Raw genomic sequence first — 57671 nt, forward strand, 5'->3', positions numbered from 1 at the left:
GGAAATATTGGAGGAACAACGGTGTCATTAATTGCAAATGATAAATTAAACGGAAATCCGGTTGTGATTGGAAATAACGCGGGAGAGGCTTCGTTCACGATTATCGGAACACTTCCTTCAGGATTGACATTAAACGCTGACTATAGCATTACTGTTGCGCCAAACACTCCAAAAGGAGATTATAATGTGGAATATAAAATCTGCGAAAACACGAATCCGACAAACTGCGATTCAGTGATTTCAGTGATAACGGTTACGGCAGGAAATCTTGTTGCAAACGAAGATGTGATTCCATCAGCAGTTGGAGTAAATGTTTCTCAAACATTAATCAATGTTTTTGATAATGATACAAAAGATGGAAATGCATTAATACCGTCAGATGTGAATCTAACAGTAAATACTGCCGATCCAAAAGGATATTTGACAGTTGATGCAGATGGAAATGTTATACTAGCTCCAAATGCACCTGCAGGAGAATATGAATTGATTTATACAATTTGTGAAAAATTAAATACAAACAACTGCAGTTCAAATAATGTGAAAGTTACAGTAAAGGAACCGAAAATGACAGTATCAGCAAACAGCTACTGTTCGAATAATGTTCCTTATGTTGATTATTCTGTGACTCCAGATAATTTCACAACAAGTAATTTATTAACAGTAAAATGGATCGATAGCAATAACAATGTTGTCGCAACACAGGCGAATTTATCTTTAAGCGGAACTCTTATTTGGCCAGGAGCTGTTGTTGATAGTAACGGAAATGGAGTTGATTGGCCAGGATGGATTTTGAATAACGGACAATGGACTGAAGGTGCTGACGGATTTGAAGCTACAAGAAATGGAGTTAAAATGGAGTTTTCATTAAACCCAACGGTAGTAGTTTCTGTAGCTTATCCAGCTGCGACGTCAGGTTGTAATGCACGTCCGACATTTGCAATTAAAGCGAATGATGATGAGGCTGGACCTATAGATGTGAAAAAAGGAATGGACGCTTCACTTAATATTTTTGCTAATGATATTTTAAACGGAGTTAAACCAAATGTTTCAGATATTATTTTGTCAACGATTACAGCTAATCCAAATCTAGTATTAAATGCAGACGGCTCGATCAATATTGCGGCAAATACACCAAGTGGAGTTTACGAATTGACCTATTCAATTTGTGAAGTTTCAAATCCATCAAATTGCAGTCAGGCAATAGTTAAGATTACAGTTGTAAATAGTGTTGATCCAACTGAACCAACAGCAGGTCAAATTACGTTGGAAGACGATAATATTAGTGTAGACGGAATTAATGGTTCTCTAGAATTTGTAAATGTTTTAGATAATGATTTAATAAACGGACAGCCTATCAATTCAGCAGATGTTACAGTTACACCTTTAACGACTGATTCTTATTTTGAATGGAATGCAGATGGAACCGTAAGTGTTAAGCCAAATACACCAGGAGGAAATTACACGTTGACTTATCAAGTTTGCGAAAAAGCAAATCCAACAAATTGTGCTACAGCTGTACTAAACGTTTTTGTTGAAGTTCCAGCAATCTCAGTTGTTAAAACAGCGGTTCTTAATGATGAAAACAAGGATAAATATGCTAATGCAGGTGAAACAATCACTTATAAGTTTACAATAACAAATACTGGAAATGTTCCCCTAGTTGGAATCACATTAAATGATCCGTTGCCAGGTGTTGTGGTTTCAGGACAGGCAATTAATTTGGGAGTGAACGAATCTAACGAAACAAATTTCACCGCAATTTACACCATAACTCAAGATGATATTAATAGAGGAAGTGTAAGCAATCAGGCAAGTGTGAAAGGAAGCAGTGTAAGAGGAGTTGTAGTAGAAGATCTATCAGACGATTCAAGAAATGATGGAGATAATCCTACTGTAATAGGTTTAAATGGATGTGTAATCGAAGTATTGAAAGCTTTCTCTCCAAATGGAGATCAGAAGAACTCGAGATTCTATATCAGAGGTATAGAATGTTATCCTGACAATACAGTAGAGATTTACAACCGTTGGGGAGTTCTGGTTTTCAACATTGATCAATATGATAATACAGATCGAGTTTTTCTTGGATATTCTAACGGACGTTCAACTGTTAAACAAACAGAAGGTCTGCCAGTGGGAACCTATTTCTACATTTTGAAATACAAAGACAACGCTCAAAACCCTCACGAAAAATCAGGTTACTTATACATTAATAAATAAATGGATTACGGCTTAGTCAAGGCTAAGCCGTTTTAAAGCTTAATAAATGAAAAAATTAGTTTTAGTATTTATGTTTTTTTCGATTGTGTCCAATGCACAACAGGATGCACAGTACACTCAGTACATGTACAATACAATCGAAATCAATCCAGCGTATGCAGGTTCTAGAGGAGCTTTAAGCGTTTTTGGATTGTATCGCACGCAGTGGGTAGGATTAGAAGGAGCGCCGCAAACAAGTACGTTTTCTGTAAATACACCTTTAAGAAACAGTGATTTAGGACTTGGAGTTTCTTTGGTAAATGATAAAATTGGACCAACTAATGAAAACACACTTTCAGGAGATTTGTCTTATACCATGCCAACTTCAGAAACATGGGATGTGTCTTTTGGTATTAAAGGAACAATGAATATTTTCAATTTGGATATTAATAAATTGAGTTTTGAAGATCAAGATGATCCACAGTTTCAAAATCTAAATAATAGAATCACACCAAATGTTGGTGCCGGAGTTTATTTTCATTCAGATCGTGCATACGTTGGATTGTCGGTTCCTAATTTTATAGAGACAAATCGTTATGATTCTGACGATACCGCAATTTTTAAAGAAAAGATCAATTATTACTTAATTGCTGGTTATGTATTTAATCTTGATCGTTTAGAGTACATAAAATTCAAGCCTGCTTTGATGGCGAAAATGGTAGAAGGAGCTCCTTTGCAAGTAGATGTTTCAGGAAACTTTATGTTTAATGAGAAATTTGTTTTAGGTCTTGCTTATCGTTGGAGTGCTTCTGTTAGTGCAATGGCAGGATTTCAAGTTACAAAAGGAATGTATATAGGTTATGGTTACGATCATGAAACTACACAATTGAGAAAATACAATTCTGGTTCTCACGAGATTTTCTTGAGATTTGAATTCCTTAATAATTATAATAAAATGATATCTCCAAGATTCTTTTAATGAAACCTATGAAAGCTAGAAAATTAATTTTGATCTTTTTACTGTGTAGTTTTATTTCAAACATGAATGCGCAAAACCCATTCACTACAATGAACATAAAATATGCAGATAAAAAATATGAGGAGTACGCTTACGCGGATGCAATAAAAGTATATGCGAATTTAGTAAACGAAGAAACTACTGACCAAGGAATAATTCAGCGTTTGGCAAATTCATACTATTTTAATGGAGAACTAAAAAATGCATTAAAATGGTACGAACAATTATTTTTATTAAACGAAAATCAAGATTCTGAATATTTGTACCGATATGCACAATCTCTAAAATCGGTTGGGAACTATCGTAAATCGGATGAAATTTTACAGAAATTCAATCAAAAAGCAGTTTTACAAAAAAGAGCCGATTTAATACGAACTGATAAAAACTATTTAGAAGAAATAAAAGAAAATTCAGGAAGATTTGAAATTGGAGATGCCGGAGTTAATTCTCATTTTTCAGATTATGCCGGAGTTGTTTACAATAATAAAATAGTTTTTACTTCTGCGCGCGACACGGGCGGAGTTGTTAAATCTAATTTTCAATGGACAAACCAATCTTTTTCTAGATTATATATCGCCGATTTATTGCCAGATGGAAGTATTGGAAAAACAGAACTTTTAGTAAAAAGAAAGAATGACAAATTCAACGAGTCAAGTCCAATTTTTACAAAAGACGGAAGAACAATGTACTTTACTCGAAATAATTTTACTGACGGAAAAAGAAGAAGCAACGATAAAAACGTTACACTTTTAAAATTATATAAAGCAGAATGGATCAATGAGCAATGGCAAAATGTTAAAGAACTTCCGTTCAACAGCGATCAATACAGTACAGCACATCCAGCTTTAAGTGTAGATGAGAAAGTTTTATATTTTGCATCAGATATGCCGGGAACGTTAGGACAATCTGATATTTATAAAGTTACTATTAATGAAGATGGAACTTTTGGAACTCCAGAAAATTTAGGTCCAACGATTAATACAGAAGGAAGAGAAACTTTTCCTTTTATTTCTGGAGACAACGAAATTTATTTTGCTTCTGATGGGCGTCCAGGTTTAGGCGGACTAGATATTTTTGCTTCAAGAATTAAATCCGATGGGACTTTTGATGAAGTATTGAATGTTGGAGAACCTGTAAATAGTAAACAAGATGATTTTGCCTTTAATATTGATAGTAAAAACAGAAATGGTTTTTTCTCTTCAAACAGAGAAAGCGGTCAAGGTCTGGATGATATTTACCGATTTACCGAAACTAAAAGACTTATTTGTGAGCAAAATTTAACGGGAACGGTTACTGATGCTGAATCAAATGAATTGTTAGCTAACACTTCATTGACTTTATTTAATGATAAATTTGATCCAGTTGGAACATTCGTTACAGACGAAAAAGGAAATTATGTTTTTCCAAATCTTAAATGCGGTAGAAAGTATACAATTAGAACTGCAAAGAATGATTACAATGCAAAAGAAGTTCCGTTAATTGTTCAAACAGAAGGAGAAACAACGGTAGCGATTTCATTAAATAAAGTATTTAAACCTCTTTTAGCAAAAACGGTAGCAATCAAAAAAGTAGCTATTAGTCCAGTAAAATTAGGTTCTATAAAAGTAGGAGCAGACTTAGCAAAACTATTAAATCTTCCTATGAACTTTTTTGATTTGGGTAAAGCAACCATCAAAAAAACATCAGAACCACAATTAATGAAAGTTGTGAATCTTTTAAACGAATATCCAAATATGAAACTTGACATTCGTTCGCATACCGACAGCCGTTCTTCTTCAGAAAGCAATCAGATTCTTTCAGAAAAAAGAGCACAATCAACCAAAAATTGGCTAATTCAAAAAGGAATCAGCGAAGACAGACTAACTGCAAAAGGTTATGGAGAAACACAATTAGTCAATAAATGTGCAGACGGAGTAAAATGTACAGAAAAACAGCACATGCAAAACAGACGAAGCGAGTTTATTATTGTTGCAATGTAAAAATGAGTTTCTTTTAATAGAACAAAAAACCTTTTCTAAAACTTAGAAAAGGTTTTTTATTTACTCTTTAATAGTAGAATCTCCAGAAAGCAAATAATTAATTTCACTTAAAAACTCAAATTCATCCATTGGAATCAATTGAAGAACTGTTTCTAAAATGAGGCCTACATTAATAGATTTACTTTTGTTGGTTTCAGAAATTTTATGAGCGTCTTGTTCTAAAGCTAGAATACAAAGTTTTAACATATCGGTAATTACACAACCAAGCTCTAAATAATTTTGAAATTTTATTTGAGCAATATTTTCTTCCGCTTTGGCGTCAATTGGTTTTAAGGTTTGAAAATAAAAAGAGGTTAGTTTTCTTAGATAATCTAAATTTTTAGTTTCATCAGCTTCCATTGTAAGATTTTTTTTAAACAAAAATAATATTAAATTCTAACATGACATATATGTCGTGTTATTTTTTAACACAGTTTGATAGATTTGATTTGTGGAAAAGAATAAATACGAGTTAGAAATTGTTAGATTAGGTTTACTAATCAAGGAACTCAGACAAAAAGAAAGCATTACACAAGAACAACTATCAACATTATGCAATGTTGATGTACGCACTATTCAACGAATTGAAAAAGGAGAACAAAATATTTCTATCAGTTTGCTTTTTTCAATAGCAGATGCATTAAATATAGAATCGGCAACTTTGATTAGTAAAATATTTTTAGAAAATTCATAACTAAAGTTATTTCCTTAGTCCCAGCGGGACGAAATATTTATAGAGAATATATTAAACACCTAAGAGCCCCAGCGGGGCAATATGCCGCTCCTCTGGAGCTTTTTTCTTTCGCCATAATTTTTCGGCTATAAATATTATGCTCCTCTGGAGCTTTTTTCATTTGTCATAATTTTTCAGCTATAAATATTATGCTTCTCTGGAACATTGTTAATGGTTAAAAATGAAATAACTCCGCTAGGAGTTACAGGTAGTTAGAAACTGGTTGGTAAACGTTAAAAAATCTAATTTTTCTCAAAAAACAATTCTAAACAATTTCATTCTTTACACTATAATTTTGAAAATGTAAAATTTGGTATATTATGTTTAAAATGAATTGGTTATGTTTTTAAAAAATCGATTTCGCTGCAAATTGTGTTGGATTTTGTTATAACTTTATAAATCTAAAAATTTTTCATTATGACTGTAGATCAAATACTTAAAGCAAAGGGAAGAAATGTCTATTCTATTTTCTCCAATTTAACGGTTTATGATGCGTTAAAAGTAATGGGAGACAAAAATATTGGAGCGATTCTAATTATTGATAATAACGTTTTAAAAGGAATATTATCGGAAAGAGATTATGCTCGAAAAATTGTTTTAAAGGATAAATCTTCTAAAGAAACTTTCGTTCATGAGATTATGGAAAGTAATGTTTTTACAGTTAAACTTTCAGATAATCTTGATGATTGCATGCAACTTATGAGTGAAAAAAGAATACGACACTTGCCTGTTTTAGAAGATGGAATTGTTGTTGGAATTATTTCAATTAGTGATGTAGTCAAGGCAATTATAGAAATTCAGAAAGATACCATTCAGCATTTGAATTCTTATATTTCTCAATAAAGCATAGCTAAAAACGATAAAAATTTAAAAGGAGTCCAATTTCTATTGGACTTTTTTTATTTCTCTAAATAGATTTTAGGAAAAGAAAACGCTAAAAAGATGCCTTTTTAAAACAAGACTTATATCTTTGTAAGCTAGAATAAAAGCTAAAAATAATGAACAAAGAGAGTAAAAGAAGAGAAGCGCTGCTGTATCACGCAGAGCCAACTCCAGGAAAAATTCAGGTAGTTCCCACAAAAAAATATGCAACCCAGAGAGATTTATCATTGGCCTATTCGCCAGGAGTTGCAGAACCATGTTTAGAAATCGCAGCAAACAAAGAAGACGTTTATAAATATACAGCAAAAGGAAATTTAGTAGCTGTAATTTCAAACGGTACAGCTGTTTTAGGACTTGGAAATATTGGCCCAGAAGCAGGAAAACCTGTAATGGAAGGAAAAGGTTTATTATTTAAAATTTTCTCAGATATTGATGTTTTTGATATCGAAATTGATACCGAAAATGTTGAAGAATTTATTCAAACTGTAAAAAATATTGCTCCAACTTTTGGAGGTATTAACCTTGAGGATATCAAAGCTCCAGAATCTTTTGAAATAGAAAGAAGACTGATTGAAGAATTGGATATTCCAGTTATGCACGACGACCAGCACGGAACAGCAATTATCTCTTCTGCAGCTTTAATCAATGCACTTGAATTAGCAGGTAAAAAAGCTGAAGATGTAAAAGTAGTAGTTTCTGGTGCAGGATCTGCGGCGATTGCTTGTACTGATTTGTATGTTTTACTTGGAGTAAAAGTTGAAAATGTTTTAATGTACAACAGTAAAGGACTTTTAACTAAAGACAATCCTGCACTTTCAGATTTACAATTAAAATATGCAATTGACGGACCTCAGATTCCTTTGGCAGAAGCCGTAAAAGATGCTGACGTTTTCATCGGATTATCTTCTGGAGATATTCTTTCGCCAGAAATGTTGTTAACAATGGCAAAAAGCCCGATCGTTTTTGCAATGGCAAATCCGAACCCGGAAATCGATTATAATTTAGCTGTAGAAACGAGAAAAGACGTTATTATGGCGACAGGACGTTCCGATTTTCCTAATCAGGTAAATAACGTTTTAGGTTTCCCTTATATTTTTAGAGGAGCATTAGACGTAAGAGCGACTAAGATCAATGAAGAAATGAAAATGGCGGCTGTAAAAGCTTTAGCTATTTTGGCAAAAGAACCAGTTCCAGAGCAAGTAAACGTGGCATATGGTGCAACAAAACTTGGTTTCGGACAAGAATATATCATTCCTAAACCTTTCGACCCTAGATTAATTACTGTTGTAGCCCCAGCGGTTGCAAAAGCGGCAATGGAATCTGGAGTGGCAAAAAATCCTATTACAGACTGGGCAGCTTACGAAGACATTCTTCGCGAACGTATGGGGAACGATAACAAAATGGTACGTTTGATTACAAACCGTGCTAAATTAGACCCAAAAAGAATTGTTTTTGCTGAAGCAGATCAATTAAACGTTTTAAAAGCAGCTCAAATTGTTTACGAAGACGGAATCGGATTCCCAATTTTATTAGGAAACAAAGAACAGATTTTAGAACTAAAAGCAGAACTTGGTTTTGATGCAGAACTTGAAATCATTGATCCTAAAACAGATGAAGAAGAAGCAAGACGTAACAGGTTTGCAAATTCATTTTGGGAGACAAGAGGACGTAGAGGTGTTTCTAAATTAGACGCAGAGAAATTCATGCGCGAAAGAAACTATTTTGCTGCAATGATGGTTAACGAAGGAGAAGCAGATGCTTTAGTTACTGGACATTCTAGAAGTTATCCTTCAGTGGTAAAACCAATGATGCAATTAATTCCAAAAGCACAAAATGCATCGTTAATTGCAACTGCAAATATGATGTTAACTTCAAGAGGGCCAATGTTTTTATCAGATACAGCAATAAATATCAATCCATCTGCAGAAGATTTGATTAATATTGCCACTATGACTGCAAAAACAGCAAAAATGTTCGGAATTGAACCAGTTATTGCAATGGTTTCATTCTCAAATTTTGGTTCTTCAAGCAGTCCAAGTGCTTCAAAAGTTAGAGAAGCAGTTGCTTATTTGCACAAAAATCATCCAGAAATGATTGTTGATGGAGAAATTCAGGCAGATTTTGCTTTAAATCCAGAAATGCTTCAGGAGAAATTCCCATTCTCTAAATTAGCTGGAAAAAAGGTAAATACATTGATTTTTCCTAACTTAGAGTCAGCAAATATCACTTACAAATTATTAAAAGAATTATATAAAGTGAATTCGATTGGACCAATCATGATGGGTATGGGCAAACCAGTTCACATTTTCCAATTAGGAGCAAGCGTAGAAGAAATGGTTAACATGGCTGCAATCGCTGTTATTGATGCTCAGGAAAAAGAAATTAAAAAGAATAAAGCAGCACAATAAACGTTCTTACGAGGATTGGACAATTTTGTCGTAGTTTTATGGCATTTTTGTTATATTTGATACTAATTAATTATATTTATGATAGCACATTTGCAGGGAAGATTAGTAGAGAAGAATCCTACAGACGTTGTAATAGATTGTGGAGGTGTTGGTTATCAGGTAAATATATCACTGCATACTTTTACCCTAATACCAAATACTGAAAATATAAAATTGTATACGCATCTTCAAATTAAAGAAGATGCGCATACTTTATATGGTTTTGTTGAAAAATCGGAGAGAGAAATATTTAGAATGCTAATTTCTGTATCAGGAATTGGAGCTGGTATTGCTAGAACGATGCTTTCTTCAATAGAACCAAAACAAATTATAAATGCTATTGCATCTGGAGATGTAGGTGTTATACAGTCTATCAAGGGTATAGGAAACAAAACAGCACAAAGGGTTATACTTGATTTAAAGGAAAAAGTTGTTAAATTGTACGATATAGACGAAGTTTTTGCTGTTCAGAACAATAGAAACCGAGATGAAGCGTTATCTGCTCTAGAAGTATTAGGTTTTGTACGAAAAGCTTCTGAAAAGGTGGTGGAAAAGATTGTAAAAGAAGATCCTGAAGCTACTGTCGAAACAATTATCAAAAAGGCTTTAAAAAGCTTATAAATTCATTTTCATATAAAAGAATTCTATGCGTAAAATTTGTATTTTGTTGCTGGTCTTGCTCTGCGGTAATGTTTTGCGTGCGCAGGTTACTCCCGCAACACAAGATACAACTAAAACTCAGTTTTCAGTAGGTAAAATTGAGCTTGAAGATCCTCCAAGTATACTATCGGCATACAGATACGATCCTATTACTGATCGTTATATCTACACCAATTCTGTTGACGGTTTTTCTATCAACTATCCGCTAATTTTAACTCCTAAAGAGTATGAAGATTTAGTTCTGAAAGAATCGAGAAGAGATTATTTTAGAAAAAAATCGGATGCCATAGATGGTAAAAAAGCTGGAGCGGAAGCAGCCAAAAAAGATTTATTGCCAAGATATTATATCAATTCGAGTTTATTCGAAAGTATTTTTGGAAGTAATACCATAGATGTAAAGCCCACAGGATCAGTAGAAATGGACTTGGGTTTACGTTATACTAAACAAGATAATCCATCATTTTCACCTAGAAATAGATCCAGTCTGACTTTTGATTTCGATCAAAGAATCAGTATGAGTTTAATGGGAAAAATTGGAACTCGTCTCGAAGTAAACGCAAACTACGATACACAATCAACATTTGCTTTTCAAAATTTATTCAAATTAGCTTACACACCTTCAGAAGATGATATTGTTCAGAAAGTTGAGGTTGGTAATGTGAGTATGCCTTTAAACAGTACCTTAATTCGTGGTGCGCAAAGTTTATTTGGGGTTAAAGCACAGCTTCAATTTGGTAAAACAACTGTTACCGGAGTTTTCTCAGAACAAAAGTCTCAAACCAAAAGTATAGTCGCAGAAGGTGGAGGGACAGTGCAGAACTTTGATTTGTTTGCATTAGATTATGATAATGACAGACACTTCTTCCTGTCACAATATTTCAGAAATAAATACGATGCTTCTCTTCGAAATTATCCATTAATTGACAGCCGTGTTCAAGTTACAAGGATTGAGGTATGGGTAACCAATAAACAGAATAGAGTAACAACTACTAGTAATAACTTAAGAAACGTTATTGCACTTCAGGATTTGGGAGAAGGTCAGGTTTCAGGCGTTCCAGATAATGAAGTGGTTGTTATTACAGATCCAACGGGATTTTTCAATAATCCTATAGATTCTCCAACAGACAATACAAATAACAAATACGATCCTGCAGCTATTGGAAAAGCAGGAAGTTATTTGAATTCTAATATTAGAGAAATTGTTACAGCCAAATCTGGATTCAATAATACTAATGTTAACGAAGGTACTGATTACTCAGTTCTTGAAAATGCTAGAAAATTAACTACAAACGAATATACATTTAACCCGCAATTAGGTTATATTTCGTTACAGCAGCGTTTGGCTAATGATGAAATTTTAGCTGTTGCTTTTGAATATACTGTTGGAGGAAAAGTATACCAAGTCGGAGAATTTGGAAGTGATGGTGTTGATGCAACTGTAGTTACAGGAAATAACAATGCTAACCAAGCAATCGTAACACAAAGTTTGGTTTTGAAAATGCTGAAAAGTAGTTTGACTAACGTTAATAATCCGGTTTGGGACTTGATGATGAAAAACGTTTATCAAATTCCTCAAGCTTATCAAATCAAACAAGAAGATTTCAGACTTAACATTCTTTATACAGATCCTTCGCCAATAAATTATATTACGCCAGTAACAGGAACTACATTCCCAACAAATCCTGCTCCAGATGATAAAGTAGAGCAAACACCATTATTGAATGTCTTTAATCTTGACCGCTTAAATTACAATAATGACCCTCAAACTGGAGGAGACGGATTCTTTGATTATGTTCCAGGAGTAACTGTAGATGTACAAAATGCCCGAATTATTTTTACAACAAAAGAGCCATTTGGAGAGCTTTTGTTTAGAAAATTACAGAACTCAGGTTCTGGTGAAAATTATAATGATCCAAACACGTATAATGCCAATCAGAAGAAATATGTGTTTAGAAACATGTATAAAAACACACAGGCAGGAGCTTTACAGGATAGTGATAAAAACAAATTTTTATTACGAGGAAAATACAAATCTTCAGGTAGTAGCGGTATTCCAATTGGAGCTTTCAACGTTCCTCAAGGATCTGTTGTTGTAACTGCTGCAGGAAGGGTTTTAGTCGAAGGTATTGACTACAGTGTAGATTACCAATTGGGAAGAGTACAGATTTTGGACCCTTCATTGCAAGCTTCAAATACGCCAATTGAAGTTTCGCTAGAGAACAACTCTATCTTTGGTCAGCAGACAAGAAGATTTATGGGAGTAAATGTTGAACATAAAATCTCTGATAAATTTGTTGTTGGCGGGACTTTATTAAAAATGACAGAGCGTCCTTTTACTCAAAAGTCAAGTTACGGGCAAGAATCTGTAAATAATACTATTTTTGGTTTCAATGGAAATTATGCGACAGAAGTTCCATTCTTAACAAGACTGGCTAACAAATTGCCAAATATTGATACAGATGTACCTTCTAATCTTTCGATTCGTGGAGAAATTGCATTTTTAAAACCAGATGCGCCAAAAGCAAGTGACTTTGAAGGAGAGGCAACTATTTATATTGATGATTTTGAAGGATCTCAAACTACAATAGATATGAGATCTGCGTATGCTTGGAGTTTGGCTTCAACGCCATTTATTAATTCAGCGACAGATAATACTTTTAATGCTAGTTCAAATACATTAGAGTATGGTTATAAGCGTGCAAAATTAGCTTGGTATACGATTGATCCTATTTTCTATTCGTCAAAGCCATCTGGAATTTCAAATGATGACTTATCATTAAATTCAACCAGAAGAATTTACAGTAGAGAGCTTTATCCAAATACAGATATTGCACAGGGTCAGATTCAGGTTGTAAATACGCTTGATTTAACGTATTATCCATCAGATAGAGGACCTTATAATAATAATCCAAATTTTTCGACAAGTAATCCATCAACCAATTTTGGTGGAATTATGCGTGCACTGAACTCTACAAACTTTGAGCAGGGTAACGTGGAATACATTCAGTTCTGGGTACTTGATCCTTATGTTGGAAATGGAGAAGCGCAGCCAAGTAACGTTGGTAAAATTTATTTCAATTTAGGTGAAGTTTCTGAAGACGTTCTAAAGGACGGAAGAAAACAATATGAAAATGGTTTAGGACCAGATCAGATAATGGTAAATCCTCAGCCACTTTGGGGAGATGTGCCAGCTTCTCAGTCATTAATTTATGCATTTGATACCAATCCAGATAATCGTAAAAATCAAGACGTTGGTTTAGACGGTTTGCCAGATGCTAAAGAGGCGTCGATTTACACCAATTATGCAGGTGAAGCGGATCCTGCAGCTGATAACTATATTTACTATTTAAATACAGATGGAGGCGTTTTAGAGCGTTATAAAAGGTATAATGGAACTGAGAACAACTCTGCTGTAAGCGTTGATGACCCAAATCGCGGTTCGACAACTCTTCCAGACGTTGAAGATATCAATCGTGATAATACCATGAGTACAATCAATGCGTACTATGAATACAGCATTGACTTAAAACCGGGAATGCAGGTTGGGGAAAATTATATTAGTGATATTCGTGAACCAGAAGATGTAGGTAATGTAGAATTGCCAAACGGATCTACTACACGTGCAAGATGGATTCAGTTTAAGATTCCTGTTTCGCAACCTAAAAACACCATTGGAAATATTACCGATTTTAGATCAATCCGTTTCATGCGTATGTTTATGACTGGATTTAATGATCAAATGACAGTTCGTTTTGGAGCATTAGATTTAGTTCGAGGAGAATGGAGAAGATATACAGGAACACTCGACGCTTCTGATACAAATCCTGATGATGACGGAACTGAATTTGATGTTGCGGCAGTAAATATCCAAGAAAACAGTACAAAATGTCCTGTAAACTATGTTATTCCTCCAGGAGTTCAAAGAGAGCAGTTGTATAATAATAATACAATTATTAACCAAAATGAGCAGTCGTTGGCAGTGCGAGTTGGCGGTACTGGATTACAGTATCAAGATTCTAGAGCAGTTTTCAAAAATGTAAGTGTTGATATGCGTCAGTACAAAAAATTGAAAATGTTCCTTCACGCCGAATCACTTCCAAATGAAAATCCTCTTTTGGATGATGAAATGATTGGATTTATCCGTTTTGGTAACGATTTTACGCAAAACTTTTACCAAATTGAGATTCCTTTAAAAGTAACAACAACAGGTGGTTCTTGTTCCATAACTCCAAGCCAAGTTTGGCTAGATGAAAATAATATTGACTTAGCGCTTGATTTATTAACCCGAATGAAAATTAAGGGAATGTCTGTTGATATTAATTCTGGAAAAAGAGATATTAATGGAGTGTATTATCCAGATGATGATCCAGATTTAATTCCAAGTGGAGGTGATGGTGACAGCAAATTAAGATTAGGTATTAAAGGAAATCCAAATTTTGGTTTAGTACGAAATTTAATGGTCGGAGTAAAAAGTGCTGCCGATCATAAAGATATTAAAGGGGAAGTTTGGTTTAATGAGCTTCGTATGTCTGATTTGGAGAACAAAGGAGGTATGGCAGCTTTATTAAATGTTGATACCAACATGGCCGATTTGATGACATTATCTGCTTCAGGTAAAAAGAGTACAATTGGTTTTGGTTCTCTTGAACAAGGAGCCAATGAAAGAGATCGTGAAGATATTCAGCAGTATAATATTGTAACGAATATTAATTTAGGGAAATTACTTCCTCAAAGATGGGGAATTAATCTTCCGTTTAATTATGCAATTGGTGAAGAAATTATTACACCAGAATATGATCCGTTTAATCAGGATATTAAGCTAGATCAATTAATTGCTGAAACAACAGACCCTGCAGAAAAAGATAATATTAGAACACGCGCAATAGATTATACTAAGCGTAAAAGTATCAACTTTATTGGAGTAAGAAAGGATAGAGCTCCAGAGCAAAAACCTCATGTATATGATGTAGAGAATTTCACATTCTCTCAATCTTACAATCAGGTTGAGCGTCATGATTATGAAGTAGAAGATTATGAAGATGAGCAGTCTAATACTTCTGTAAATTATGCTTATACATTCCAGCCTAAAGAAGTAGTTCCTTTTAAGCAAACCAAATTCATGAAAACAAGTGAATATTGGAAACTATTAAGCGATTTTAATTTTAACTACCTGCCGTCGAATGTTTCTTTTAATACCAATATTTTAAGACAAAGCAACCGCCAGCAATATAGACAAGTTGATGTAGAAGGTATAGGTCTAGATCCTCTTTATAGAAGAAATTTTGCATTTAATTATCAGTACGGTTTTGGATTTAACTTGACGAAATCATTGAAATTAAATTATACAGCAGCATCTAACAATATTGTAAGAAACTTTTTGAATGACGATAATACGCCAAAAGAAGACTTCAATATCTGGGATGACTACTTGGATATTGGTATACCAAATCAGCACTTACAGCAATTAGTTCTGAATTATGATATTCCAATTAATAAAATTCCAATTTTTAGTTTTGTTAAGGCTACTTATTCATATACAGCTGATTACAATTGGCAAAGATCATCAACTGCACTTTCTCAATACGTTGACGAAAATGGAGTGTCGTGGGATTTAGGAAATACAGTTCAGAATGCAAATTCGAATACTTTTTCTACGACATTAAATATGAATACGTTGTATAAATATTTAGGGTTGACGCCAGGTGCAAAACAAGCGGCAAAAGCAAAACCGGCAGCACCGCCAAAACCAGGTGAAAAAATTGTAAATACCGCTAAACCAGTAACAAGCAGCAGTCCTTTTTATGATGGTTTAATTGGAGTTTTGACGAGTATTAAGAATGTTCAGATTAATTATACTAAAAACAGTGGTACAGTTTTACCTGGATATATTCCTGGAGTTGGTTTCTTTGGAACATCTAAGCCTTCATTAGGATTTGTTTTTGGTAGTCAAGATGATGTGCGTTTCGAAGCAGCTAAAAACGGATGGCTGACGAGTTATCAAAATTTCAATCAAAATTTTACACAGGTAAGCAATAAGCTTTTGAAAATAACAGCAAATGTAGATTTGTTTCCAGACTTAAAAATTGATTTGGCGATGGATCGCGCTTATTCTGAAAATTCATCAGAGCAATATAGTGTTGATCCTGCAACTGGCCAATATTTGCCTTTGTCGCCATATACTTATGGAATGTTTTCTATTTCGACCGTCTTGATTAAAACTTCTTTTTCTACGAGTACAGAAACAGAATCTGCGGCATTTGATGACTTTAGAAATAATCGTTTGACTATTGCCAATCGTTTGGCAGAACAGCATTATGGTGGAGCAGCAATTCCTAGATATGGTGATGCAAACAATCCAATTCCAGATGAATCTGATCCAAATTATAAAATTTATTCATCAAACGTTGGTTATCCAATTGGTTTCTCAAAAAGTAATCAAGCAGTTTTATTGCCATCATTCTTGGCGGCTTATACTGGAGGAAATGCTTCAAATAGTTCGACAGATATTTTTAGAAGTTTCCCTATTCCGAACTGGAGTGTGAAATACAACGGATTGATGCGTTACAAATATTTTAAAGATCATTTTAGACGTTTTTCATTGCAGCATAATTATAGAGCTTCTTATACAATTAGTCAATTTAGATCAAACTTTGACTATTATGAAACTCCAGGAGGTCAGGATGTGAACACAAATTTCTATAACAAAACGATCATGTCAAATGTGAATTTAGTAGAGCAGTTTAGTCCACTTATTAGAGTAGACTTCGAGCTGAAAAATTCATTCCGTTTGTTAACAGAAGTTAAGAAAGACCGTGCCTTGTCTATGAGTTTTGACAATAACTTGCTGACAGAGGTTAAAGGAATTGAATATGTTGTTGGAATGGGGTACCGTTTTAAAGATGTAATTATCTCTTCTAGACTTGCAGATAATCCAACAGGAATTATAAAAAGCGATATAAACCTGAAAGCCGATTTCTCATATAGAAACAATGCGACTTTAGTTCGATATTTAGATTACGATAATAATCAGCTGGCAGCAGGACAGAATATATGGACTTTAAAAGTGTCAGCAGATTATGCTTTCAGTAAGAACTTAACCGCAATATTCTATTATGACCATTCGTTCTCGAAAGCAGTTATCTCAACTTCATTTCCTTTAACGAATATTAGATCAGGTTTCACACTTCGTTATAATTTTGGAAATTAATTTGGGTTTCTAAACTAGATTTATTAGAAGATTATTACATTTGTGGCTTAAATTTTAAATTATCAATTTTCAAACATACTATTATGAGCATACCAGCAAATTTAAAGTACACAAAAGATCACGAATGGGTTAGCATCGAAGGAGATGTTGCGACTGTAGGAATTACTCATTTTGCACAAAAAGAGTTAGGAGATATCGTGTATGTTGAGGTAGAAACTTTAGATCAGACACTTTCAAAAGATGAGGTTTTTGGAACTGTTGAGGCTGTAAAAACAGTTTCAGATTTATTTTTACCATTAACAGGTGAAATCATTGCTTTTAATGAAGATTTAGAAAGTGCTCCTGAAACTGTAAATTCAGATCCTTATGGAGCTGGATGGATGATTAAAGTAAAAATTGCTGATGTGTCAGAAATTGATTCTTTATTATCAGCTGATGACTATAAACAATTAATCGGTGCCTAAACAGCTGCTTTTAATTTGGGCCATTATCTGTACAGGAATCATTAGTTATTTTTGTCTTACAGATTCAGGTAACTTACCTGCAGTTAGTATCCCAAGTATTGATAAAATTGTACATTTCTGTTTTCATTTTGGATTTACAATTTCTTGGATTTTGTTTTTCAAAAAAGAATTAAAAGGAAGAGAAGCAGATGATTATAAAGCCTATTTAATTTCGTTTATATTTTCTGTTTTTTTTGGAATTACAATCGAAATCCTGCAAAGTGCTCTTACTATGACTAGAGCTTCAGATGTTGCTGATGTTTTGGCCAATACACTTGGTGCCTTTGTAGCAGTCTTTTCTGCAATCGGATTTAAAAAGCAAATCGATAAAATTTAATATCAAGACCCACTTCGGTGGGTTTTTTTTTACAAGAAAATGAAGTTCTCAAAAAGCTATGTTTTTTGAATATAAAATGTACTTTTGTGCTGGTTTTCTGCAACTTCTATCGAAATGAACGTAAAGCAATATTTGGACTCAACGTATTTAAAAACTGCATCGCAAGCTGGTCTTTCGGAAGCAGAAAATACTATTGTGGTTAAAAATGCAATTGACGAAGCAGTTCAAGAAGGATTTAAACTCATTATGATTCGACCAGAATATGTTTCTCTGGCAAAAAAAATGATAATAGAAGCCAACTCGGTTTTGTTGGTAGGAACAGTAATTGATTTTCCAGAAGGAAAGTCAAGTCTTGAAAACAAAATTAAAGAAGCAAACGAAGCTATTGCGAATGGAGCAGACGATTTAGATTTTGTATGTAATTACGAAGCATTCAAGAGCGGTGATCTTGATTTGGTAAAAAAAGAAATCTTAATTGGAACCCAAATTGGTTTAGCGAATGATAAAACAGTTAAATGGATTATCGAAGTTGCAGCTTTAACAGATAAAGAAATTATTCAGTTATCTGCCTTGATTAAAAATGTTGTGGTTTCTAATTTTAAAGAAGATGATTTTGATTCTGTGTTTGTAAAATCTTCAACGGGTTTTTATAATACAGACAATGGTCTTCCAAACGGCGCGACGGTACCAGCAATAATTATGATGCTTGAAAATGCTTCTCCTCTTCCAGTAAAAGCTGCGGGAGGTGTTCGTTCATTTGAAGAAGCTTCAGAAATGATTCGTTTAGGAGTTAAGCGAATCGGAACTTCAGTTGCAAAAACAATTGCAAATGGAGAAATTTCCCCAAATCAATATTAAATAAATACCCATATTTTAAGTGAATAAGTTTTTTTTGTCCTTTGTTTTAATTTTTTCATTCTTTATTGTCTCTTCTCAGCAAAATGGAAGTTCTTCCGTTCAGCCTGGTTTTACGGCAGAAATGTTTCCAGTTTTTCCAAATTGCGAAAATTTGGAAGCTAAAAAATTAGAAAATTGTTTTTATAAAGAAGTTCAGGATTTTGTGTTTAACAATTTTCAAGTTCCAGAAAATTTAAAACAAAACAATTATAAAGGCGAAGTAAAAGTTCTTTTTGAAGTTAATGCTGATGGTGAATTTAAAGTAATTTATGTTTCTGCAGGAAGTGAAGAATTGTCTGAGGAAGCAAAACGTGTGTTTGGAGCATTTCCGAAGATAAAACCTTCAACTTATAACGGAAAGCCAACTTATTCTAAATATACTATTTCTATTGATATTCCGCTAAAAAGCTCAGAGCAGATTGCTGCAGAAGCTTTAGCAGCTGCAGAAATCTTAAAGCCAGTTGAAAAACCAATGACCGAATTGGATAGTATAGTATATAAAAAATACAATAATCCAGAATTTGAAAGTCATTTAAATATTCCATTTTCACATAGTTATTATGCGCAGTTTGATGCAGCGATGAATCAGGTAGGAAGTAATAATCATACGGCGTCTAAACCGTATACTTATGCTGAGGTTTCTAAATATTATAATCTAAAGGCAGTCAACGAGTCATTGCAAAAAAAGACTTCGACTTGGCTGGGAAGAAAATGGTGGAACGAAAACCTAGTTCAGATTCAGGGAGAAGATTATTGGCTGGCTTTGAATCCAATTGTTGATTTGCAATTAGGAAAAGCTTCGGATCTTGATGCATCTTATACGTATGTGAATACAAGAGCGCTTAATTTTAGAGGAGGTTTAGGAAAACAGATTAATTTTACTACTACATTTTTTGAAAGCCAAGGTAGATTTGCAGGTTATTTTAATGATTATGCAGAATCAATTAAACCATCGGGAGGAAATCCTGCAATAATACCGGGAATTGGAATTGCAAAACAATTTAAAACCGATGCTTATGATTTTCCTTTAGCAGAGGCAAACATTACTTTTACGCCTAGTAAGTTTTTTGACCTTCAATTAGGTTATGGCAGAAATTTTATAGGAGATGGTTATCGTTCTTTGCTTGAAAGTGATGGAGCAAATCCTTATCCATACTTTAAGCTGAATACTAATTTTTGGAAAATTAAATATACCAACACTTATATGTGGATGAAAGATGTTCGTCCCGATGTAACAGTAGATGGAACATACGCTACAAAATTTATGGCAAACCACTACTTAAGCTGGAATGTTTCTAATAGATTGAATTTAGGATTCTTTGAATCTGTGGTCTGGACCAATACTAATAATAGAGGTTTTGATGCAAGTTTTGTGAATCCAATTATTTTTTATCGTGCCGTTGAATTTGGATCTTCATCTAAAAGCGGAAACGCACTTTTAGGATTAACAGGTAAATACAAATGGAATAATAGTGTAAATCTGTACTCTCAATTTTTGATTGATGAATTTTCTGTGTCTGATGTTGGAGCGGGAAATCAAAGCTGGAAGAATAAATTTGGATTTCAGTTAGGTGCAAAATATTTCAATGCATTCAACGTAAAAGATTTGTTATTACAAGTTGAATGGAATAGTGTGCGTCCTTATGTGTATTCTCATAGCTCTGTTATTACAAATTATGGGCATAATAACCAAAGTTTAGGGCATCAATGGGGAGGTAATTTTAGAGAACTTGTCGCAATTGCCCGTTACCATAAAGGACGTTGGCTTGCAGATGCTAAATTTACAGTTGGAACTAGAGGTTTAGATTTTGATACTGCCGAAGACTCTTATAATTATGGAGGTAATATTTATAAAAGTTATGATCTTAATAGACCTTACGATACAGGTGTAAAAATAGGGCAGGGAAATAAAACAAGTGTTTTTATTGCAGATATCCAAGGAGGTTATTTGATTAACCCAATGACCAATTTAAAATTATTCGGAAGTTTGATTTATCGAAATTTTGATCCGACTCAGGAAACAGCTGCGACTTTTAAGCAAAATACGACTTGGTTTAGCATAGGTTTACGTTCAGATATTTTCAACTGGTATTTTGACTACTAGTTTTTAATAAGATTTTTCAAAACAATAGTGTTAAAGATTTACAAGTTCTTATTTTATGCAGGGTTTATTGAAAAAAATCTATTTTTATAGGTCTATATTCTACAATCTAATTTGTACATTTGCAGCACTCAAAAAAAATACACAAAATACAATAGATTGAACACTGCAAAAAATACATTATCAATCAAATCAATATTTCTAGATTTTAAAGAGATTACTAAAGCTGGTCTGGCTATTAGTGTATTGTTTTCTTCTATTGCTGGATATTTGTTAGGAGTAGATTCTGAACACCCTTTTAAATGGAGCGTTTTAGCTGTTTTGGCAGTTGGAGGTTACTGTATGGTTGGGGCTTCAAATGCTTTTAATCAAGTAATTGAAAAAGATATCGATTCTTTGATGGATCGTACTAAAAATCGTCCAGTGCCATCAGGACGTATGTCTCCAAAGGTAGCTTTGCTTGTGGCAAGTTTGCTAACTATTTTAGGAATCGCACTTCTTTATACTATAAATGCTAAGTCAGCAATGTTTGCTGCAATTTCTATATTTCTTTACACAAGTGTATATACGCCATTAAAAACAGTAACTTCGTTGTCTGTTTTTGTTGGAGCATTTCCTGGAGCAATTCCTTTTATGTTGGGCTGGGTAGCGGCAACAGGCGAATTTGGCATTGAAGCAGGAACTTTATTCTTGATTCAATTCTTTTGGCAGTTTCCTCATTTTTGGTCTATTGGATGGTTTTTGTATGAAGACTACGAAAAAGCAGGAATTTTTATGCTTCCAACTGGTAAAAAAGATAATGGAACGGCATTACAGATTATATTGTATACAATTTGGCTAATAATAGCTTCGTTATTGCCTATGTTAGGTTTTACGGGACAATTGTTTATTTCTCCAATTGCAGCTATTCTTGTATTTCTTTTAGGAATTTGGATGCTTTTTTATGCGGTAAAACTGTATCGATTAAGAACGGCAAAAGCAGCGAGGACGTTAATGCTAGTAAGCGTGTCTTATATATCGCTTTTGCAAATTGTATTTATAGTAGATAAATTTTTAAGATAGTTATGGAAATGACATTAAAAACAAATGAAGAACAATCAAGAAAGTCAAAATCAGCAAAACTGATTTTACTTTTTGCAATGGTAAGTATGACCATGATGTTTGCGGGTTTAACAAGCGCATTTGTAGTAAGTAAATCAAGAGCAGACTGGTTGAAGAATTTTGAACTTCCTTCAGCGTTCTATTGGAGTACAGCAGTAATTATTGCATGCAGTGTTACTTTTTATTTAGCTAAAAAAGCTATTCAAAAAGATAACAGAAGCGCAGTTACAAGTTTACTTTTAGGAACTTTAGCTTTAGGAGTTTTATTTGTGGTATTGCAATTCAAAGGATTTGGACAAATCGTTGCAGAAGGATACTATTTTACAGGAGAAGGTAGCTCAATTACTACAACTTTTCTTTATGTTGTAACAGTTACACACCTGTTGCACTTAGCTGGCGGATTAATTTCACTTTTAATTATAATTTATAATCATTTTAAACAAAAATACAATTCGACTCAAACTCTTGGTATAGAACTAGGTGCGATGTATTGGCACTTTTTGGATTTATTATGGGTATATTTATTTTTATTTTTATATTTCTTTAAATAAGAAAAAAACGTAAATTTGGGAACTTTTTAACGAATATCTTTTATGGGAGCGACAGTTACTACTGCAAACAACGACGAAAAAACTTGGGGAGGCGGTCACAATGAGCCTTTAGGAGCAAGTTATGGTAAAATGATGATGTGGTTTTTTATCGTATCAGATGCCTTAACATTCTCTGGATTTCTAGGAGCTTATGGTTTTTCTAGATTTAAATTTATTGAAACTTGGCCTTTGGCTGATGAAGTGTTCACTCACTTCCCATTTATGCATGGTGTTGCGGCTCCAATGTATTATGTAGCATTAATGACTTTTATTTTGATCTTTTCTTCTGTAACAATGGTACTAGCTGTTGATGCAGGACACCAATTGAAAAAAACAAAAGTTGCAATCTACATGTTCTTAACTATTATTGGAGGTTTAATTTTCGTTGGTTCTCAAGCTTGGGAATGGAAAAACTTCATTAAAGGTGAATATGGAGCAGTTGAAACTGTTGGAGGTAGCTTACTTCAATTTGTGGACAAAGATGGTAAAAGAGTAGCTTTAGCTGATTTTGCTGTTAAATTGCCAGAACAAAGAGAAGCTTTAACAAGAAGCCATTCAACTTGGTTTATGGAAGATGCTCAATCTCTTCCTTCTTACACAGTTGCTGAAGTTCAGGCTGGATTTAAAGCTCACCCTGAAATTTTAATTAGAACAGAAAAACTTACAGATAATAAGAAAAAAACAGTCTTATCAAGAGAAGAATCTGAAAAACATTTAGCTACTGCTAAATATGTAGTAGAAGGTGCTAACTTGATCAGAAACGAGTATGGTAATAAATTATTCGCTGATTTCTTCTTCTTCATTACAGGTTTCCACGGATTCCACGTATTCTCTGGAGTTATCATCAATATCATTATTTTCTTTAATGTATTATTAGGTACTTACGAGAAAAGAAGAAGCTACGAAATGGTAGAGAAAGTTGGATTATACTGGCACTTTGTAGATTTAGTTTGGGTATTTGTATTTACAGTTTTCTACCTAGTTTAATTTTTAGAATTTAATTATTATGTCACACGAGCACGTATCAAATACAAAAAGAATCTGGTTTGTTTTCGGATTGCTTTCAGTAGTAACTACAATTGAAGTTATCTTAGGGATCTACAAACCTGGAGTATTAGAATTTAATCATTTTGTTGGATTGAATCTATTAAACTGGATTTTCTATATCTTAACAATTTTCAAAGCATATTATATTGTATGGGCATTTATGCACATGGAAGGTGAAAAAAGCAGCCTTAGATGGTCTGTTGTTTCTCCTGTTATCTTCCTAGTTTTATATTTATTGTTTATTCTGTTAACAGAAGGACATTATATTTATGGGGTTTTTAAAGATTCTACTATTAAATGGAATTTTTAACATGATATTAATTCGAAAAGAAGCTCCGATTTACGGAGCTTTTTTTATTTTTGTACCTCAATAATTTTCCGTTAATACAATGAAAAAAAATATAGTTCTCTTTGTACTTTTTGTATTGCCAATTGTAGCGTATTTATTTTTCGCTTCTGGTGTAAATAGTTTTACGACACTTCCTGTAATAACACCAAAAGTTGCTGATTTTGGAAATTGGAATTCATTAAACGGAAAAAAAATCTCCCTTAATAAAAAGATCACCGTATTAGGTTTTTCGGGCTCGAACATTTTAGAAAATAGAGGGAATTATTTTAATTTAAATGAAAAGATCTACAAACGTTATAATGGTTTCGAAGATCTTCAGTTTGTAGTTTTATGCCCGATTGGAACAGAAAAAGATGCTCAAAAAATCGTTGATGCTTTATCACCTTTTACAGATGTTAAAAACTGGAATTTTGTATTTGCTTCAAATGAAGAGATCCAGAAATTTTATGACGGATTGCATTTAAAAGAAAAACTAAATCAAAATCTTGGGACTTCGAATGTTTATATTATTGATAAAGAAAGAAACCTAAGAGGAAGAAAAGATAAAGAAGAGTATAAAGAAGGATATGATACTTTTCATCCGTCAGAGTTAAGTAACGAAATGCTGGATGATTTCAAAATTATCTTATACGAATACCGCGCAGCTTTAAAGAAAAATCATAACGCTACAAAGCAACTTTAAAATCATTTATAATGTTCAAAAACAAATCATATATAGGAATCTCTTTTGTCATTCTGATTTTCGGGATTTACGCCATTCCTAAAATTGTTGATCGAGTTAAAAACGGTGACGTTGTCAAAGGAAATCGTTTGGATAATGTCGAATCGAAATCTTCTAAAGATGCAAAACTCTTGACTATTGGCCCTGCACCAAAATTCGAATTAACGAATCAAGATAATGCGAAGGTTTCAAATGAAACTTACAAAGGGAAAGTATATGTTTTGGAATTCTTTTTTACAACTTGCCCGTCTATTTGTCCAAAGATGAATATGAGTATGCTGGAAATTGAAAAGACATTTTTTGGAAATCCTAACTTCGGAATTGTTTCAATTACAATTGATCCAAAACACGATACTCCACAAGTTTTAAAAGATCATGCAAAATTACTTGGAGTAAAATCTTCTAACTGGAATTTCTTAACAGGGGAGAAAGACGTAATTATGGATTTATCAAACAAAGGTTTTAATCTTTATGCTGGCGAAAATGATAAAGTAAGCGGAGGTTTTGAACACTCAGGATTGTTTGCTTTAATTGATAAAGATGGAAACATTCGATGCAGAAAAGATGAATACGGAAATCCTAGTATTTATTATGATGGTTTAGACAAAAAAGGAGTTCGCGATATTCAAGAAGACATTAAAATTTTATTAGCAGAATAAAAATGGAAGATAATACTTTAGAGAAAAAATATAATAAATTGATTATTGCGGTTTCAATTGTAATTCCGGTTGTAGTAGCAATTTTGTTCGGAGTTAAATTAAAAGATTTTGGTTTTAATGTAGAGCCTTTATCGTTTTTGCCACCAATTTATGCAACTACAAATGGTATCACTGCTGTTGTGCTAGTTTGGGCGGTTTTAGCAATAAAAAATGGAAAACAAAAATTGCACGAACGATTAATGACTTTTGCAATTGCTTTATCTGTTGCATTCTTGGTTATGTATGTGGCCTATCATATGACTTCTGATTCTACAAAATTTGGAGATTCTAACCACGATGGTATTTTGGATGCAGTAGAAAGCGCTAAAGTTGGTTCATTGCGATTAGTTTACTTTGTTATTCTAATAACTCATATTTTGCTTTCTATTATAATTATTCCGTTGGTTTTAATTACTTATGTAAGAGCACTTGCAAAACGATTTGACAAACACAGAAAAATTGCGAAGATCACTTTTCCAATTTGGCTGTATGTCGCTGTAACTGGAGTTGTAGTATTTTTAATGATTTCTCCTTATTATGCACACTAAAAAAAATAATTTTCAAATTATAAAATCCAAATTTCAAGCCTTAGTTTTTGGAATTTGTTTTTTCCTTATTGGAGCTTCTGCCAATGCGCAATGTGCAATGTGCCGTGCGGCATTATCAGGAGATTCTAATATTAAAAAAGCTGAAGCGGTAAATGATGGAATTGTTTATTTAATGGTAATTCCGTATTTACTTGTCGCGATTATAGGATATCTGATTTATCGAATGTATTCTAAAAAGAAAAAAGCAGTGTAATTTTACACTGCTTTTCTTTTTTATTTAAGTCCGTTTACTGAGACATTAACCGTTCCATTTATTTTGATGAAAGCTATAATTGCCTGATTGGTTAACTGTATTTTATCAAACTGAATATCCTCCATTTTTCCGTTTACAAATACACCAGGCATTGGAGAATAATTCTTTAAATAACCTGCCATGCTTTTCTTTCCTTCTTCCAAATTTGGTTGGATTGAATAGCGACAGCTTTCTTCCATTTTTCTCAGAATATATCCTTGTGCGAGCCAGTTTGCAGTTCTCATTAATTTACTTTTGGTATCTAGAACATAATCCAGTTTGTCGAAATAAATCTCTTTTGTTTGCGGATTGTACTGCGGAAAACCATTTAAATAAAGTGTGCCGTTTATAGATCCTAAAACGTCTAATGCAATAACCATTTTTCCGTCTTTATGCCAGATTGAAACATTTTTTACTGTGACTTTTTTGCTTCCTGAACCAAATTCCTGACCAGCAAAATTCTTGGTCATAATCTTTGATGCATCTATATAACTTGAAATTGCAGCAATATTAGCAGAAATCTGATTTGGAATTTTAGCAACAGGTTTCAAAACGATTTTGCTGGCACTATATTTTGATTCAGGTTGTTTTCCAACAATAGTTTCCATGTTGCATTTCATTCCCATATCTAGCAGAAATGAATCGTTTTTAAGTTTGGCATTTGTTGAATAAATTTCAATAGGAACAATTCTCAGCCAGCTTTCATAAGTATCACTCATTTGAAAAGGTGTACAGATTTTTTCAACTGCTTGAAGAACATTTGGTTTAAAATCCATTGATTTTTCAATTGCTTCGTCTATTTTCTTTTCAAGTTTACTTTTAAAAATAGAAATCGCTGGATTTATTAAATAGGTTATAGGCATATTTTTACCAAAGATAGACATGGTTGGGCTTTCGTTCCAATCGAGAGATTTAAATTCGGTTTTAGTGGTTAACTTCCAGTTGCTAAGAACTGCTTCGCTAGACAATGTTATAATTCCGTTTAAATTAAATTCTCTTACGTCATATAATTCTACACCTAGTTTTTTGGTTCCAATTCGATATTTGATATTCGCTTTAAGCGGTAGAATAGTTTTTATTCTTTTATCAGGATTGGATGGATCATTTTGAATTTTAATTGGAGCTTGTTTCCAGATTTTCATTTCAATATCATCATCTTCGATATTATTATCTTCATAAATTAATCCGTTTAGAAGCGAATTTGTCTGATTTTCAATATCGCTTAATTTTATCGTTATCGGAAGATTAATAAAGGAAGGATTGCTGTCGTAAACTAACGGACTAGCATCGTCAGGTTCAGGTTTTAATGTTTCTAATTTTTGAGTTGAAGAACAGCTTGTTAATACGGCAAGCACCGAAAACATTGAAATAACAGAAGTAAGCTTCATTTAGTATGAATTTTTAAGACAAGGTAAAATTACGAAAACAATCATATTTTCTTAAAAAAGTGTAACAATTATAATTAATGTCAGTCTAATACTAAATAGGTAACAGAATTATTAACTTTTTATTATCATAATTTACTTAATAAAAATGTTATTATTGTCTAAAAATTTAACAATACCATGATCGAAATTAAAGATTTACACAAATCCTATAAAATGGGAAGTTCGGAATTACACGTATTGAAAGGGATTAATTTTAATATTGAAGAAGGAGAATTAGTTGCGATCATGGGATCATCTGGTTCTGGAAAATCTACTCTTCTTAATATTTTAGGAATTTTGGATGAAGCTGATTCTGGAAGTTACATTTTAGATAAAACCCCAATCAAAAAATTAAACGAAACGATTGCTTCAAAATATCGCAATAAATTTTTAGGTTTCGTTTTTCAGTCTTTTAACCTAATAAATTATAAAACAGCATTAGACAATGTTGCAATGCCGTTGTATTACCAAGGGATTAAAAGAAAAGAACGTTACGAAATCGCGATGAGATATTTGGAGAAAGTAGGCTTAGGATCTCATTCCCATCACTTGCCTAATGAGCTTTCTGGAGGTCAGAAACAACGTGTCGCGATTGCAAGAGCATTAGCTTCAAATCCGAAAGTTTTACTAGCCGATGAACCGACTGGAGCGCTTGATACTAAAACTTCTTATGAAGTAATGGAGCTTATTCAAGGAATTAACGACGAAGGGAAAACAATTTTGATTGTTACACACGAACCTGATATTGCTGCAATGTGCAAAAGAAACGTAGTCCTGAAAGATGGATTAATTATCGATGATAAAAAAGTAGAACAAGTTAGAGCTTCGTCTTATGTTTAATATTGAACGCTGGCAGGAAATATTTGAAGCCATTTCTAAGAACCGATTAAGAACATTCTTAACGGGGGTTTCTGTGGCTTCGGGAATTTTTATTTTGGTGATTCTGCTTGGTGCAGGAAGAGGGCTTCAAAACGGAATTGAAAAACAATTCGAACGTGATGCTGCAGGAATTATAGAAGTTTGGTCGGGTACGACAACTAAAGAATACAAAGGATTAAACCCAGGCAGACAAGTTCAGTTTCGTAATAGTGATTACAATCAATCTGTTCAAAAATTTGAAGATAAATTAGATTTGAGAGCCTCAACAAACAATTATTGGGGACAACCTTTTGCTTACGGAAAAGAATCTGGGAATTATCAATTTAGAGGTGTTGATCCAGATTATGGCGGAATAGAAAATTTAACCATTATTCAAGGCCGATATGTAAATGCTAAAGATTTGCAAAGTAATGCAAAAGTGGCTGTTATTGGACTGAAATTGAAAACCGATTTGCTTAAAGATAAAGAAGCAATTGGAGAAGAAATCTTAATTAACAATATTAATTTTAAAGTAATTGGAGTTTTTACTGATCCAGGAGGAGAAAGAGAAGAAACTCGTGCGTATTTACCATTGACTACCGTTCAAAAAACGTTTGGTGGAGGTGATAAAATCAGCAATTTGTTTTTTACGCTTAAAAAGACAAGTAATTATGATGAAGCATTAGCACAGTCTGAAAAATTTACACAAGATTTAAAAGATCTGCTGAAAAGTAAAAACATGGTTGCTCCAGAAGATGACAGCGGTGTTGGTGTTTATAATTCGGTAAAAGATGCCAAACAGTTTTATGATCTTAATTTATATATCAGACTTTTCTTTTGGTGGGTCGGTATTTGTACGATCATCGCAGGTGTAGTTGGGGTAAGTAATATCATGCTTATCATTGTGAAGGAAAGAACAAAAGAAATTGGAATTAGAAAAGCACTTGGAGCATCTCCATTTTCAATTATCTCAATGATTCTTCATGAATCAATATTTATTACCACAATTGCTGGTTTTATTGGTTTGTTAGGAAGTTTGCTTTTATTAGAATTTGTTGGGCCAATGGTTCAAAGTGAATTCTTTAGAAATCCAGAAGTAGATTTTGGTGTAGCTTTGACTACCTTGATTTTACTTGTATTTGCAGGTGCAATGGCTGGTTTTTTTCCAGCTTACCGAGCAGCCAAAATTAAACCTATTGTAGCACTTAGAGACGAATAATTATGTTTAGTAAAGATAATTGGGACGAAATTTTACAGGCATTAACTGCCAATGTTTTCAGAACGGTTCTAACTGCTTTTGGAGTATTTTGGGGTATATTTATTTTGGTAATATTGCTAGCAGCTGGTAACGGTTTAGAAAATGGAGTTAAAAAAGGATTTGACGGAATAGCAACCAATACTATGTTTATGTGGAGTCAGACTACTTCTAAAGCATATAAAGGTTTGCCAAAAACACGCCGTTATGATTTTAGAAATAGTGATGTTGCCGCATTGAAACAAGCTATACCAGATTTATTATACGTTTCACCAAGAAATCAGCTTGGAGATTTTAATGGAACAAATAATGTGGTAAGAGGAACTAAAACTTCTGCATTTACAATTTATGGAGATTATCCTGAATTGATTAAGCAGCAGCCGATGGATATCATTAAAGGCCGTTTTGTAAATCAGCAGGATATTAATGAGCGACGTAAAGTAGCCGTAATTGGAAAAGGGGTTATCAGTGAATTGTATGGCAAAGAAGAAGAATGCGTTGGAACTTACATCAAAATCAATGGTATAAATTTCATGGTTGTTGGAGTTTACTCTTCTAAACAGCAAGGAGGAAATGCAGAACAAGAACAAAAGAATATTTTTATTCCGTTTACAACATTTCAGCAGGCTTTTAATTATGGAGATAAAGTAGGGTGGATGGCACTTACAGCAAAAGACGAATCGTCGATTACAGATCTGAAACCAAAAATATTAGAATTAATTAAAGCTTTGCATTCAGTTAATCCTACAGATGATCGTGCAGTTGGAAATTTCGATTTGTATGAGCAGTTCAATAAAGTGCAAAGTCTTTTTAATATTTTAAAAGTGATTGCATACTTTGTAGGAACTTTAGTTTTGATATCGGGAGTAATTGGAATTTCTAATATCATGCTGATTGTAGTTAAAGAACGTACAAAAGAAATAGGTATTAGAAGAGCTTTAGGAGCAACACCTGGAGCAATTAGAGGTCAAATATTATCAGAATCTATATTTTTAACGATCATTTCTGGAATGCTTGGAATTGCCGTTGCAACAGGAATCATAGCACTTTTAAATATGGCGTTAGATTCGATGCCACCTGGCGGAAATACAATGTTTGCCAACCCTAGTGTAGATTTGGGAGTAGTATTTGTAGCATTGTTAATATTAGTAGGATCGGGATTATTGGCAGGATTTATTCCGGCGCAAACCGCTATTAGTGTTAAGCCAGTAGATGCATTAAGAACAGAATAAAATTATCAATCAAAATAAATCGATTAAACCAAGAACAAATGAAAAAAGGAGTAACCGTAACCATTTTAATATTCATTGCAATTGTTTTCTTTGGCGCACTTTATTATTTGTATGCTAAGAATCAAGAATCGCCGATTGTATTTAAAACGGAAAAAGCAGAGATTAAAACTATAGTAAAAAATACTATTGCGACAGGAAATATTCAACCTGATGAAGAGGTCTTAATTAAACCAAATATTTCAGGTATTATTGAAGAAGTGTACATTAAAGCCGGTGAAAAAATCAAAGCTGGCGATATGATTGCAAAAATTAGAGTTGTAGCCAATGTTTCGAACGTGAGTAGTACGCAAAATCAGGTTCAAACAGCTAAAATTGCTTTGGATAATCAGGAAAGACTTTATAAAAGACAAAAAACATTATTCGAAAAAGATGTAATTTCAGCAAACGATTTTGATGCTGCACAAGTAGCTTACAATCAGGCGAAACAAACTTATTTGGCGGCAAAACAAAGTTTGGATATTGTTAAAACAGGAACAACTTCTTCTTTAGGAAGTTATGCCAATACCTTAATCCGTTCTACGGTAAACGGAATGGTGTTAGACGTTCCAGTAAAAGTTGGAAATCAGGTTATTGAAAGTAATAACTTTAACGAAGGAACTACAATTGCAAGTGTTGCCGATGTCGGAAGAATGATTTTTATTGGAAAAATTGACGAATCTGAAGTAGGAAAAATTAAAGAAAAAATGCCAATTGAAATTACAATTGGTGCAATCGAAAATAAAAAGTTTGAAGCTGTTTTAAATTATATTGCTCCAAAAGGAGTTACAGAAAATGGAGCTATCCAGTTTGAAATTAAAGGGCATATGATCAATAGAGATGATACTTTTATTAGAGCTGGTTTAAGCGCAAATGCTTCAATTATTTTAGAAAAAGCAGATAAAGTTCTGGCAATTAAAGAATCTTTGGTTCAATTTGACAAAAAAACACAAAAGCCTTATGTTGAGATTGAAACTGCTCCGCAGAAATTTCAAAGAAGAGATTTAGTTTTAGGAGTAAGTGACGGAATCTACGTTCAAGTTAAAAGCGGTCTAAAAGACACAGATAAAATCAAAATCTGGAATCAGGGTTTGATTACTGAAGGAGAAAAAAAATAATTTAATTTGAAGGTTTAGGGATCTTTTTGGTTTTAAAAAATGTTAAATTCGCGTAGTTCAGTTTACTGCGCTTTCATCGAAGATATATGAAAATAAATAAATATAATAGTCTGGTTATTGCAATGTTATTCAGTTTCGGATTAACTGGACAGGCGCAATCAAAGAAATGGACTCTGGAAGAGTGTGTTAGATACGCACTTGAAAATAATATCACAGTAAAACTATCTGAATTAGATGTTAAAAATGCTGAGATCGATAAAAGAGGAGCTTTAGGCAATTATCTTCCATCTGTAAACGGAAGTGCCTCTCACTCTTGGAACATTGGTTTGAACCAGGATGTTACGACAGGTATTTTACGTAATCAAACTACACAATATTCTTCTGTTGGTTTAAATGCAGGAGTTGATATCTACAAAGGTCTGCAGAATCAAAACACTATGAGAAAGGCAAAATTAAGTATCATTGCTTCGCATTATCAGCTGTTAAAAATGCAAGAAGATATTTCTTTGAATGTTGCTAGTGCGTTTTTGCAGATTTTATCTAATAAAGAAGATTTAAAGGTGAAAACAGAGCAATTGGCAATTGACGAAAAACGTTTTGCGCGTTCTGAAGAAATGGTAAAAGCAGGAACTATTCCGCGTGGAGATTTGTTCGATTTGAAAGCAACTGTTGCAACAGACAAACAAAACATCGCTGTTTCTGAAAATAATTTATTGATTTCTAAATTAAGTTTGGCTCAGCTTTTACAATTAAAAGAATTTGCAGATTTTGATGTAGCAGATGATACGAATGTAGCCGATGAAAATAATATCCTAGCTCAGAGTCCAATTGAAATTTACAATAAAGCTAAAGAAACAAGGACAGAGTTAAAATTAGCACAAACAAATCTTGAAATCGCTGAGAAAAATGTTGCTATAGCTAAAGGAGCTTATCAGCCAACACTTTCTGGTTTTTATGGGTTTAATACCAGAGCAAGTTATAGTGATCAAGTTAAGTTAGATGCAAGTGGTAATCCATATACTGTAGGTCCCGATCCTATTTTCCAGCAGTTTAGTGATAATAAAGGGCATAATTTTGGTTTACAGTTAAACGTTCCTATTTTTAACGGTTTTTCAGTTAAGAATAATGTTGAACGTAATAAAGTAAGTTTAGAAAAATCTAAAATAGATTTAGAGCAAAAAAGTTTAGATTTGCAACGTAACGTTTATACTGCTTTTACAGATGCAAGAGGAGCTTTAAATACTTATGAATCTGCTACAGTTACTTTAGAAGCAAGACAGCAGGCTTATAATTACGCAAAAGAAAAGTATGATGTTGGTTTAATGAATTCATTTGATTTCACACAAGCTCAAACATTATTGACTAATGCACAGTCTGATGTAATTAGAACAAAATACGATTACATGTTTAAAATCAAAATATTAGAGTTTTATTTCGGAATTCCAATCGTTCCAATTATTACAAAATAATTTATTATGCAAAAAAAAACAGTTTATTTCTTATTAGGTGGAGCAGTAGCTCTCATTGTAGCTTTAGTGATTCTTTCTAAGAAAGGAGTAATAGGAAATAAGGACGAAGGAAAAGAAGTAGAAACTGCAAAAGTTACTGCTTCAACAATTGTTGAAACAGTTTCGGCAACAGGAAAAATTCAGCCAGAGATTGAAGTTAAAATAGCTTCGATGGTTTCTGGAGAAATCATTTCATTAAATATCAAAGAAGGACAAGTTGTTAAAAAAGGCGATTTATTAGTAAAAATAAACCCTGACTTATATACTTCTGGATTAGATAGATCTGTTGCAAATTTGGCAGGAACAAAAGCAAGTCTTACTCAATCTGATGCTAGTTTTAAAGAAGCAAAAGCAAATTATGAGCGAAATAAAACTTTGTATGATAAAGGCGTAATCTCAAAATCGGATTGGGATAAAGCAGTTTCTTCTTATGAAGTTGCAAAAGCAACAAAACAAAGCGCTTATTACAATGTTCAAAGTGCTTCTGCATCTGTAACAGAAGCTCGCGATAATCTTGGACGTACAACGATTTATTCTCCAGCAGACGGAACAATTTCTGTTTTGAATGTAGAATTAGGAGAAAGAGTTCTAGGAACGCAGCAAATGGCTGGAACAGAGCTTTTGCGTGTTGCCAACCTTAACAATATGGAAGTTGAAGTTGATGTGAACGAAAATGATATTGTAAAAATTAAAATAGGAGACGAAGCAAATGTTGAAGTTGACGCTTATTTGAAAAAGAAATTCAAAGGAGTGGTAACTAGTATTTCTAATTCTGCAAGCACAACATTAACTTCAGATCAGGTAACCAACTTTAAAGTTAAGGTTCGTATTTTAAAAGATTCTTACCAAGATTTATTAGAAGGAAAACCAAGCACCTATTCTCCTTTTAGACCAGGAATGACGGCTACGGTTGATATTATCACAACAACAAAAACAAATGTTTTGGCAGTACCAATTAGCTCTGTTGTGGTAAAATCAGATACTACTGCGGTAAAAGATTTTACTGTTGAAGATCCTAACCAAGATAAAAAAGTTGCTCCAAAAAGCGATAAAAAATTCGAATGTGTTTTTGTGAAAGTTGGAGATAAAGCTAAAATTAGAGTCATTAAAACAGGAATTCAAGACGATACTAATATTGAAGTTATGTCTGGGTTAAAACCAGGAGATGTTGTAATTACAGGTCCGTATACAACAGTTTCTAAGGAACTTAACTCTGGAGATAAAGTGAAAAATAAAAAAGCTGAAGAACCTAAGAAATAATTCTTTATGATGATTTCCTTATGCGGTAGCCCTCCAGCTGGATTTTTTCAAGCATTATTTACGATTGGATTAGTTGTAATAGGAGCATTTATGTCGTACACGCATTATAAAGTGTATAAAAGTGAATATTACAAAGAAGAGTTTGTATATTTTTCAATTGGAAAAAAGATAATACTTTATGTGAGTTTTTTGATGGTTAATTTGTGTATTATACCATTACTGTTGTTACTTTGTCTTTTTCTTTTTTCCTGACATACTTTATTTGTCAAACATTAATAATTTAAAATTAAAATATTTTGTCTTTTATTCTCAACATCGAAACGGCTACTAAAAATTGTTCAGTATCTGTCGCAAAAGATGGAAAAACCATTGCATGCAACGAACTTGCAGATGAAGGATATTCGCACGCAGAAAAACTTCATGTTTTTATAGAAGAAGTAATTGCAAAAGCAGGCATTTCTGTTCAGGATTTGAATGCAATTGCAGTTAGTCAGGGACCAGGATCTTATACAGGTTTAAGAATTGGTGTTTCTGCAGCAAAAGGTTTATGTTATGCTTTAAACATTCCGTTAATTGCTGTTGATACGCTTCAAACTTTGGCATCGCAGGCAGGAGTTATTGACGGAAAAATTATACCAATGTTAGATGCGCGCCGTATGGAAGTTTACAGCGCCATTTTTAATTCAGATTTGACAGTTGAAAGAGCTATTAAAGCTGAAATTATTGACGAAAACTCATTTCAAGAATATACAGATAAGCTTTACTTTGTTGGCGATTGCGCTGATAAATGTAAAGCTGTTTTGATTAAAGACAACTTTGTGTTTTTAGAAAATGTAAAATACCCTTCGGCACAGGCGATGAGTAAAATCAGTTTTGATAAGTATCAAAAAAGCGACACTGTAGATGTCGCTTATTTTGAACCTTATTATTTAAAAGATTTTATGATTGCTCCTCCAAAGAAACAATAAATGTTATTTCTGAATTGTATACGGTTGAACCGCAATTCCAGCTTCATCTAAAGCTATTTTACAATTCTCTAAAGTTTCAGAGAAAACAGCTCCATAATTAGCATTTTTTGCCCAAGGGCGTACAGCAAAATCAACAGAACTTGCCGATAGATTTTTTACAAAAACCTCTGGCGCAGGTTTCTTCAATACTTTAGGGTTTTTATTTAAAACATCTAAAAGAATTTCTTTTGCCTTTTTGATATCTGAATCATAAGAAATAGCAAAAGTCAAATCTGCTCTTCTTTCTCCTTGCATCGAATAATTGATGATATTTCCGTTAGATAAAGAACCATTTGGAACAAATACAGTCTGATTATTTGCAGTAAGCATTTTGGTTACAAAAATCTGAATTTCAAGAACTGTTGCAACAACACCTTGCGCTTCTATTGTATCTCCAACTTTAAATGGTTTGAAAACAATAATTAGCATTCCGCCTGCAAAGTTAGAAAGCGATCCTTGCAATGATAAACCAACCGCAAGACCCATTGCTCCTAAAATAGCTACGAAAGATGAAGTTTCGATTCCTAATTTAGAAATAAAGGTTACAAACAATAATATTCGCAACGCCCACAATAAAATGTCGGATAAGAATTTTGTTAATGTTGGATCTAGATTTCGCTGAATCATTATTTTTCTAATGATACGATTAATCAACCTGATGGCGTATAAACCTACAAATAAGATTAAAAATGCAGAAATCAATTTAGGTGAATAATCAACTAAAATATCAATAAATCGAGTAATATATTTACTGACTTGTTCTGGGCTAATGTTCATGATTTTAAAATAAAAAAACCTTCTCAAAAGAGAAGGTAGATTAGTACTGCAAATATAAAAATATTTACATTATAAGAAAAGTGTGTTTAGGCTTTGTCAGCAGCAGCGTCGTCTATTTCTTCTACTTCTGCCGCAGATTTTTCGCTTACATCAACAACTGTTTCAGAAATAGTTTCTGGTGTTTCAACGGCCAAAGAAGCTGTTTTTTCTTTAACAGAATCCACTACATCATTTACCGCTTTAGCTGCTTTGTCAGCATATTCGCTTACGGTATCTTTTGCTTTTTCAGCATAATCTGACGCTTGGTCAATAATAGGTTCAGATGCTTCTTTTATTTTTTCAATAGTTTCTTCAGCAAAAGCTTCTGCTTTTTCAATATAAGGCGTTGCTGCTTCTTTTGCTTGTTCAAAAGTACTTTCGGCATTATTAGCTAATTCTGTTACAGACTCTTTTGTTGAGCCAAATAAATTTTTAAAAAATGAAGATAATCCCATGGTTTTTAATTAATTGGTTATTGAATACAATATTAACTAATTTTATAGAATTACTAGTTTTTTTAATGGTAAATAATTGGCAACTAGTGGTTAATAATGAAAAAAGCGCCTCAATGAGACGCTTTCTATTATATTTTTGATTGAATTAAGCATTAGAAGCTTCTACTTTAATTGCTTCATCGTTCAACATGCTTTTCAACATATTTTCGATACCGCTTTTCAAAGTAAATGTAGATGATGGACAACCGCTGCAAGCACCTTGTAATAGTACTTTTACTGTTTTATCCTCTTCGTTATAAGATTCGAAAGCAATGTTTCCACCATCTGCGGCTACAGCTGGTTTTACATATTCTTCTAAGATATTAATGATTTGCTGTGAAGTAACATCTAATTTATCAAAAGCTTCATCTTTTGTTGCTTCATTTTTGGCTTTAGTTTCAATTAAACTTTCATCCAAAACAGTTCCTCCGTTTTCTATATATTGTTTAATGAAGGTTCTTAATTCTAAAGTGATTTCATCCCAGTTATTGATCTCATATTTAGTAACCGAAATATAATTTTCATCAATAAAAATTTCTTTCACATATGGGAATTTGAATAATTCCTTTGCTAATGGAGAAGAAGCAGTTTGGTCAATATTTTTATATTCTACAGCGTTACGAGTCAACATTCTGCTTACAACAAATTTCAAAGCAGAAGGGTTAGGAGTTGTTTCTCCATAAACTGTAATTGGCTGTTTTTTTGCTTTATTTTCATCAACTTTAATGATCACTCCGCCTTTTTCAACAAACGCACTAATTTGCTCTGCAACAGCATCTTTTACATCATCCCAATCCACAATACTGTATCTTTCTATTGCTATAAAATTTCCAGAGATATAAACAGTTTTAACGAACGGTAAATAAAATAATTGTTGAGCTAAAGGAGAAGCTTGTGCTTCATCAATATTTTTAAATTCGAAATTTTGATTTTGTGTAATAAAGTCTTCAAACTCGAACTTTAAAATAGTCGGGTTTTGAGTCTCTTTTATAGTGATTTTCGTCATGATTGTATATTTTTTGCAAATTTACTAAAGTTATTTTCTACTAATACCTATATTTGATTTTTTAATGAAATAATTAAGACTCTTCTCAAAGAAATCGTGTTAAATTGCAAGAGTAAAAAATATATTGAAACAAAATTGCCTTTATGAAATTTAAAATCAGGGTTTTATTAATTTTTCTCATAACTACTTTTTATTCTTATTCACAAGAGGGAATACCAGTTTATTCAGATTATTTGTCTGATAATTATTACCTAATTCACCCATCAATGGCAGGAGCTGCCAATTGTGCTAAAATTAGATTAACGGCAAGAAAACAATGGTTTGAACAAGAAGATGCACCGTCCTTACAGACTTTAAGTTTTAACGGAAGAATTGGAGAACGCTCTGGAGGAGGTATTATTGTTTTTAATGATAAGAATGGATATCATTCTCAAAAAGGTGTCAAATTAACCTACGCACACCATATTATGTTTTCGAGAGATGAACTTGATTTAAATCAGTTATCTTTTGGAATTAGCGGAGGTTTAATTCAAAATCAATTAGATGAAACGAAATTTGGAGGAACTTTTGATCCAATAGTTTTCGGTTCAATTCAAAAAGATTCTTATTTCAATGTTGATATTGGAGCGTCTTACAACTATTTGGATTTTTACGCTCACGCAACGATTCAGGGATTATTGGAAACAAGAAGAGAATTATACACTGATTACGAAAGTGATAATCTTAGAAAGTTTTTATTTAGTGCTGGTTACGTTTTTGGAAAAAACGAAAATTGGACTTGGGAGCCTTCTATACTTTTTCAGTACTTTGATCAAACGAAAGAAAAAACGCTTGATGTGAATATGAAAGCGTATAAAAGTATGGATTTTGGAAGTCTTTGGGCTGCATTATCTTATAGGAGAGGTTTTGATGGAGCTCAGTATCTTTCCGGAAGCGGAGTTTCTTCTCAAAAATTAGAATTTATAACGCCAATTGTTGGAGTTAACTTTAAGAACTTTATGTTTGCTTACACGTATTCTCATGTAATGGGAGATGTAAAGTTTGATACTGGCGGTTATCATCAAATCACTTTAGGAATTAATTTATTCTGCACAAAAGAACGTTACGACTGTAATTGTCCTGCAATTAACTAAACTTTATTATTATGTTGATCAAGTCTGTAAACGGAAAATCACCTCTTATTCCAGAGGATTGTTATGTTGCCGAAAATGCGACTATTGTAGGAGATGTTACTTTTGGACAGTCGTGCAGCGTTTGGTTTAATGCTGTTATAAGAGGCGACGTTAATTTTATTAAAATTGGTAATAAAGTAAATATTCAAGACGGCGCTGTTATTCATTGTACTTATCAAAAACACCCAACAATTATAGGCAATAATGTTTCAATTGGACACAATGCAATAGTACATGGATGCACCATTCATGATAATGTTTTAATAGGAATGGGTGCAATTGTAATGGATAACTGTATTGTAGAAAGCAATGCTATAATTGCTGCCGGCGCAGTGGTAACTCAAAATACTGTAGTAGCTTCAGGAAGCATTTATGCTGGTGTTCCTGCTAAAAAAGTAAAAGATATTGACCAATCTGATTTTGCAGGCGAAATCGAGCGTATTTCGAACAATTATGTAATGTATTCAGGCTGGTTTAAAAACGAAGATTAAGTTTAAAAAAATAACAATAAAAGAAATTCCAAATTCCAAGAGTCTAACCTTTTTGGAATTTGGAATTTTTATTTTTTTGGAATTTTAAAAAAACTATAGGTTGATTTTTTCGAAGAAAGTACTTTTATAGCTTTCGCTGATTGGAATTCTTTTATCGCTTATTAAAACCTTGTTTTTCTGAATAGATTTCACGTGTTTTATATTGATAATATACGATCTGTGAATTCTTGCAAAACCTTTGCTGGAAAGAAGATTCTCTAATTTGATCAAGCTAATTAAAGTCAGTGTAAATTTATTGTCTGTTGTGTAAATCTTGACATAATCTTTTAATCCTTCAATAAAAAGAATATCAGCAAAATTCAATTTTACATTTTCATATTCAGCTCTTACAAACATAAAATCCTGATCTATTTCGGGAGCATTTGTGTTTTCAGCAACCTGATTTGTTGCTACCGGATGTAAAACTTGCTGCGCCCTTACAACAGCTTTTAAAAAGCGGTGAAAAGGAATTGGTTTTACCAAATAATCGACTGCACCAAGATTAAAACCTTCTACAGCATAATCAGAATAGGCAGTAGTGAAGATTACAAGAGGTTTTTTTTCGATTGTATTTAAAAAATCAATCCCAGAAAAATGTGGCATCTGAATATCCAGGAAAACCAAATCAACATTATTCTGATTGATAAATGAAACGGCATCAATTGCATTGTTAAATGAATTGATCAATTCTAATGAATCTACTTTTTTGACAAAATCTTGCAATAATTCTACTGCTAATGGTTCGTCATCAATAATTACACATTTCATTTTTTTAGGATTAAAATTTTTGAATCTGTTTTGGCATTCAAAAGTAATTTAAACGAGTAAATTATGTTTTAAAATTTTCATAAAATACTGGTGTTAAGAAATTAAATCACGCATTAACTGTAATAGATTCGGAAAATCATTCTAAAAATTTTGAAGCTTTTGCTAATGAAGCAATGCTCAAAATGACATTTAGATTTTTTTTCTGTCTATAATCAGTTTTATCAATGCATTGCGGTTTTGATTTCATCTAATTTTAAATTCAGATGAACTCTGTAATATTCATTATCCTGAGTAATGGTTAGTTCGTGTGCATTTGGATAAAGCAGATCAAGACGGCTTTGGATATTGACTAATCCAATTCCTGAATTTTCAGGGTCTTTCACATAATTTTCGATTGTATTTTCGATCCAGAAATCAAGATTGTGATCTGTAATTAAAATTTTAATCTTTACGTGAGCAGCTCCTTTATAATCAGTTCCATATTTGAAGGCATTTTCGACAAAAGAAATCAATAACAAAGGCTCAATAAATTTATTTTTAGTATCGCCATGCACATTGATAACAATGTCTTCAATATTGTTTAATCTGAGTTTTTGTAATTCGATATAATTCTGAATATAATTGACCTCTTTTTCTAAAGCCACCGTTTTATTATCTGTCTCATACAGCATATAGCGCATAAGTTCAGACAATGTCACGATGGCATCAGGGACCAAATCAGATTTTTTGTGTGCCAAAGAATAAATACTATTTAAAGAATTAAATAAAAAATGCGGATTGGTTTGTTTACGCAAATAGATTAATTCTGTATTTGTTCTGTGTGTTTCGGCAATCAGTTTATTTTGCTGATTATTATAAAATTCAGTTAGTGTTCGAATAATTGCAGAGATGGTAATAATCAGAATGTAGAAAAATGAAGGGCCAATTTTAAAAAAAAGTGGCTGTTTCATCATTCTTGGATGCATTCTGCCTTCCCTAGGAAAAAAATGCGGATCCTGAGGAAAAGTTCTCGGGGGCATTATATTCTCTGGTCTTAAATGTCTAAATTCAGGAATAAAATAATTTAACCTGATAACCATAAAAAGTGCAATTAAACCAAAGGCAAACGTAAAGTAAAGCCAATATTTTTTTTGCAATAAATACTGAGGAACCAAATAAAAATAGTTCAGGTAAAACAATACAATTCCAGTTGACCATTGGGCATAAAAATCATTACTGATTTTAAAAGGACTTTCATAAAACTGAATTAACGAAGTTAAAATAAAGAAAACCCATATTGCACAATGGAATAGAATTTTGTTATAGCCAGTATTTTTAATGGTATCGATCTGCATTTACAATTTTATTTTTAATAAAATTAAATCTTTTTCGGTTACTGTTGGAGATAAGTTCTCTTCAAGTTTATCTTTTACAAGATCGGCTACTTTTAAAGCATCTCTTTCTGTTGCAAAACTTTTGTTTTCACTTATAACCGGAATAACGGTCTGTTTAATTAAAGTTTTTTCTTTATAGCTAATTGTATATCCCCATCCAGAATTTGTTCTAAATGTAGAAGTTTTTAGTGTCTCATTTTTTTTGCATGAAGCAAAAAATAAAAGAAATGCTGTAAATATTAAAATCTTCTGGATATTGATCCAGAAGATTTTTTGAGTATTAATTGTCATCATCACTTTGTTCGTCTAACGGTTTAAACTCCCAGGCATCGTCAAAATATGTAGAACCAATTCGGCCTAACATATAGAACCCTCTGTTGTTAATCGCAAAACCAACAGCGTCTGTTCTGGTTGCACCCTCCATGGGAGTTCTTTCTTCCCATAAATCAGTAGTTGGGTTATATTCCCAAACTGTTTTTACATTTTCACCTCCAACAACATATCCTAGTCCATTCATTGAGAAACTAGAAGCGTTTGAACGAACAATAGCATAATCATCGTTGTATGAGTAATCGTCGTCTGTATCTTTGTCAATATCTCTCTTTTTAACCCATGCATCTGTTGATGGATCAAATTCCCAGAAATCTTCCTGATATGTTCCGTTGTTTGAACCTGTAACTAAATAAGCTTTGTCTGCAATTACAAATACAGTAGCATTACGTCTTTTATTTCCAGGAAAACCACTTAAAAGTGTCCAAGAGTTTGCTTGATCATCATATTGATAGAAATCTTTTAAGTAATTTCCGTCGTAACCTGTTCCGAAATAAGCTTTACCGCCAACCTGAAAACCTACAGCTGCATAACGAGCAGTTCCAGCAAAATCAGCTTTCTGAGTCCAGCTGTTGCTAGTTGGATCGTATTGGTAAAAATCTTTCAGTTTATTGGTTCCGTCATAACCAAGACCAACATATCCTTTTTCGTTTAATGCGAAGCTAGAAGCAGAACTTCTTCCAACTCCTGTAAAATCAGCTTTTTGTTCCCAATAATCTCCAGATGAGTTGTAAACCCATAAATCTTTTAAATATTCATCTCCAGTATAACCACCGACAACATATGCGAAATCTCCAATAACGAAACTTGTTGCGCTAGATCTTGCTGGACCGTCAAAGGCAGATTTCTTAATCCAGTTTCCTACTAAATCATCGTCTTCGTCATTACTGCAGCTTAGAAAAAAAAGGCTCGAAAAAAGCGCTGTGAATAAAATTCCTTTTTTTAGATTAATCATAGTTTATTTAATTTATTGTTTGTATTTGATCCCTATTCCTAAAACGTAACCATTTCCAGTATTATAATCGTATACTTTATGGTCACTGCTGTCTAATAAGTTGTATTTTTTATCAAAATCGTAACCTGCTTTGAAATTTAAAAACCAATTGCCTCCAACGTTTCTTTCGTATTCCAAAGCCGATGTCATTTGTGATAAAACAGCTTTTTCAGCATTATTATCTGCATTGATGCTTTCGTCTAAATGATAAAAATTTCCATTAAAACTGTTCGTTAAACTGAATTTGTTTCGAACATTATTTGAATAAGAAATTTTCGAATCTGGAAAACCAATTCTAAAATCGGTTTTGTCATTCATTTTATAATCAAAACCCACAATTGGTGTGATTTTTGGCGCTCCAAAAATCGACGTTCGCCCAGCTCCAACTGTTACATTTACTTTTGAACCAATCTGCTGGCTGATCGCTAAACTTCCTAAAACAGTAAGATCCGAAAAATCTAAATTGCTCTGAAAGTTTGCCGTTGGAACAATAGAAAACTGCCATTTTGTTTTTTCTGACATTTCATACGAATATTCAAACTTGTTTTGAATCTGGTTGAATTTATCCTGATCTTCATAAAAGTTGTATGGATTAAATTCGTAATTCACCTTTAAATTTGAATACTCTAATGTGTTCGCTATTTTGCTTTTTGTTCCTAGTTCTTTTTGATAAAAAATAGCAATGTCTGTTTCGTTAAAATTTATTTTATCTGTTGGCTCAGTTTTGAAATTCACATTGACGCTGAAATTTTCTTGAGCTTTCAAACCTAAAACTGAAATCAAAAAAAGAGAACAAATTAAAAACCGTACTTTCATTATTTATTTTATTGGCTCAAAATTAGGTGGATGGCCCTCTTAAAAAAAAGAAGATATATATATGACCTGTTTTGATAGACAAAATCCCCCTTTTTAAGGTCGAATTAAAATTTGAGAACGGAATTGATATTGTAGATGAATTTGTGCAGTCTGTAGCTTAAAAAAGCGTGATAGTATATGTTATAGTGTGTCGCCAGAGTGAGCAATTTATATTTGCGCAAAAATTAGATTATGCGCAAGTTTATATTGATACTGCTTTTTGTACTGAGCTTATTTTCATGTGGAACAGATACAGACACGGGTGAATTTACAGTCGGATCAGATTATTTGGCTTTGAGTAATAAAGTGGTCTTAATCGATACCGTTACAGTCGATATGTCAACTATAAATTTTGACTCGCTGGCGACTTCAAATAGAAGTAGAATTTTAATTGGAAATTACGATGATCCTATTTTTGGAAAAGTAAAATCTGATAGTTATTTCCAGCTTTCTACGAGTACTTATGCTTTAACAAGCGTGGGATCAGATACAGAATCTGTAAACTATGTTTTCGATTCTATTTCTATGATTCTTAAATACGATCGTTATTATTATGGAGATACCACAAGGGTACAGACATTTAATATTCATAGATTAACTCAAAGGGTTAAGCCAAACACAGAAGATGATAATTTCTATAATAATTCAACTTTGAGTTATAGCCCAGAAAGCCTTGGGACAATCTCATATAGACCCAGACCATTACAGAAAGATTCTATAAATATCCAAATGAGTAAGGAATTTGGAGAGGCACTTTTTTTAAAAATCAAAAAAAGAGAAATTACAGACTATGATAGTTTTACAGAATATTTAAAAGGATTAGTGCTTGTACCTGACACCGGAAATTCTTCAAGTGCTATTGGTTTTAGTGTTTCAACAAGTAAAGTGCGATTGTACTATTCAAAATATCAGGCAGATGATGAAGCGGATTCTTATATTCTCGACTTTCAGATTTTAGATGCCACAAAACAGTTTAATTCTATATCGTCAGATAAAACGGGTACAATCCTTCAAAGTCTCCCCATTTCGACCAGTAAATTATCCAGTACATTAACAAACAATCAAGGATATATTCAGTCTGGAACTGGAGTGGCTTGTCGAGTCGATTTTCCAAATATAAAGCAGTTTAAAAATATTTCCACTAATGGAGCTATTGTCGATGCAGAATTGATTTTGAAACCCGTCAATAATTCTTATTCAGAAAAATATCCTTTAGCAGATTCTCTCACTGTTTATGTTGGAGATAATTTAAATCGAATAAGCGGTTCGCTGGTAAATTCAGCTGGTACTGCGGTTTATGGTAAATTGAGTCAAAAGAGCGACGAGTTTAATGAAAATGTCGGCTATTCTGTTTCCATTGGAGCCTTTCTGCAGAAAGAAATGCTAAAGGAATCTGATTCGAGGTCATCACTTATTTTAACCTTACCAGGAATTGCACAGTCTGTTAACCGACTAGTTTTGGGAGACCAAAAGCATTTGAACAATAAAATTCAGCTGAAAATTTATTACATCTCTTATTAATGAAAAATAAAATTGTTTTATGGAGCTGCTTCCTATTAATGTCGCTGACTTCGTTTTCTCAAAGTATTTCTAGTTCGCCATATTCACTGTATGGCGTCGGAAGTTTATATGATTCAGATTTTGGTTATCTGCCTTCAATAGGTTCTTCAGGAATTGCTTTGCCATCAGATACTTTTATCAATAATTTGAACCCGGCATCGCTTGGGTTTATGTATCAAAATCACTTTCTTTTTGATATTGGAGGAAAAGCCATTTCTACGACTTATCAAAGTAGTTCTCGAACAGAAAAACGAAATAATTTCCAGTTTTCTCATTTGGCTTTTGCATTTCCAGTAACTAAAAATTCAGGTTTTAGTTTATCGCTTCGTCCATATTCTAGTTCTGTTTTTAAAATTTCGAATTTAAAACTGCCAATTGCAGATAGTCAGGAGTATTATTATGTAAGCGCAGAAGGATCGGGTGGATTAAACAATTTAGATTTCTCATACGGATATAGATTAGGAAAGAAATTGACGCTTGGAGCAACTGCAACCGTACTTTTTGGAAATACGGTTGATGATCGTGCTTTTTTGGTTTCAAACGCAATTACAACCATAAGCAAAACAACTGATTACAGCGGAGTTCGTGCAACATTAGGAGCGCAATTTAAAGTAGATTCGACTTTTACAGTAGGAACAACATTTAAAGTTCCTGCGAAAATAAATGCATCAAAAGTACAGTCTGTAACGAGTATTGCAGACGAAGTTCAATCGTCTATTGAAACAGATGTAGCTTCAGACGTTGACGATTATTACATGCCTCTCGAAATAGGATTTGGAGCTAGTAAACGCTTTAAAAATAATCTGAATGTGACTTTAGATTACGAAAAGAGTTTTTGGGGAAGTACAAATCAGTCTGAACTTTATGGAGAATTTGTAAATCAGGATCGTTTTGCTCTTGGATTTACCTACAGTTCAAAAAAGAATGCACGAAAATATTGGGATAGAATAGGGTATGCTGCAGGAGTAAATTATGATACAGGTTATCTTGAAGTAGATAGTCACCGAGTTAATAATGCCTCATTCTCAGTCGGACTTAATTTGCCAATTGAAAATACATTTTCATCTCTTAATATTTCCTATTCTTACGGGCAGAAGGGTAGAATTGCAAATGATTTAATAAAGGAAAATTACCATAAAATATCACTCAATTTATCGTTGGACGGAATTTGGTTCGTCAAGCGAAAAATTGAATAAAACTCTAAAAGTCTTTTTTGATTACGGGATATTTGTATTCTAAAATAGACTCTAAGACTTTAGGGTCAGAGTTAACATAAAATATAGGATCGTTATCTGTACTTTCAGAAAAACCTACCTTATCTTGAAGCAGATTTTTAGTCTGACGAGCAACAGCTTCTCCTGAATCTATTATTTTAATATGATCTGGGAGAATTTTTTTTATCTGAGGAATTAGATAAGGATAATGGCTGCATCCTAAAACCAAATAATCAATATTAGCTTCGATCATTGGCTGAAGGTAAGATTCTAATAATTGTGTCATTTCTGGTGAATACAAATTGCCATCTTCGATAAGCTGCACAAGTCCGTAGCCTACCTGTTCAATGATTTTGGTATTCTGAAACATTTCGGCAGTTTTATTAAACAGCTCACTATTTAGGGTTCCTTTTGTTGCAAGAATTCCAATTACTTGTGTTTGAGAATTGTTTGCTGCAGGTTTAATTGCAGGTTCAATTCCAACAAACGGAACATCATAATCTGCACGAAGTTCAAAGATTGCATTTGTTGTTGCAGTATTGCAGGCAACAACGATTAATTTGCAATTATTCTCGAGTAAAAACTCTACATTTTTTTTGCTTAAAGCAACAATTTCCTCTTTACTTTTCTGACCATAAGGTGCATTTTTGCTGTCAGCAAGATAAATGGTTTTTTCGTTTGGAAGAAGATCATGAATAGCGCTCCAAATTGAAGTTCCGCCAATACCAGAATCAAAAACGCCTATAGGATTGTTGTTTGTCATAAAGCAAATTTAATATTTTTTGAGTATAAATTGTTACTCTAAGTTAAGTCAAATCTAGAAAAAATACCAACGATTAATTTTAATTTTTTGTAAAAAAAAACTGCTCAAATTATATAAATTGAGCAGTTTAATTATAGAGATTTAATTTCTTAGAATCCTAAATCTTTTTTAACGTCAGCAGTGATGTTTGGACCATCAGCTAATAATAAAGTAGAACCATCTAAGATGTATTGGAAACCTTTAGCTTTTCCAACTTTTTGGATAGAAGCTCTAACTTTTTCCATTAAAGGTTTTACGATATCAGTTTCTTTTTGTTGTAATTCTTTTTGAGCATTGTCTCTGTAATCAACAATTCTCTTTTGCATATCTTGAACCTCTTTAGAACGCTCACCGTTTACAGCATCAGTTACTGTTGCTGCTTCAGCTTCGTACTTTTTGATTTTTACTTGATATTCGTCAACCATTTTTTTGTATTCAGCATCATATGTACCACTTAATTTTTGCAGTTGATTTTGAGCATCTAGCATAGCAGGCATTTTCGACATGATCTCGCTTACATCAACATGAGCTACCTTCGCTTGTGCGTTCATTGTGTTACTTGCTCCTAAAATAAGAATTGCAGCAATTAGTAAAGTTTTGATTTGTTTCATCATTTTTAAAATATTAATTAATTATTGGTCGTATTTGTTTTTTGCGTTTCGGCCTCTTTTGCTTTTTTAGCCGCTTCTCTTTCTTCTAAAATTTTCTTTCTTTTTTCTTCCAATTCTTTTTTACGTTGTTCGTAAAGTAATTGTCTTTCTTCAGCTTTCGTCATTGTAGGCTGTTCAGCCGCTGGTGTTTCTCCAGTGCCAGTTGCAGCAGGTGTTGCAGTTTTAGCAGTAGAGCTTGTTTTTGCAGCATCTGTTGTTGTTGCTGGCGTTTCTGTCGCTGTTTTAGCTGTTCCAGAAACCGTGCCATTTTTTTTAGCTTCTCTTTCAGCAGCTAAAGCATTTCTTCGGTCTTCGTATTCTTTTTTCTTAGCTTCTTGTTCTAATTTTCTGTCTTGAATTAGTTTCTCTCTAGCCGCCTTCTTTTCGTCAAGTGCTTTTTGACGATCAGCCATAGCTGGATTTTCGTCAATTGCATTTTCAAGATTTTCTTTCGCTTCTTGTTCTTTTAATTGTTTTTTCGTTAGCTGCTCGCGTTTCTCTGTACGATTTAAAATCCTTAAAACCTGATCGCTAATGTCAAATCTTTTGTTACTGAAAAGCATTGTAAGATCTGATGATTTGTCAAAAATAAAATCATAATTCTTTGCTTCTGCAATATCCTGAACAGCAGTAAAAACCTGATCTTGGATTGGTTTTGCTAATGCTGCTTTCTGCCTCATTAAATTACCATCAGATCCAAATTGTTTCTGCTGATAATCCATCATTTCTTGCTCCAGAAACTTAATTTCAGTTTCTCTCTCTTCAATTAATTCCTTAGTAAGTAAAGCTTTTTCTGTTTTTAAACTTTCTTTAAGGTTGTTTATATTTAATTTTTTAGCCTCAACTTCTTGTTTCCACTTTTGAGCTTTTTGCTCTAATTGTGATTTGGCTTCTTTATAATCGGAAACATTTTCTAAAATATATTCCATGTCGATGTAGCCAATTCTAGTCGTCTTTCCTTGTGCCTGACTTGTATTTGCTACAATCAAGGCTAAAAATATAAATAAAAATTGTTTTCTCATAACATAACTTTATTTGATGATTTTTAACCAAACGTTATTTCTTTAAAATTGTTGTCCAATAATAAAGTGTGTTTCCCAGCCATTAGCTTTTGTTTGTCCAGGAAGAGCGTCAAATCCGTAACCAAAGTCAATACCTAATAATCCAAATGCAGGCATGAATACACGTAAACCAGCACCAGCAGAACGATTTAAGTCAAACGGGTTGTAATCTTTGAAAGTTGGATACGATGAACCAGCTTCTAAGAACGTTAATGCATAAATCGAAGCAGATGCTTTTAATGTAATTGGATAACGTAATTCCATTGAGAATTTGTTATAAATTGTAGCTCCAATTGCATCACCGGCAGCGTTTACTGGAGTTAAAGAGTTGTTTGGATAACCTCTCAACTGGATAGTTTCTCTACCATCCATAGAGTAGTTTGCCATACCATCACCACCTAAGTAAAAACGCTCAAACGGAATTACACCTCTTTCTTGGTTGTAAGCTCCTAAGAAACCAAATTCTGTAAGTGTTCTTAATACTAATTTTCCATAAACTTTAGTATACCAATCTCCTTTGAATTTAACTTTATAGTACTCTAACCAATTGTATTTTTTCTGATCGACTTTTGCTACATCTGTATCTGCACTTCCATAATCAGAACCAACACTTACATAACCAGTTGTTCCGTTTACTGTCTCTGTTTTAACATAATCACCATTGTTAAGTGGTTTTCCGTCTACACCACTTCCTGATGTTCCAGTGTATTGTGTTTTGTATTCTTTTTGATTTTTTAAATCACCATAATCAATTCCATTAAACAATGAATAAGGTGGTGTAACTTTCGCAGAGATACTAAACTCAGAACCGTAAGTTGGGAATATCGGGTTTACCCCTTTATTACTTCTTGAAAGTCCGATAGTATAAGCTAAGTTTCTTGATGCACCGTTACCAAAAGTAAATAAACCTGTATTATAATTGTTCAAATCATAGTGCTGATAACTCACAGATTGTGATAACACAAAGTAGTCATCTGGCACAGTTAATCTTTTTGCTAAACCAACTTGGACTGTAAAAATATTAAAACTTTTGCTTCTATCAACAGTTCGGGTGATATAATTGTTAAGAAATTGCTTACTATATGAAATAGATGAACTAAACTGTACAGGTTTCTTTCCTCCAAACCAAGGTTCTGAGAAAGATAAACTATACGTTTGGAAGTATGTACTTCCTTGTAAACGAAGCGCAACTTTTTGTCCATCTCCCATTGGTAAAGGCTTGTAAGCTTCTTTGTCAAATAATTTTCGAGCAGAGAAGTTGTTAAACGAAAGCCCTAAAGTTCCAATGAAACCTCCACCGCCGTAACCTCCTTGAAGTTCGACCTGGCTAGATCCTTTTTCTACAACATTATATTCAATATCAACAGTTCCAGCTCCAGCATCTACGTTCTTAAATTTAGGATCAATTGCCTCAGGATCAAAGAAACCTAATTGTCCGATCTCACGGATAGTTCTCACTAACTGCTCTTTACTGTATTTTTCTCCCGGTTTTGTTCTTAACTCACGATAGATAACATGGTCGTTTGTTTTGTCGTTTCCAACAACAGTAATTTTATTAAAATATGCAATTGGACCTTCTGTAACTCTAATTTCAAAATCGATTGTATCGTTAACCGTTTTTACCTCTACAGCGTTAATATTCGAGAATAAATAACCGTTGTTTTGGTATAAATTGGTAATGTCTTCTGCGTCTGGTTTTGTCTTATCAGCAATTCTTTTTTCTAATAAAACTCCATTATAAGTTTCTCCTTTTTTGATTCCTAAATAGCTGTTTAAAAGGCGATCTGAATAAACTGTGTTACCTAAGAATTTAATGTTTCCAAAGTAGTATTTATTTCCTTCTTCTACATTAATCTTAATCGCAAGAGTGTTTTTTTGTTTGTTGTATTTTACTGAATCATAGATAATTCGGGCATCACGATATCCTTTTTCTTTGTAGGTTGCGATTACTTTTTCTAAGTCAGTTTTGTATTTTTCTGGGATAAATTTAGACGCTTTAAAAACTCGGATAAAGTTTTTCTGCTTTGTGTCTTTCATTGCAGCACGCAATTGATTTCCTGTAAGTTGTTTGTTTCCAATGAAATCAATGTTGCTGATTTTTACTTTATCTCCTTTGTCTATCCTGACAAGCATATTAACTTGGTGACCGTTAATAGTGTCTGGAGTATTTGTTATAGTAACTTTTGTGTTATAAAAACCTTCTTTTTTGTATTTGTTTTCAATATAATTTTTCGTGGTCGTAATTAAGTTTTCATTGACAATCTTGTTCTTTGTCAAGTTATTATCTTTAATTAAACCTTCAACTTTGCTCTTTTTAACTCCAACGAATTTAACTTCGTTTAATTTAGGAAGCTCTACGATATCAAGATCTAAATAAATACTATCATTTTCTATTTTGTTAACATAGAAAGCGATCTCATCAAAAAGACCTAGTTTGCCTAATTTTTTAATTGCGCTACTGATTTCTTCTCCAGGAACAGTGATTTCCTGTCCTTTTTGAAGGCCTGAAAAGGTTACAACAGTCTGTTCATTGAAGCTTATTTTACCAACAACAGAAACTTTGGCTAGAATATATTTTTTCCCTTGATCAAAAGGAACTCTTTCTTGTGCTTTAATTTGTGAAAAACTACCCAAAAGTAATAGGGTAAGGACTATTTGTATTTTTTTTTGCAACACTAAAAAATTATTTAATTTGTTCACTGGTTTTTCCAAATCTACGTTCTCTTTTTTGATAACTAATAATAGCCTCATATAAATCTTGGTCTTTAAAGTCTGGCCACAAGACATTAGTAAAATACAATTCTGCATAGGCGATCTGCCAAAGCAAAAAATTACTTATTCTATGTTCTCCACTTGTTCGTATTAATAAATCTACGTCGGGTAAATTTTGCGTGTAAAGATGCTCATTTATAATTGAATCGTCAATAGTGTCTATTGAAATTATATTATTTTTAACTTTATCACTAATTGACTTAATAGCATTTACCAGTTCCTCTCTAGATCCATAGCTTAAAGCGAGCGTAAGTGTTAGGCGAGTATTATTTTTGGTTTTGTCCATAACATCCAAAAGTTCTTTTTGGGCTGTTTTTGGTAATTTATCAAGATTTCCAATTGCATTAAGTCTGATATTATTTTCTTGAAGGGTAGTAAGCTCTTTTTTTAATGAATTTACCAATATTTTCATCAATGCCTGAACTTCCAGTTTTGGACGATTCCAGTTTTCTGTCGAAAAAGCATATAGAGTTAAATACTCAATACCCAATTTTGCAGAGGTTTTGATTATTTCTTTTACAGATTTTGTGCCATTTTCGTGGCCAAACGCGCGCAAAAAGCCTTGTTGTTTTGCCCATCGTCCGTTACCGTCCATGATAATGGCCAAGTGTTTAGGTAAGTTTGTGTGATCTATTGATTCTATTAAATTCATTTTTATTCTGGGCAATAGCAAGGTTTCTGTCCAAAGGTATATGTTAAAGTAATACCTGAAAAAACATACCAGTCATTATTATTTAAATTTCCAAATTTTAAAATATCTGGATTACTTGTATTCGGATTGCTTCCGTCAATGTTGTCTGTAAAAGTATAGCGTACTCCAACTTCTGCTCCTAAAACGAAACGTGGACTTATATTCGATTTTATACCTAATATAATAGGTATAGCAAATGAGCTTTTATTTTTTTGCGCGTATATTACGTTTGGACTTGTAGTATATCGGTATAAGTTGTCGAAGACAAAGAAATTTAACCCTGAAAAAATGTAAGGGGTTATCTTTGTATGATAATCGTGCAAATTAAAATCGAAAAAATTGAATTCTAAACCAGCAGAAAGTTCTTTAATATCGTTTTCAAAACGGTAGCCTCGTTGGTTTCGGCCCGTTTCTTCAGACTTGAAGTCATTTCCAATAATGCTAGATTGTGTGTATGAGAATCGCCATGCATGTCTTGGGCTTCTATTCCATTTGTATAAAATACCAAAGGCTGGTTTTTCTGGGGCAATATAAGTTGTTTTACCAACATCACCTACAAAGTTACTTCCGCCAAAAAAAACACCTATCTCATTTATCTGAGCATTAAGTGTAATAAAGGGGAAAAAACATAACAATAAATTAAAAATTTTCTTCATTTAATTCAAAATTGCGTGCAAATATAATAATTATCGATCCGAATCAAAGTTCCTTTGTTTAAATGTGCTTTTTTTTCAATTTACGTTATGATTTTGAGCCATTTAATGATGATTCACTACATGCAGAACGAGAAAATGTGGTATTATCGTATAGTGGGTAATCAGAAAAGAGTTTAATTTCTTTTATCTTCTCCCCAGAGCAATTTATTTCTTAATGTTTTTAAGAAAGTTTCGCCTGGTATTTCAACCATTTTTATGTTATAATCTGTTTTTTTAATTTTTAAAATAGATTCATTTTTTACCGAAGAAATTCTTGAATCTAAAGAAACTAAATATTGATCTTCTCTTCCTGTTACGCGTAGTGTGATTTCAGTGTCATCAGGAATAACAAGTGGTCTGGCAGTTAAATTATGAGGGGCAATAGGTGTGATTACTAAACTCTTTACATCTGGTGTTAAAATTGGTCCGCCACAGCTCAAAGAATATCCAGTTGAACCAGTAGGAGTAGAGATAATTAAACCGTCTGCCCAATAAGAATTTAGATATTCGTTGTTTAAATAGGTTTCGACTGTAATCATCGAAGTTGTATCTTTTCTACTCACTGTAACTTCGTTCATTGCAAAGTTAAGTTCCTCGAAAGCTTCATTTTTAGGATCGGCAGTTAGTCCAAGTAAAGTTCTTTCAGACGTTGTATAGTTCTGATCGATTACATATTGCAACAAACTTTCAATATTTTCTTTTTGAACTTTAGCCAGAAAACCTAATCTTCCTGCATTAATACCCAATAATGGAACACCTGAATTACGAACAAAAGCTGCGGCTCTTAAAATAGTTCCGTCACCACCAATGCTTATTAACATTTCAAAACTATTGTCCAAAGCGCTGTTTGAAGGAAAAGTTTTGTACTCTTTCTTAACTAGCTGTTTTTCGTAAAGCATGTTAAGAAAGTTTTCTTCAATTACCATCTCAACATTATTGGTGTTGAAAAACTTGAAAATGTCTTTTATAATTGGTTCAGTACTGTTCTGATAATATTGTCCGTAAATGGCTATTTTCATTCTTTGTTAAATTAGAGAATTTGTCAATTTGTCAATTAGAGAATTGTGAAATGCGAAAATCATCTAATTAACTAATTTTCTTATTGGCATATTCATAACTTATATATTAAGATACTTGTCTAAATAATCCGATCGTTCTTTTAGGCTATTTATATAGGTGTCTTCCTGATGTTCTGAAATAATTTCATAACCATACCTTCTGTAAGTCTGAATGATTTCATTAATCGCTCCTAAACCTATTTTTACAGTAATTTGAACGTTTTCTGAATCGGCTTCAGACACAAAACATCCTAAAACTTTACCATTATTACTTTCTACAATTTGGGTAGCCTCACTCATTGAATAATCTAAAAGACCTTTTTGAACAATAATAATTGCTCCTGGCTCTTTTAAAAATGGAGTTTCCTGAAAAAACTTCATGATATCTTCCATTTCATAATAACCTACATAGTTATTATTTTCGTCAAGAATTGGAAGAAGATTAGTGTGGTTTTTAGCAAAAACTTCAAGTACGTCTAGCCAAAGCATAGATTTTCTTGCAAAAAAATGTTCTAAAGTATATTTGTAGTCAATTGCTTTTTTTTCAATGTCAAATGTCTCAACATCATCAGAAGAGATACTTCCTATAAAAATACCATCTTCTAAAATCGGAAAATGAGAAAAATTCACATCAATAAAAAAGTCCTGAATCGATGCTATCGTCTCCTGACTATCAATCGCTCTGAAATCATTTGTGATATAGTTTGTAATTTCTGTCATAAATCAATTGAAGATATTTGATGCAAAATAATCAAAAAATACCGAAAACCGCTCTGTTTTACTTTGTATTTTTGTCGTAACAAATATAGTGTTACTAGAATTAATTATCTATTTATATGACAAAGTTAAGTGTTAATATCAATAAAATTGCAACGCTTCGTAATGCACGAGGCGGAAATGTTCCTGATTTATTAAAAGTAGCTGTAGATATTCAGCGATTTGGAGGGCAAGGAATTACGATTCACCCACGTCCAGATGAGCGTCATATTCGCTATCAGGATGCGCGCGATTTGAAAGCAATTATTACGACAGAATATAATATTGAAGGAAATCCGCAGCATAATTTTATTGATTTGGTTTTAGAATGTAAACCAGATCAGGTTACATTGGTTCCAGATGCAATTGGTGCAATTACTTCTTCTGCGGGCTGGGATACCATTAAAAACCAAGAATATTTGACTGAAGTTATTCAGGAATTCCAAAAAAATGGAATCAGAACGTCGATTTTTGTTGATCCTATTTTGGAAATGATTGAAGGCGCTAAAAAAACAGGAACAGATAGAATCGAATTATATACTGAATCTTTCGCTCATCAATATAGTTTAGGAAACGAAAGAGGAATTGATCCTTATGTTGAAGCAGCTAAATTGGCAAACGAATTAGGTTTAGGAATCAATGCTGGACACGATTTGAGTTTAGATAATATCAAATTTTTCAAAGAAAATATCCCTGGTTTATTAGAAGTTTCTATTGGGCATGCTTTAATTTCAGAAGCGCTTTATCTTGGTTTGGATAATACTGTAAATATGTATTTGAATAAATTGAAGTAAGATAAAATTAAAAACAATTATAACCTGATGTAATTGGGTTATAATTGTTTATTTTCGCACTTTTCTTATTAAAATCCAAGTGTCGAAATTAATTACATTCTTTTGTTTCCTTTCTTTTTTCAATGTATTTGCACAATCAAAGGCGACCATTTCTGGCAATATAAAATCTTCTGAAAACGAAAATTTAATAGGTGTCAATATTTCCTTTAAAGCAAAAGATTTTCAAGCTTTTTCTATAGCCGATTCTCTTGGCAATTTTTCGGTAAATGTTCCTTTAGGTGAATTGAAAATTAAAATTGATCAAGCAGGATATATTCCGCAAGACATTCAATTTAAAGTTAAGAAGGATACTTTTGTTTCAATTGTTTTAGAAAAAGATATCGCACATCTAAAAGAAGTTATCATTTCTAACGATAAAAAAAGTGCCATAACCAATCTCTCTAACGGAAAGCTTTCCTTTAATGTAAAAGAATTATCATCTGTTCCGACTGTTTTAGGAACAACAGATATTATAAAAATTTTACAGCTAACTCCTGGTGTTCAAAATTCGGGTGATGCCAATGGTTATTTTTATGTTCGTGGCGGAGATCCTGGCCATAATGCAATTTTATATAATGGAACTCCTATTTATGGAATGTCTCACTTGCTTGGGATTTTTCCATTTTACAATGCAGATCATATAAAAGATGTAGAATTTGATAAATCAAGTTCGAATGCAAAATACGGCGGACGATTAAGTTCGACAACTTTGTTGAATTCAAATAAAAAACTTCCATCTGAATTTGGCATTCAAGGAAATCTTGGAATTTTAGCTTCTCAGCTTAGTATTGCGGCTCCTTTTAGCAGTAAAACAGGACTTTATATTTCTGGACGAAAAACGTATATCGATGAAATTGTTGGCCCAATCTTGAAATCAGGATCAAAAAGCAATGATGTTCAGGATATGAAATACGGTTTTTCTGATGGTAATCTTACTTTTTTATCTCAAGTTTCAAAGAATAATTTGTTTGTTATTGATGCCTTTGCAAGTGGCGATGAATTGAAAATTAAAGACGAAAACCTAGCGCTTAAAACAAGTTTGAAATGGAGTAATTTTACAGTTTCGCCATCTTTAATTACCACAATTTCTCCTAAGGTTAGCATGTCAAATGCTGTTTATTTCAGCCAATATTCAAATGATTTAAAGATGGAGCAGGCTACAATTGAATTTGAAGTTTCTTCGTATGTAAAGGAT

The 57671-nt window shown here is 32.9% G+C and carries 51 protein-coding genes (1 of these 51 running past the window's edge); 33 read left to right on the plus strand and 18 right to left on the minus strand.

What is annotated here, in order from left to right; genetic code table 11:
* The 3 genes from DM444_RS02745 to DM444_RS02755 all read left to right on the plus strand — a co-directional run.
* On the plus strand, nucleotides 1-2217 hold a 2217-nt coding region (locus DM444_RS02745; protein ID WP_162614908.1), incomplete at its 5' end, for a T9SS type B sorting domain-containing protein.
* A gap of 46 nt (nucleotides 2218-2263) precedes the next feature.
* The gene (locus DM444_RS02750; RefSeq protein WP_111283749.1) at nucleotides 2264-3175 is read left to right on the plus strand and encodes a PorP/SprF family type IX secretion system membrane protein; all 912 of its coding nucleotides are present in this window, start codon (nucleotides 2264-2266) and stop codon (nucleotides 3173-3175) included.
* 8 nt (nucleotides 3176-3183) lie between these two features.
* Nucleotides 3184-5193: an OmpA family protein gene (locus tag DM444_RS02755; protein WP_111283893.1), complete on the plus strand. Its 2010-nt coding sequence runs from the start codon at nucleotides 3184-3186 to the stop codon at nucleotides 5191-5193.
* 60 nt (nucleotides 5194-5253) lie between these two features.
* Here the strand turns inward: DM444_RS02755 and DM444_RS02760 are convergent, their stop codons facing one another.
* On the minus strand, nucleotides 5254-5592 hold the full coding sequence (locus tag DM444_RS02760) for a hypothetical protein (RefSeq protein WP_111283751.1): 339 nt from the start codon (nucleotides 5590-5592) through the stop codon (nucleotides 5254-5256).
* Nucleotides 5593-5683: 91 nt separating this feature from the next.
* Between DM444_RS02760 and DM444_RS02765 the strand changes: the two genes are divergently transcribed.
* From DM444_RS02765 to DM444_RS02845, 17 genes are all read left to right on the plus strand, one after another.
* Complete coding sequence (locus tag DM444_RS02765; protein WP_111283753.1) at nucleotides 5684-5926, plus strand: helix-turn-helix domain-containing protein; 243 nt, start codon at nucleotides 5684-5686, stop codon at nucleotides 5924-5926.
* A 456-nt stretch (nucleotides 5927-6382) separates the two neighbouring features.
* Entirely contained in the window at nucleotides 6383-6808 is a 426-nt protein-coding gene (locus tag DM444_RS02770) for a CBS domain-containing protein (protein ID WP_111283755.1), read from the plus strand.
* A 155-nt stretch (nucleotides 6809-6963) separates the two neighbouring features.
* Complete coding sequence (locus DM444_RS02775; RefSeq protein WP_111283757.1) at nucleotides 6964-9255, plus strand: NADP-dependent malic enzyme; 2292 nt, start codon at nucleotides 6964-6966, stop codon at nucleotides 9253-9255.
* 78 nt (nucleotides 9256-9333) lie between these two features.
* Nucleotides 9334-9915: a Holliday junction branch migration protein RuvA gene (ruvA, locus tag DM444_RS02780; protein ID WP_111283759.1), complete on the plus strand. Its 582-nt coding sequence runs from the start codon at nucleotides 9334-9336 to the stop codon at nucleotides 9913-9915.
* A 25-nt stretch (nucleotides 9916-9940) separates the two neighbouring features.
* Nucleotides 9941-17161, plus strand: coding sequence for a T9SS outer membrane translocon Sov/SprA (gene sov / locus DM444_RS02785; RefSeq protein WP_111283761.1), 7221 nt, complete (start codon nucleotides 9941-9943; stop codon nucleotides 17159-17161).
* Nucleotides 17162-17244: 83 nt separating this feature from the next.
* Nucleotides 17245-17625 carry a glycine cleavage system protein GcvH gene (gcvH, locus tag DM444_RS02790; RefSeq protein WP_111283763.1) on the plus strand — a complete coding sequence of 127 codons (381 nt, stop codon included), beginning with the start codon at nucleotides 17245-17247 and terminating at the stop codon, nucleotides 17623-17625.
* Nucleotides 17618-18001, plus strand: a complete 384-nt coding sequence (locus DM444_RS02795; RefSeq protein WP_111283765.1) for a VanZ family protein — start codon at nucleotides 17618-17620, stop codon at nucleotides 17999-18001. The genes gcvH and DM444_RS02795 overlap by 8 nt, the downstream gene beginning before the upstream one ends.
* Nucleotides 18002-18115: 114 nt before the next feature.
* Entirely contained in the window at nucleotides 18116-18859 is a 744-nt protein-coding gene (deoC, locus tag DM444_RS02800; RefSeq protein WP_111283767.1) for a deoxyribose-phosphate aldolase, read from the plus strand.
* 19 nt (nucleotides 18860-18878) lie between these two features.
* The gene (locus DM444_RS02805; protein ID WP_111283769.1) at nucleotides 18879-21002 is read left to right on the plus strand and encodes an energy transducer TonB; all 2124 of its coding nucleotides are present in this window, start codon (nucleotides 18879-18881) and stop codon (nucleotides 21000-21002) included.
* Nucleotides 21003-21158: 156 nt separating this feature from the next.
* Nucleotides 21159-22061: a heme o synthase gene (cyoE, locus tag DM444_RS02810; RefSeq protein WP_111283771.1), complete on the plus strand. Its 903-nt coding sequence runs from the start codon at nucleotides 21159-21161 to the stop codon at nucleotides 22059-22061.
* A gap of 2 nt (nucleotides 22062-22063) precedes the next feature.
* Entirely contained in the window at nucleotides 22064-22651 is a 588-nt protein-coding gene (locus DM444_RS02815; protein ID WP_111283773.1) for a cytochrome c oxidase subunit 3, read from the plus strand.
* A 42-nt stretch (nucleotides 22652-22693) separates the two neighbouring features.
* Nucleotides 22694-23677 (plus strand): cytochrome c oxidase subunit 3, encoded by a 984-nt coding sequence (locus DM444_RS02820; protein WP_111283775.1) that lies wholly within the window; start codon nucleotides 22694-22696, stop codon nucleotides 23675-23677.
* 19 nt (nucleotides 23678-23696) lie between these two features.
* The gene (locus tag DM444_RS02825; RefSeq protein WP_111283777.1) at nucleotides 23697-24047 is read left to right on the plus strand and encodes a cytochrome C oxidase subunit IV family protein; all 351 of its coding nucleotides are present in this window, start codon (nucleotides 23697-23699) and stop codon (nucleotides 24045-24047) included.
* A 79-nt stretch (nucleotides 24048-24126) separates the two neighbouring features.
* Entirely contained in the window at nucleotides 24127-24768 is a 642-nt protein-coding gene (locus DM444_RS02830) for a hypothetical protein (protein WP_111283779.1), read from the plus strand.
* Between the two features lie 11 nt (nucleotides 24769-24779).
* Entirely contained in the window at nucleotides 24780-25466 is a 687-nt protein-coding gene (locus DM444_RS02835; protein WP_111283781.1) for an SCO family protein, read from the plus strand.
* Between the two features lie 2 nt (nucleotides 25467-25468).
* Nucleotides 25469-26053: a DUF420 domain-containing protein gene (locus tag DM444_RS02840; protein ID WP_111283783.1), complete on the plus strand. Its 585-nt coding sequence runs from the start codon at nucleotides 25469-25471 to the stop codon at nucleotides 26051-26053.
* The gene (locus DM444_RS02845; RefSeq protein WP_111283785.1) at nucleotides 26043-26306 is read left to right on the plus strand and encodes a hypothetical protein; all 264 of its coding nucleotides are present in this window, start codon (nucleotides 26043-26045) and stop codon (nucleotides 26304-26306) included. Before DM444_RS02840 ends, DM444_RS02845 begins: the two co-directional genes overlap by 11 nt.
* A 20-nt stretch (nucleotides 26307-26326) precedes the next feature.
* Here DM444_RS02845 and DM444_RS02850 read toward each other — a convergent pair whose 3' ends face one another.
* Nucleotides 26327-27733, minus strand: a complete 1407-nt coding sequence (locus tag DM444_RS02850) for a DUF4403 family protein (RefSeq protein WP_111283787.1) — start codon at nucleotides 27731-27733, stop codon at nucleotides 26327-26329.
* Between the two features lie 177 nt (nucleotides 27734-27910).
* Here DM444_RS02850 and DM444_RS02855 point away from each other — a divergent pair, with 177 nt between their 5' ends.
* The 7 genes from DM444_RS02855 to tsaB all read left to right on the plus strand — a co-directional run bounded on the left by DM444_RS02855 (nucleotide 27911) and on the right by tsaB (nucleotide 36007).
* The gene (locus DM444_RS02855) at nucleotides 27911-28612 is read left to right on the plus strand and encodes an ABC transporter ATP-binding protein (RefSeq protein WP_056188268.1); all 702 of its coding nucleotides are present in this window, start codon (nucleotides 27911-27913) and stop codon (nucleotides 28610-28612) included.
* On the plus strand, nucleotides 28605-29849 hold the full coding sequence (locus DM444_RS02860; protein ID WP_111283789.1) for an ABC transporter permease: 1245 nt from the start codon (nucleotides 28605-28607) through the stop codon (nucleotides 29847-29849). Before DM444_RS02855 ends, DM444_RS02860 begins: the two co-directional genes overlap by 8 nt.
* Nucleotides 29850-29851: 2 nt before the next feature.
* On the plus strand, nucleotides 29852-31117 hold the full coding sequence (locus tag DM444_RS02865; protein ID WP_111283791.1) for an ABC transporter permease: 1266 nt from the start codon (nucleotides 29852-29854) through the stop codon (nucleotides 31115-31117).
* Between the two features lie 38 nt (nucleotides 31118-31155).
* Nucleotides 31156-32271: an efflux RND transporter periplasmic adaptor subunit gene (locus DM444_RS02870; protein ID WP_111283793.1), complete on the plus strand. Its 1116-nt coding sequence runs from the start codon at nucleotides 31156-31158 to the stop codon at nucleotides 32269-32271.
* Nucleotides 32272-32357: 86 nt separating this feature from the next.
* Nucleotides 32358-33740, plus strand: a complete 1383-nt coding sequence (locus DM444_RS02875) for a TolC family protein (RefSeq protein ID WP_111283795.1) — start codon at nucleotides 32358-32360, stop codon at nucleotides 33738-33740.
* 6 nt (nucleotides 33741-33746) lie between these two features.
* On the plus strand, nucleotides 33747-35039 hold the full coding sequence (locus tag DM444_RS02880; RefSeq protein ID WP_111283797.1) for an efflux RND transporter periplasmic adaptor subunit: 1293 nt from the start codon (nucleotides 33747-33749) through the stop codon (nucleotides 35037-35039).
* A 296-nt stretch (nucleotides 35040-35335) separates the two neighbouring features.
* Nucleotides 35336-36007: a tRNA (adenosine(37)-N6)-threonylcarbamoyltransferase complex dimerization subunit type 1 TsaB gene (gene tsaB, locus DM444_RS02885; protein WP_111283799.1), complete on the plus strand. Its 672-nt coding sequence runs from the start codon at nucleotides 35336-35338 to the stop codon at nucleotides 36005-36007.
* A gap of 3 nt (nucleotides 36008-36010) precedes the next feature.
* Here tsaB and DM444_RS02890 read toward each other — a convergent pair whose 3' ends face one another.
* The 3 genes from DM444_RS02890 to DM444_RS02900 all read right to left on the minus strand — a co-directional run bounded on the left by DM444_RS02890 (nucleotide 36011) and on the right by DM444_RS02900 (nucleotide 38362).
* Entirely contained in the window at nucleotides 36011-36823 is an 813-nt protein-coding gene (locus DM444_RS02890; protein WP_111283801.1) for a mechanosensitive ion channel family protein, read from the minus strand.
* Between the two features lie 86 nt (nucleotides 36824-36909).
* Nucleotides 36910-37317 carry a YtxH domain-containing protein gene (locus DM444_RS02895; protein ID WP_111283803.1) on the minus strand — a complete coding sequence of 136 codons (408 nt, stop codon included), beginning with the start codon at nucleotides 37315-37317 and terminating at the stop codon, nucleotides 36910-36912.
* A gap of 145 nt (nucleotides 37318-37462) precedes the next feature.
* Nucleotides 37463-38362 carry a NifU family protein gene (locus tag DM444_RS02900; protein WP_111283805.1) on the minus strand — a complete coding sequence of 300 codons (900 nt, stop codon included), beginning with the start codon at nucleotides 38360-38362 and terminating at the stop codon, nucleotides 37463-37465.
* Between the two features lie 143 nt (nucleotides 38363-38505).
* Between DM444_RS02900 and DM444_RS02905 the strand changes: the two genes are divergently transcribed.
* Together DM444_RS02905 and DM444_RS02910 are read left to right on the plus strand one after the other, a co-directional pair.
* Nucleotides 38506-39495 (plus strand): PorP/SprF family type IX secretion system membrane protein, encoded by a 990-nt coding sequence (locus DM444_RS02905; protein ID WP_111283807.1) that lies wholly within the window; start codon nucleotides 38506-38508, stop codon nucleotides 39493-39495.
* 11 nt (nucleotides 39496-39506) lie between these two features.
* The gene (locus tag DM444_RS02910; protein WP_111283809.1) at nucleotides 39507-40025 is read left to right on the plus strand and encodes a gamma carbonic anhydrase family protein; all 519 of its coding nucleotides are present in this window, start codon (nucleotides 39507-39509) and stop codon (nucleotides 40023-40025) included.
* A 93-nt stretch (nucleotides 40026-40118) separates the two neighbouring features.
* Here the strand turns inward: DM444_RS02910 and DM444_RS02915 are convergent, their stop codons facing one another.
* From DM444_RS02915 to DM444_RS02935, 5 genes are all read right to left on the minus strand, one after another.
* Entirely contained in the window at nucleotides 40119-40832 is a 714-nt protein-coding gene (locus DM444_RS02915) for a LytR/AlgR family response regulator transcription factor (RefSeq protein ID WP_111283811.1), read from the minus strand.
* A gap of 221 nt (nucleotides 40833-41053) precedes the next feature.
* The gene (locus DM444_RS02920) at nucleotides 41054-42166 is read right to left on the minus strand and encodes a sensor histidine kinase (protein WP_111283813.1); all 1113 of its coding nucleotides are present in this window, start codon (nucleotides 42164-42166) and stop codon (nucleotides 41054-41056) included.
* Complete coding sequence (locus tag DM444_RS02925) at nucleotides 42167-42499, minus strand: DUF4907 domain-containing protein (protein ID WP_239455568.1); 333 nt, start codon at nucleotides 42497-42499, stop codon at nucleotides 42167-42169.
* Nucleotides 42486-43490 carry a Kelch repeat-containing protein gene (locus DM444_RS02930; RefSeq protein ID WP_111283817.1) on the minus strand — a complete coding sequence of 335 codons (1005 nt, stop codon included), beginning with the start codon at nucleotides 43488-43490 and terminating at the stop codon, nucleotides 42486-42488. The genes DM444_RS02925 and DM444_RS02930 overlap by 14 nt, the downstream gene beginning before the upstream one ends.
* Nucleotides 43491-43502: 12 nt before the next feature.
* A complete protein-coding gene (locus tag DM444_RS02935; RefSeq protein ID WP_111283819.1) occupies nucleotides 43503-44345 on the minus strand; it encodes a DUF6268 family outer membrane beta-barrel protein in 843 nt (280 codons plus the stop codon).
* 231 nt (nucleotides 44346-44576) lie between these two features.
* Between DM444_RS02935 and DM444_RS02940 the strand changes: the two genes are divergently transcribed.
* Both DM444_RS02940 and DM444_RS02945 read left to right on the plus strand, forming a co-directional pair.
* Entirely contained in the window at nucleotides 44577-45905 is a 1329-nt protein-coding gene (locus DM444_RS02940) for a DUF4270 family protein (protein WP_111283821.1), read from the plus strand.
* A complete protein-coding gene (locus DM444_RS02945) occupies nucleotides 45905-47140 on the plus strand; it encodes an aromatic hydrocarbon degradation protein (protein WP_111283823.1) in 1236 nt (411 codons plus the stop codon). The genes DM444_RS02940 and DM444_RS02945 overlap by 1 nt, the downstream gene beginning before the upstream one ends.
* A gap of 4 nt (nucleotides 47141-47144) precedes the next feature.
* Here the strand turns inward: DM444_RS02945 and murI are convergent, their stop codons facing one another.
* The 8 genes from murI to DM444_RS02985 all read right to left on the minus strand — a co-directional run bounded on the left by murI (nucleotide 47145) and on the right by DM444_RS02985 (nucleotide 55607).
* The gene (murI, locus tag DM444_RS02950; protein WP_111283825.1) at nucleotides 47145-47921 is read right to left on the minus strand and encodes a glutamate racemase; all 777 of its coding nucleotides are present in this window, start codon (nucleotides 47919-47921) and stop codon (nucleotides 47145-47147) included.
* A 149-nt stretch (nucleotides 47922-48070) separates the two neighbouring features.
* Nucleotides 48071-48574, minus strand: coding sequence for an OmpH family outer membrane protein (locus tag DM444_RS02955; protein WP_204251661.1), 504 nt, complete (start codon nucleotides 48572-48574; stop codon nucleotides 48071-48073).
* Between the two features lie 14 nt (nucleotides 48575-48588).
* Nucleotides 48589-49632: an OmpH family outer membrane protein gene (locus tag DM444_RS02960; RefSeq protein ID WP_111283827.1), complete on the minus strand. Its 1044-nt coding sequence runs from the start codon at nucleotides 49630-49632 to the stop codon at nucleotides 48589-48591.
* 42 nt (nucleotides 49633-49674) lie between these two features.
* A complete protein-coding gene (locus DM444_RS02965) occupies nucleotides 49675-52422 on the minus strand; it encodes a BamA/OMP85 family outer membrane protein (RefSeq protein WP_111283829.1) in 2748 nt (915 codons plus the stop codon).
* Nucleotides 52355-53095 (minus strand): isoprenyl transferase, encoded by a 741-nt coding sequence (locus DM444_RS02970; protein WP_111283831.1) that lies wholly within the window; start codon nucleotides 53093-53095, stop codon nucleotides 52355-52357. The genes DM444_RS02965 and DM444_RS02970 overlap by 68 nt, the downstream gene beginning before the upstream one ends.
* A 2-nt stretch (nucleotides 53096-53097) precedes the next feature.
* On the minus strand, nucleotides 53098-53790 hold the full coding sequence (porG, locus tag DM444_RS02975; protein ID WP_111283833.1) for a type IX secretion system protein PorG: 693 nt from the start codon (nucleotides 53788-53790) through the stop codon (nucleotides 53098-53100).
* Nucleotides 53791-53963: 173 nt separating this feature from the next.
* Nucleotides 53964-54848 carry an NAD kinase gene (locus DM444_RS02980; protein ID WP_111283835.1) on the minus strand — a complete coding sequence of 295 codons (885 nt, stop codon included), beginning with the start codon at nucleotides 54846-54848 and terminating at the stop codon, nucleotides 53964-53966.
* A gap of 99 nt (nucleotides 54849-54947) precedes the next feature.
* A complete protein-coding gene (locus tag DM444_RS02985; protein WP_111283837.1) occupies nucleotides 54948-55607 on the minus strand; it encodes a CBS domain-containing protein in 660 nt (219 codons plus the stop codon).
* A gap of 116 nt (nucleotides 55608-55723) precedes the next feature.
* Here DM444_RS02985 and DM444_RS02990 point away from each other — a divergent pair, with 116 nt between their 5' ends.
* Both DM444_RS02990 and DM444_RS02995 read left to right on the plus strand, forming a co-directional pair.
* Nucleotides 55724-56437 (plus strand): pyridoxine 5'-phosphate synthase, encoded by a 714-nt coding sequence (locus tag DM444_RS02990; RefSeq protein ID WP_111283839.1) that lies wholly within the window; start codon nucleotides 55724-55726, stop codon nucleotides 56435-56437.
* A gap of 79 nt (nucleotides 56438-56516) precedes the next feature.
* Nucleotides 56517-57671 carry the 5' portion of a TonB-dependent receptor gene (locus tag DM444_RS02995; RefSeq protein WP_111283841.1) on the plus strand. 1119 nt of this gene lie beyond the right edge of the window, so only the first 1155 of its 2274 coding nucleotides appear in the window; its start codon is at nucleotides 56517-56519; its stop codon lies off the right edge, out of view.

Source organism: Flavobacterium ginsenosidimutans, from assembly GCF_003254625.1.
GTDB classification, from domain to species: domain Bacteria; phylum Bacteroidota; class Bacteroidia; order Flavobacteriales; family Flavobacteriaceae; genus Flavobacterium; species Flavobacterium ginsenosidimutans.

Coding starts and splice junctions, on each gene's coding strand:
- DM444_RS02750 (WP_111283749.1), top strand. CDS start 2,264: ATGAAAAAATTAGTTTTAGTATTTATGTTTTTTTCGATTGTGTCCAAT.
- DM444_RS02755 (WP_111283893.1), top strand. CDS start 3,184: ATGAAAGCTAGAAAATTAATTTTGATCTTTTTACTGTGTAGTTTTATT.
- DM444_RS02760 (WP_111283751.1), bottom strand. CDS start 5,592: ATGGAAGCTGATGAAACTAAAAATTTAGATTATCTAAGAAAACTAACC.
- DM444_RS02770 (WP_111283755.1), top strand. CDS start 6,383: ATGACTGTAGATCAAATACTTAAAGCAAAGGGAAGAAATGTCTATTCT.
- DM444_RS02775 (WP_111283757.1), top strand. CDS start 6,964: ATGAACAAAGAGAGTAAAAGAAGAGAAGCGCTGCTGTATCACGCAGAG.
- ruvA (WP_111283759.1), top strand. CDS start 9,334: ATGATAGCACATTTGCAGGGAAGATTAGTAGAGAAGAATCCTACAGAC.
- sov (WP_111283761.1), top strand. CDS start 9,941: ATGCGTAAAATTTGTATTTTGTTGCTGGTCTTGCTCTGCGGTAATGTT.
- gcvH (WP_111283763.1), top strand. CDS start 17,245: ATGAGCATACCAGCAAATTTAAAGTACACAAAAGATCACGAATGGGTT.
- deoC (WP_111283767.1), top strand. CDS start 18,116: ATGAACGTAAAGCAATATTTGGACTCAACGTATTTAAAAACTGCATCG.
- DM444_RS02815 (WP_111283773.1), top strand. CDS start 22,064: ATGGAAATGACATTAAAAACAAATGAAGAACAATCAAGAAAGTCAAAA.
- DM444_RS02820 (WP_111283775.1), top strand. CDS start 22,694: ATGGGAGCGACAGTTACTACTGCAAACAACGACGAAAAAACTTGGGGA.
- DM444_RS02825 (WP_111283777.1), top strand. CDS start 23,697: ATGTCACACGAGCACGTATCAAATACAAAAAGAATCTGGTTTGTTTTC.
- DM444_RS02830 (WP_111283779.1), top strand. CDS start 24,127: ATGAAAAAAAATATAGTTCTCTTTGTACTTTTTGTATTGCCAATTGTA.
- DM444_RS02835 (WP_111283781.1), top strand. CDS start 24,780: ATGTTCAAAAACAAATCATATATAGGAATCTCTTTTGTCATTCTGATT.
- DM444_RS02840 (WP_111283783.1), top strand. CDS start 25,469: ATGGAAGATAATACTTTAGAGAAAAAATATAATAAATTGATTATTGCG.
- DM444_RS02845 (WP_111283785.1), top strand. CDS start 26,043: ATGCACACTAAAAAAAATAATTTTCAAATTATAAAATCCAAATTTCAA.
- DM444_RS02850 (WP_111283787.1), bottom strand. CDS start 27,733: ATGAAGCTTACTTCTGTTATTTCAATGTTTTCGGTGCTTGCCGTATTA.
- DM444_RS02855 (WP_056188268.1), top strand. CDS start 27,911: ATGATCGAAATTAAAGATTTACACAAATCCTATAAAATGGGAAGTTCG.
- DM444_RS02860 (WP_111283789.1), top strand. CDS start 28,605: ATGTTTAATATTGAACGCTGGCAGGAAATATTTGAAGCCATTTCTAAG.
- DM444_RS02865 (WP_111283791.1), top strand. CDS start 29,852: ATGTTTAGTAAAGATAATTGGGACGAAATTTTACAGGCATTAACTGCC.
- DM444_RS02870 (WP_111283793.1), top strand. CDS start 31,156: ATGAAAAAAGGAGTAACCGTAACCATTTTAATATTCATTGCAATTGTT.
- DM444_RS02875 (WP_111283795.1), top strand. CDS start 32,358: ATGAAAATAAATAAATATAATAGTCTGGTTATTGCAATGTTATTCAGT.
- DM444_RS02880 (WP_111283797.1), top strand. CDS start 33,747: ATGCAAAAAAAAACAGTTTATTTCTTATTAGGTGGAGCAGTAGCTCTC.
- DM444_RS02890 (WP_111283801.1), bottom strand. CDS start 36,823: ATGAACATTAGCCCAGAACAAGTCAGTAAATATATTACTCGATTTATT.
- DM444_RS02895 (WP_111283803.1), bottom strand. CDS start 37,317: ATGGGATTATCTTCATTTTTTAAAAATTTATTTGGCTCAACAAAAGAG.
- DM444_RS02900 (WP_111283805.1), bottom strand. CDS start 38,362: ATGACGAAAATCACTATAAAAGAGACTCAAAACCCGACTATTTTAAAG.
- DM444_RS02905 (WP_111283807.1), top strand. CDS start 38,506: ATGAAATTTAAAATCAGGGTTTTATTAATTTTTCTCATAACTACTTTT.
- DM444_RS02910 (WP_111283809.1), top strand. CDS start 39,507: ATGTTGATCAAGTCTGTAAACGGAAAATCACCTCTTATTCCAGAGGAT.
- DM444_RS02915 (WP_111283811.1), bottom strand. CDS start 40,832: ATGAAATGTGTAATTATTGATGACGAACCATTAGCAGTAGAATTATTG.
- DM444_RS02920 (WP_111283813.1), bottom strand. CDS start 42,166: ATGCAGATCGATACCATTAAAAATACTGGCTATAACAAAATTCTATTC.
- DM444_RS02925 (WP_239455568.1), bottom strand. CDS start 42,499: ATGATGACAATTAATACTCAAAAAATCTTCTGGATCAATATCCAGAAG.
- DM444_RS02930 (WP_111283817.1), bottom strand. CDS start 43,490: ATGATTAATCTAAAAAAAGGAATTTTATTCACAGCGCTTTTTTCGAGC.
- DM444_RS02935 (WP_111283819.1), bottom strand. CDS start 44,345: ATGAAAGTACGGTTTTTAATTTGTTCTCTTTTTTTGATTTCAGTTTTA.
- DM444_RS02940 (WP_111283821.1), top strand. CDS start 44,577: ATGCGCAAGTTTATATTGATACTGCTTTTTGTACTGAGCTTATTTTCA.
- DM444_RS02945 (WP_111283823.1), top strand. CDS start 45,905: ATGAAAAATAAAATTGTTTTATGGAGCTGCTTCCTATTAATGTCGCTG.
- murI (WP_111283825.1), bottom strand. CDS start 47,921: ATGACAAACAACAATCCTATAGGCGTTTTTGATTCTGGTATTGGCGGA.
- DM444_RS02955 (WP_204251661.1), bottom strand. CDS start 48,574: ATGATGAAACAAATCAAAACTTTACTAATTGCTGCAATTCTTATTTTA.
- DM444_RS02960 (WP_111283827.1), bottom strand. CDS start 49,632: ATGAGAAAACAATTTTTATTTATATTTTTAGCCTTGATTGTAGCAAAT.
- DM444_RS02965 (WP_111283829.1), bottom strand. CDS start 52,422: ATGAGGCTATTATTAGTTATCAAAAAAGAGAACGTAGATTTGGAAAAA.
- DM444_RS02970 (WP_111283831.1), bottom strand. CDS start 53,095: ATGAATTTAATAGAATCAATAGATCACACAAACTTACCTAAACACTTG.
- porG (WP_111283833.1), bottom strand. CDS start 53,790: ATGAAGAAAATTTTTAATTTATTGTTATGTTTTTTCCCCTTTATTACA.
- DM444_RS02980 (WP_111283835.1), bottom strand. CDS start 54,848: ATGAAAATAGCCATTTACGGACAATATTATCAGAACAGTACTGAACCA.
- DM444_RS02985 (WP_111283837.1), bottom strand. CDS start 55,607: ATGACAGAAATTACAAACTATATCACAAATGATTTCAGAGCGATTGAT.
- DM444_RS02990 (WP_111283839.1), top strand. CDS start 55,724: ATGACAAAGTTAAGTGTTAATATCAATAAAATTGCAACGCTTCGTAAT.